Source organism: Mycobacterium sp. DL440, assembly GCF_011745145.1.
GTDB lineage: Bacteria > Actinomycetota > Actinomycetes > Mycobacteriales > Mycobacteriaceae > Mycobacterium.
The window spans coordinates 2,085,271-2,142,941 of the sequence record NZ_CP050191.1; the positions used below are offsets into that span (position 1 = coordinate 2,085,271).

The window sequence follows — 57,671 nt, forward strand, 5'->3', positions numbered from 1 at the left end:
ACCGACTGTCCCACCACACCGCGGGCGGTCAGAGTGCGACGAACCGCACGCAGATCGGCGGGCGTGCGTCGGGTGGCGGCCAGCGCGGCGGCTTCTGCCTCGATGGCGATGCGGGCTTCGATCACCGACACGATGGTCGCGCGGCGCAGCACGGTGTCCCAGTCTTCGGCGGCGTCGAGTGCCGTCACGAACACCCCAGCGCCCTGGCGACTCTCCAGTACGCCCTTGCCGGACAGTTCGCGGATCGCTTCGCGCAGGGTGGAGCGGCCCACGCCGAGCTGTGCGGCCAGGGTTGTCTCGCCGGGAAGTCGATGGCCCAGCGGCCATTCACCCTGGCGGATGCGCGTCAGGAGAAGCTGGGCGGTCTGGGTCGCCAGTGGGTGACGCTGAACTTGGGACGTCATCGCAACCTGTCTACTTGTCTGAGGAGTTGTGTATAGTCTACGCATCATGACGCGCGTCCAGCTCCTTAGCCGCCGCGGCGGGGCCTGAATCGACCGGCCCCCTGCCGTGGGGCTGTGTCGCGCCGGTCGAACCCAACCCGACCGAAGGCACCCTCATGACAACATCAGCATTTCCCACCATCGACACGCCAGCCGGCGACATCCCGGCGAACGCGCCGGCCTGGAACAAGCAGCGCCACTCCCAGATGCCGTCGCATCGGTACGCGTCCGTCTATGACCGCGTCGAAGTTCCCCTGGCTCAACGAGATTGGCCCACGGCCCGCATGCACGCCGCGCCGCTGTGGGTGCCGGTGGATCTGCGTGACGGCAATCAGGCGCTGGCCGAGCCGATGGACCCGGCCCGCAAGCGCCGGTTTTTCGAGCTGCTGGTGGCCATGGGCTACAAAGAGATCGAGGTCGGATACCCGTCCGCGTCGCAGACCGACTTCGACTTCGTCAGGTTGCTCGCAGAATCCGACATCGCCCCGCCGGACGTCACCATCGTGGTGTTCGTCCCGGCGCGGCGCGACCTGATCGAACGGACCGTGGACTCGGTACGTGGCATCCGCAACGACGTCGTCATCCACATGTACACGGCCACCGCGCCCACCTGGCGAGACGTCGTCCTGGGCAAGGCCAGAGGCGAGCTGAGCCAGCTCATCTATGCCGGCGCGCGTGACGTTCTCGAATTCACCGACGGCATGCCGAATGTGCGTTTCGAGTTCTCCCCGGAGGTGTTCAACCTCACCGAGCCCGACTACGTGCTCGAGCTGTGCGAGGCGGTGACCGAGCTGTGGCAGGCCACCCCGGACCGTCCGGTCATCCTGAACCTGCCGGCGACCGTTGAGATCGCCACCCCGAACGTCTACGCCGACCAGATCGAGTACATGCACCGCAACCTGTCTCGTCGGGACAGCGTCATCCTCTCGGTGCACCCGCACAACGACCGGGGGACCGGGATCGCCTGCGCCGAGCTGGCGATCCTCGCTGGTGCGCAGCGGGTCGAAGGCTGCGTGTTCGGCAACGGTGAACGCACCGGAAACGTCGACATCGCCACCCTGGCGCTGAATCTGCATGCCCAGGGAGTGGATCCGATGGTCGACTTCTCCGACATCGACGAGATCGCGCGGACAGTCAGTCATTGCACCCGCATGCCGATCCACGAGCGCCATCCCTACGTCGGGGACATGGTGCACACGGCGTTCTCGGGAACACACCAGGACGCGATCAAGAAAGGTTTCGCCGAACACCGCCGACGCGCCGCGGCCACCGGGCGTCCGGAGAATGAAATCGATTGGCGGGTACCGTATCTGCCGATCGACCCGGCCGATATCGGGCGCACCTATGACGCGGTGATCCGGGTGAACTCGCAGTCCGGCAAGGGCGGGATCGCCTACCTGCTGGCAGGCGAATACGGGCTGGATCTGCCCCGCCGCCTGCAGATCGATTTCGCCCGTCACGTCCAGGCGCACACCGACGAAAGTGGTGCCGAGGTGACCGCCGCCGAACTGTACGAATTGTTCGAGGCGGCCTATCTGGATCCGGCCGGGCCGGTGCAACTCAAGGACTGGCATACCGGCGGCGACGGTGCGGCCGCGGTCACCGACCTCACGCTGGTGTGCGACGGCCGTACCGTGACCAGCAGCCATCGCGGGATCGGACCGGTGGATGCGCTGCGGGCCGCACTCGGGGGGATCGGCCATTCGGTCGAGGTGTTGAGTCTGACCCAACAGTCAATCGGCAGCACCGCCGTCAGCTATCTGGAGTACCGGTCGGCCGGCCGCACCGGATGGGCGTGCGGGCGCAGCGATTCGGTGCTCGCGGCGTCGATGGCAGCGGTGCTGCGGGCGGTCAACGCGCCTTGAGCACTTCCAGTGCCTTGTCGGCGTGGGTGTCCATGCTGATCTCGCTGGAGATCACCGCGAGCACAGTGCGGTCGGTGTCGATGACGAACGTGGTCCGCTTGACGGGCATGAGCTTGCCGAGCAGGCCACGCTTCACCCCGAATTGGGCCGCCACCTTGCCCTCGGCATCCGAGAGCAGGGGGTAGTCGAAACTCTGGATGTCGGCGAACTTGGCCTGCTTGGCGACCGGGTCGGTGCTGATTCCGACCCGGTTCGCCCCGGCGGCGGTGAACTCGCCGGCCAGATCCCGGAAGTGACAGGCCTCCTTGGTGCATCCCGGCGTCATTGCCGCGGGATAGAAGAACAGCACCACCGGGCCGTCGGCGAGCAGGCTCGTCAGGCTGCGAATCGTGCCGGTCTGGTCGGGGAGTTCAAAGTCGGGAACGGTGTCACCGGTCCTGATCTGTGTCATGGTCGCTCACGCTACGCCGTCTGCATGCCAGTCCTGCTCGGTCTATCTGGGAGGATTGGTCTGTGCAAACCACCCCCGACAGCCTCACCCGCACCACATCGCGCGAGGATTTCCGGGCGCTGGCCGCTGAGCACCGCGTGGTCCCCGTGACCCGCAAGGTGCTGGCCGACAGCGAGACGCCGTTGTCGGCGTACCGCAAGCTGGCCGCCAACCGTCCCGGCACGTTCCTGCTGGAATCGGCCGAAAACGGTCGCTCGTGGTCGCGATGGTCGTTCATCGGCGCCGGTGCCCCCTCGGCTCTGACGGTCCGCGACAACCAGGCTGTGTGGCTGGGTACGGCACCCAAGGATGCGCCCAGCGGCGGCGAGCCGCTGACGGCTTTGCGGGCCACGCTGGACCTGCTGCAAACCGAGGCGGTGCCGGATCTGCCGCCGCTGTCCTCGGGGCTGGTGGGCTATTTCGCCTACGACATGGTGCGTCGGCTGGAGCGGCTCCCGGAGCTCGCCGTCGACGATCTGGGCCTGCCGGACATGCTGCTGCTGCTGGCCACCGACATCGCCGCCGTCGATCACCACGAGGGCACCATCACCCTGATCGCCAACGCGGTGAACTGGAACGGCACCGACGAACGGGTTGACGAGGCGTATGACGATGCGGTGCGACGCCTCGATGTGATGACCGCCGCCCTCGGCCAGCCGCTGCCGTCCACGGTGGCGACATTCAGCCGGCCTGCGCCCGACCCCCGCGCGCAGCGCACGGTGGAGGAGTACACCGCGATCGTGGAGAAACTCGTCGGCGACATCGAGGCCGGCGAAGCCTTCCAGGTGGTGCCCTCACAGCGGTTCGAAATGGATACGGCCGCCGACCCGATTGATGTCTACCGGATGCTGCGGGTGACCAACCCGAGCCCGTACATGTATCTGCTCAATGTCCCCGATGCCGATGGCGGACTGGACTTTTCGGTCGTCGGTTCCAGCCCCGAGGCGCTGGTCACGGTGAAAGACGGCCGGGCCACCACCCACCCGATCGCGGGAACGCGCTGGCGCGGAACCACGGAGGAAGAAGATGTCCTGCTGGAAAAGGAGCTCCTGGCCGACGAGAAGGAACGCGCCGAGCACCTGATGCTGGTCGATCTCGGCCGCAACGATCTGGGGCGGGTGTGCCGCCCGGGCACTGTGCGGGTCGAGGATTACAGCCACATCGAGCGGTACAGCCATGTGATGCACCTGGTGTCCACGGTGACCGGGGAGTTGGCCGAGGGGAAGACCGCGCTGGACGCGGTGACGGCGTGCTTCCCGGCAGGCACCTTGTCGGGAGCACCCAAGGTGCGGGCCATGGAGTTGATCGAGGAGGTCGAAATGACCCGGCGCGGCATTTACGGCGGGGTGCTGGGCTACCTGGACTTCGCGGGCAATGCCGACTTCGCGATCGCCATCCGGACCGCCCTGATGCGTGACGGCACGGCCTATGTGCAGGCCGGAGGGGGAGTCGTGGCCGATTCCAACGGCCCCTACGAATACAACGAATCGGCGAACAAGGCGAAAGCCGTGCTCAATGCCATTGCCGCTGCTGACACATTGGCCGAGCCGTGACCCGGGTGGCGCAGGCGCTGTTCGTCGTCGCGGCGGTGGTGCTGTGGATCGCGTCGCGGATGACCTGGGTCTCGCTGACGTCGTTCGACGGGCTGGGCCAGCCCAAGACCACGGCGTTGACCGGCGCATCCTGGTCGACGGCATTGATCCCACTGGCGTTGCTGGTGCTGGCGGCCGCGGTAGCGGTGCTGGCCGTGCACGGCTGGGCGTTGCGGTTGCTGGCCCTGCTGATCGCTGCTGCCAGCGCCGGGATGGGGTACCTGGGCATCAGCCTGTGGGTGGTCAAGGATGTCGCGCAGCGGGCTGCTGACCTGGCAGCCGTTCCGGTCTCCCAGCTGACCGCGGCCGGGGGCGGGACCAGTCGTTCCTTCGGGGGCGCAGTGCTGACCCTGGCGGCAGCGGTGTGTGCGCTGGTCGGTGCGGTGTTGCTGATGCGCTCGGCCAACAGTGCGAAGCGCGGCAGTGCGGGCCGCTACGCGGCACCCGCGGCGCGGCGCGAGGCCGCCAGGAAAGACAGCGGTGATGAGCCGATGTCGGAGCGAATGCTGTGGGATGCGCTGGACGAGGGCCACGATCCGACCGGCGAGGGCACTGATCCGGACAGTAAGGGCCGGTGAATGCTGACAGTGTGGCGACGGCTACCCTTCCAGGGAGGGCAACCGGGACCGGCCCGGAGGCACCAGGAAGGAACCGACGGGCGATGACTTCGGCCACAGTGCTCGACTCCATTATCGAGGGAGTCCGCGCCGACGTTGCCGCCCGCGAGGCCGTTATCAGCCTGGCGGATATCAAAGCGCGGGCCCAGGACGCACCTGCGCCACTCGACGTGATGGCCGCATTGCGGGAACCGGGAATTGCCGTGATCGCCGAGGTGAAGCGGGCGAGCCCGTCTCGGGGCGAGTTGGCCAATATCGCCGACCCGGCGAAGCTGGCGCAGGCGTATGAAGCCGGCGGTGCGCGGGTGATCAGTGTGCTCACCGAGCAGCGCAGGTTCAACGGATCTCTGGACGACCTCGACGCAGTGCGGGCCGCGGTGTCAATTCCGGTGCTGCGCAAGGATTTTGTCGTCAAGCCGTACCAGATCCATGAAGCCCGGGCGCACGGCGCCGATCTGTTGCTGCTGATTGTGGCGGCACTCGAGCAGCCGGTGCTGGAATCGCTGCTGGAGCGCACGGAATCCCTCGGGATGACGGCCCTGGTGGAGGTGCATACCGAAGCAGAGGCCGACCGGGCGCTGCAGGCCGGTGCCAAGGTCATCGGCGTCAACGCCCGCGACCTCAAGACGCTGGACGTCGACCGGGACTGCTTCAGTCGGATCGCTCCGGGGCTGCCCAGCAATGTCATCCGCGTCGCGGAGTCCGGAATACGTGGAACCGCTGATCTGCTGGCGTATGCCGGCGCGGGTGCCGATGCCGTGCTGGTCGGTGAGGGCCTGGTGACCAGCGGGGATCCCCGCAGCGCGGTCGCCGATCTGGTCACCGCCGGTACGCACCCGTCCTGCCCGAAACCGGCTCGCTGAACCAGGCGATGAGCCGCTTGCACGAAAAGGCTGTTTGATGGCGGATCTCGCGGGGCCCGAGTTGCCCCGTTCCAGCGCAGGCGTGGCCGAACCGACCGTTCACGATCCCGACGCACTGGGGCATTTCGGTGCTTACGGTGGTCGGTTGGTTCCCGAGGCACTGATGGCGGTGATCGAGGAGGTCACCGCGGCCTATGAGAAGGCCCGCGGTGATCAAGCCTTCCTCGATGAGCTCGACCGGTTGCAGCGTCACTACAGTGGCCGGCCGTCCCCGCTGTACGAGGCCGCCCGGCTGTCTGAGCATGCCGGCGGCGCGCGCATCTTCCTCAAGCGAGAAGATCTGAACCACACCGGTTCTCACAAGATCAACAATGTTCTGGGACAGGCGCTGCTGGCGCGGCAGATGGGCAAGACCCGCGTCATCGCCGAGACTGGCGCCGGCCAGCACGGCGTGGCCACCGCGACGGCGTGTGCGCTGCTCGGTCTGGAATGCATCATCTACATGGGCGCGGTGGACACCGCCCGGCAGGCCCTCAACGTCGCGCGGATGCGCCTGCTCGGTGCGACCGTCGTGTCTGTGGAGTCCGGGTCCAAGACGCTCAAGGACGCGATCAACGAGGCGTTTCGGGACTGGGTGACCAACGCCGATGACACTTATTACTGTTTCGGGACGGCGGCGGGCCCGCATCCGTTCCCGCTGATGGTGCGTGATTTCCAGCGGATCATCGGCATGGAGGCCAGGGCGCAGATCCTCGATCAGGCCGGCCGGCTTCCGGACGCGGTCACCGCGTGTGTCGGCGGCGGCTCGAACGCCATCGGTATCTTCCACGCGTTCATCGACGATCCCACGGTGCAGTTGGTCGGTTACGAGGCTGCCGGCGACGGGGTCGAAACCGGGCGGCACGCCGCGACGTTCACCGGCGGCTCGCCCGGCGCGTTCCAGGGATCGTTCTCCTACCTGTTGCAGGACGAGGACGGCCAGACGATCGAATCGCATTCCATCTCGGCCGGTTTGGACTACCCGGGCGTCGGGCCTGAGCATGCGTTCCTCAAGGACATCGGTCGTGCCGAGTACCGCCCGGTCACCGATACCGAGGCGATGGACGCGTTCTCGCTGCTGTGCCGTCGTGAGGGCATCATTCCGGCGATCGAATCGGCGCATGCGGTGGCCGGCGCGCTCAAGCTCGGCCCCGAACTCGGCAGCGGCTCGATCATCGTGGTCAACTTGTCCGGGCGTGGTGACAAGGACGTCGAGACGGCCGCGAAGTGGTTCGGACTGCTCGAAGAGGGGAGCGCGGGATGAGCCGGCTGGCGGAGTTGTTCGACGGCTGCCGCGCCGAGGGTCGTGCCGCGCTGATCGGTTATTTACCGACAGGTTTTCCTGATGTGCAGACGTCGATCGCGGCGATGACGGCGATGGTCGAATCCGGTTGCGATCTGGTGGAAGTAGGTCTGCCCTACTCGGATCCGGGGATGGACGGGCCGACGATCGCCACCGCCGCGGCGGCCGCCCTGGCCGGCGGGGTCAGGGTGCGCGACACCTTGGCCGCCGTCGAGGCGATCAGCAAGGCCGGCGGCCGCGCGGTGGTCATGACCTACTGGAATCCGGTGCTGCGCAAGGGTGTTGACACTTTCGCCCGCGACCTGGCCTCGGCCGGTGGATACGGGTTGATCACGCCCGACCTGATCCCCGAGGAGGCCGGCGACTGGATCGCGGCCTCCGAGGCGCACGATCTCGACCGGATCTTCGTGGTCGCGCCGTCCTCGACGCCGGAACGGCTCGCGGCGACGGTGAACGCTTCGCGAGGTTTCGTCTACGCCGCTTCGACGATGGGCGTCACCGGCGCGCGCGATGTGGTCTCGAACGCGGCGCCGGAGTTGGTGCGGCGCGTCAAGGAAGTGTCCGACATCCCCGTCGGGGTCGGATTGGGTGTGCGCTCAGGAGCGCAGGCAGCCGAGATTGGCGCCTACGCCGACGGTGTCATCGTCGGGTCGGCACTGGTGTCGGCCCTGAGCGAGGGGTTGGACGACGTCCGTCGCCTCACCGAAGAACTGGCCAAAGGCGTTAGGCAGAGGATTTCAGCTTGACCACTACCGTGCTCGCGTATTTGCCCAGCCCGTCACAGGGCGTCTGGCATCTGGGGCCGGTGCCGATCCGCGCGTACGCGCTGTGCATCATCGTCGGCATCATCGCAGCGCTGGTGATCGGCGACCGGCGTTGGCAGGCGCGGGGTGGGCAAGCCGGCGTCATCTATGACATCGCCTTGTGGGCAGTACCTTTCGGGCTCGTCGGTGGCCGGCTCTACCACGTCATGACGGACTGGCCCACCTATTTCGGGCCGACCGGCAAGGGATTGGGTGCGGCCTTCCAGGTCTGGCAGGGTGGTCTGGGAATCTGGGGCGCCGTCGCACTCGGCGGCGTCGGAGCCTGGATCGGTTGCCGTTCACACGGGATTCCGCTGCCGGCCTTCGGCGACGCAATCGCTCCGGGAATCATCTTGGCTCAGGCCATCGGCCGGCTGGGCAACTACTTCAACCAGGAGTTGTACGGCGGCGACACCACATTGCCGTGGGGCCTGGAGATCTACAAACGCTTGAACTCCCTCGGCAGGGTCGATGATCTCAACGGAGTGTCGACCGGCGAGGTCCTGCGGGTGGTGCACCCCACCTTCCTCTACGAATTGCTGTGGAACCTACTGGTTTTCGCGCTGCTCATTTGGGCCGACCGCAAGTTCAAACTCGGCCACGGAAGGCTGTTCGCGCTCTATGTGGCCGGCTACTGCGCGGGCCGGTTCCTGGTCGAATTGATGCGCAGCGACCCGGCAACCGAGTTTGCCGGTATCCGCGTCAACACCTTCACCTCGACTTTCGTGTTCATCGGCGCCGTCGTATACATCATGTTGGCCACCAAGGGACGAGAAGACCCGGCGACCTTGGTGGGTAAGCGTGAGGACGACGAGGACGAGTCGGCGCTGGACGACCTCGGCAAGGAACTTGTTGCCGCAGCGGCCACCACCGGTGTTGTCGCGGCTGCAACGGCGGCGGGACAAGACGATGACGAGGACGCCGAAGATGCCGACCACATGCATCCCGATGAAGTCGGCGCCAGCGAGGACGACGGTGCCGAAGCTGCCGCGGCGATCGAACTGAAGGCGATCGATACCGAGCCTGACGAGGACGCCGGCGACGAGGAGTCCGAAGAACTGGAAGACGAGGCGGACGCCGACTCCGAGGATGAAGCCGACCAGGTCGCTGACGAGGACGCCGACGAGGCTCTCGACGAGGCGGATCTTGAGGACGAGGAAGAGGAAGCGAACGAGTTCGCTGTCGCCGATGAGTCCACGGACGCCGAGGAAGAGGCTGAGGAAGCCGAAGCCGAGTCGGACGTTCAGGAAGAAACTGCCGACGAGGTCGCTGTTGACGAGTCCACTGGTGCTGACGCCGAGGGCGACGTCGCTGAGGAGCAGGCCGTTGACGAGGATGCGGTGGCCGAGTCCGACGTCGAGGAAGAAACTGACGACGAGCTCTCGGCCGACGACGAGTCCGCTGACGTCGAGGCGGGATCAGACGAAGAGCCCGTGGACGAGGCCGCTGAAGGCGCCGAGACTGCCGAGGAACAGTCCGCCGATGATGAGGCCGTAGCCGAGTCCGACGCTGAAGAAGTGCCTGCGGACGAGGGTGATGCTGACGACGAGTCCACCGATGTAGACGACGAGCCGGAACTCGAATCTGAGGAAGCCGCCGAGGAACAGGCTGCTGACGAGACCGCCGACGACACCGAAGGCGAGGAAGCGGTAGCCGACGCGCTCGTCGACGACGAGGCCGCCGGCGAGGCCGGTCCCGTTGAGACCGCCGAGTCTGAGGCGTCGGAGGATGCTGACGAGGTCGACGAGGTTGAGGCCCCGGTGGCAGATGACGTCGAGGCTGAGGCCGAAGAAGGTGCCGACGAGGCCGAGGTCGAGGTCGACGAAGAGCCTGAACCCGACGAAGTCGACTCGGAGACGGGCGAGGAACCCGCAGCCGATGACGACGTCGATGAGAACGCCGGTGAGGCCACCACAGACGAGGAGCCTGACTCCGCTGAACCGGTTGTCGTCGAAGAAGACGTCGACGAGTCAGCCGCTGCGGTAGCTGAAAATCCGGCCGAAGCCGAAGCCGAAGCCGAAGAATCGGAGCCTGCCGAGGAAGCCGACGCCGAGTCGGACGCGGACGACGTGACCGATGAGTCCGAGGCGGAGGTCGACGAGGCTGCGGTCGAGTCCGAAACCGACACTCAGCCGGGCAAAGTCGATGAAGTCGATGAAGTCGATGCAGCCGGTGAGTCTGACGATGACGAGGTCGCAGCGGACGACGCCGCCGCGGAGGAAGACCATTCGGACGATGCAGCGGACGCTGCCGAGGTGGTCGCCGAAGAGTCCGATTCGATAAACGTCGACGACGATGACGAGGCAGACAGCGAGGCCGGAACCGCATCCGCGGCTACGGCCGAGCCGACCAAGCAGGGCGGTCGGGTGCGTCGTTGGTTCCGCCGCAATCGGTAAGAATCCGGTCTCTGGCATTCTGTCTATATGACCGATCCGTCGCAGTCCGGAGGCCCCTCGGAGATCCCGCCGCAGGCCGGCTTTCCGCCGCCCGCGGGATATCCGCCACCGCCCGGCTACCAGCCGTATCCGGCGGCGTTTGTGGATCCGAGTGCGCCATTTGGTCGTCATCCGGTCACCGGCGAACCGCTCTCCGACAAGTCGAAGGTGGTTGCCGGTCTGCTGCAGTTGGTCGGCCTGTTCGGCTTTGTGGGCATCGGGCGGATCTACCTGGGCCAGACCGGATTGGGCGTCGCCCAGTTGATCGTGGGCTTGGCCACCTGTGGCATAGGGGCCATCATTTGGGGGCTCATCGATGCGATCCTGATCCTCACCGACAGGGTCCGCGACCCGTTGGGGCGTCCACTTCGCGATGGAACCTAGCGGCCTCACCACGACGACGGCGGGCCGGTTTTCGCTGCTGGCCGCAGGAGTGCTCGGTGCCGGCGCATTGACCTATATCGGTGTGGTCGATCCACACCGTCCCGGTTTTCTGTTCCCCGGGTGTCCGTTCAAGGCGCTGACAGGGTGGAACTGTCCGGCCTGTGGTGGTCTGCGGATGACCCATGACCTGCTGCACGGCGACGTGGGTGCGGCCGTCGTCGACAACGTATTCGCCCTGGTAGGTCTGCCCGCGCTGGCCGTCTGGCTGCTGGTCCGGTGGCAGCTGGGCAAGCCGCTGTTCCCGGTGCCGGCGGTGGTAACCATCGTGGCGACCTTGGTGATCTGGACCGTCGTGCGCAATCTGCCGGGCTTCCCGCTCGTCCCGACCTTCACGTCGTAGCCGAGTGGCCAGGTCCCGACGATAAGCGCTCAGTAGTGGCCCACCTGCGCTGATACACTGAAAATTCGGGCCGGTGCAGTCCCGGGACCAGGATGTTCCGGACTTGCGGAGGTGCGACTAGATGCTGTTCTCGGCATTGCCAGATGCGCAGGGGCTGTATGACCCGGCCAATGAGGCCGATTCCTGCGGCGTGGCCATGATCACCGATATCCAGGGCCGCCGCTCCCACGGCATCGTCTCCGACGGTCTGACCGCGCTCGAACACCTCGAACATCGCGGTGCCGCCGGCGCCGAGCCCAACAGCGGCGATGGTGCCGGCATCTTGCTGCAACTGCCGGTCGAACTGCTGCGCGAGGTGGTCGATTTTGACCTGCCGGAGCCGGCTGCCGATGGCACGCAGACCTTCGCCGCGGGCATCTGTTTCCTGCCGCAGGACCAGGGCGCGCGCAGCGCCGCGCGCGCCCGTATCGAAGCACTGGCCGCTGAGGAAGGCCTTGAGGTTCTGGGCTGGCGTGCGGTGCCGGTTGATCCGGACGGCGCCGACATCGGCTCGACGGCGCTGGGTTGTATGCCCTATATGGCGCAGCTGTTTGTTGCGGCCCCCGAGGTCGACGGCATTCGCCAGAGCGGTATCGAGCTGGACCGCAAGGTCTATCCACTGCGCAAGCGAGCCGAGCAGGGCACCGGGGTCGACGCGGTCTATTTCGCATCGCTGTCCAGCCGGACCATCGTCTACAAGGGCATGTTGACCACAATGCAGCTGCCGCAGTACTTCTCGGACCTGCGGGATACGCGTTGCACGAGTGCGATCGCGATTGTGCACAGCCGGTTCTCCACCAACACGTTCCCGTCCTGGCCGTTGGCGCATCCGTTCCGGTTCGTCGCCCACAATGGCGAGATCAACACCGTGCGCGGTAACCGCAACCGCATGCACGCCCGGGAGGCGCTGCTGGCCAGTGCCCGGATTCCCGGTGACCTGAGCCGGTTGTCACCGATCTGCTCTCCAGATGCCTCCGATTCGGCATCGTTCGACGAGGTGCTCGAGCTTCTGCACCTGGGCGGGCGTAGCCTGCCGCACGCGGTGCTGATGATGATCCCGGAGGCGTGGCAGAACGCCACCACCATGGATGCGGCGGAGCGCGCGTTCTGGAAGTTCCATGCCTCTCTGATGGAACCGTGGGACGGGCCGGCCTGCGTCACGTTCACCGACGGCACCGTGGTGGGGGCGGTGTTGGACCGCAACGGTTTACGGCCAGGACGCTGGTGGCGCACGGTCGATGACCGGATCATCCTGGCCAGTGAGAGCGGTGTACTCGATGTGCCGTCGGGGCAGATCGTCGCCAAGGGCCGCCTGCAACCCGGAAAGATGTTCCTGGTCGACACCGCCGCCGGACGCATCATCGGAGACGACGAGATCAAGGAGCAGTTGGCCGCGGCCGAACCCTACGGTGAGTGGCTGCATGCCGGTTTGCTGGATCTCGGCACATTGCCCGATCGGTCCCGGGTCCAGCCGAATCACGACTCGGTGGTGCGCAGGCAGATCGCCTTCGGCTACACCGAGGAGGAACTGCGGATACTGCTGACGCCGATGGCCGCGTCGGGAGGTGAGCCGCTCGGTTCGATGGGAACCGATACGCCCGTCGCGGTGCTCTCCAAGCGCTCACGGCTGCTGTACGACTACTTCATCGAACTGTTCGCCCAGGTGACCAACCCGCCGCTGGATGCCATCCGGGAGGAAGTGGTCACCTCGATGGCCCGGGTGATGGGACCCGAAGAGAATCTGTTGGAACCCTCGGCTGCATCCTGCCGCCAAATCGTGTTGCGCTGGCCGGTTCTCGACAACGACGAGCTGAGCAAGATCGTCCACATCAACAAGGACGGCGAGCATCCGGGTCTGCGCACCACCGTGCTGCGTGCCCTCTACGACGTCGAACGCGGTGGGGAAGGGTTGGCCGAAGCCCTCGACGATCTGCAGTTGCGAGCCACCGAGGCCATCGCCAAAGGTGCTCGCATACTGGTGATCTCCGATCGCGATTCCGATCACACCAGGGCTCCGGTCCCGTCGTTGCTGGCTGTTTCGGCGGTGCACCATCACCTGGTCCGCACCAAGGATCGCACCAAGGTGGCGCTCGTGGTGGAGAGCGGCGACGCTCGCGAGGTCCATCACATCGCGATGCTCATCGGGTACGGTGCCGCCGCGGTCAACCCATATCTCGCCTTCGAGTCGATCGAGGACCTGATCCGCGAGGGTGAGCTCACCGGCATCGAAACTGCCACTGCCGTACGCAATTACGTCAAGGCGCTGGGCAAGGGCGTGGTCAAGGTGATGAGCAAGATGGGCATCTCCACGGTCGCGTCCTACACCGCTGCGCAGGTTTTCGAGGCGATCGGGCTGAGCCACGCCGTCGTCGACGACTACTTCACCGGGACCACCAGCCAGCTCGGTGGCGTCGGGCTGGACGTACTGGCCGAGGAGGTCAAGCTACGCCACCGGCGCGCGTATCCGGAGAACCCCACCGAGCGGGTGCACCGCCGGCTGGAGGTCGGCGGTGAATACGCGTTCCGTCGGGAAGGCGAGCTGCATCTGTTCACCCCGGAGGTCGTGTTCCTGCTGCAGCATTCGACCCGTACCGGGCGCCGCGACATTTTCGCCAGGTACGCCGAGGAGGTCGACCGGCTGTCCCGGGAAGGCGGGACGCTGCGCGGTCTGTTCGAGTTCAAGCCGGGGCTGCGCCCCCCGGTCCCGCTCGATGAGGTCGAACCGGTCGAGTCGATCGTGACCCGGTTCAACACCGGCGCAATGAGTTACGGGTCCATCTCGGCGGAAGCCCACGAGACCATGGCCATCGCGATGAACAACATCGGTGGCCGGTCGAACAGCGGCGAAGGCGGCGAGGACGTCGACCGACTCTACGATCCGCGGCGGCGCAGCGCCGTCAAGCAGGTCGCCTCGGGCCGCTTCGGCGTCACCAGCGACTATCTGGTGAACGCCACCGACATCCAGATCAAGATGGCCCAGGGCGCCAAACCCGGCGAAGGCGGCCAGCTTCCGGGCTACAAGGTGTACCCCAACATCGCCAAGACCCGGCACTCGACCCCTGGTGTGGGGTTGATCTCGCCGCCCCCGCACCACGACATCTATTCGATCGAGGATCTGGCTCAGCTCATCCACGATCTGAAGAACGCCAACGCCGACGCCCGGATTCACGTGAAGCTGGTCAGCAGTGTCGGAGTCGGCACGGTTGCGGCCGGGGTGTCGAAGGCGCACGCCGATGTGGTGCTGATCTCCGGGTACGACGGCGGCACCGGCGCCGCACCGTTGACCTCGCTCAAGCACGCCGGCGCGCCGTGGGAGATCGGCCTGGCCGACACCCAGCAGACGTTGGTGCTCAACGGTTTGCGTGACCGGATCACCGTGCAGTGCGACGGCGGGATGCGCAGCGCACGCGATGTGATCGTGGCGGCGCTGTTGGGTGCCGAGGAGTTCGGTTTCGCCACAGCACCGCTGGTCGTGTCGGGCTGCATCATGATGCGGGTCTGTCACCTGGACACCTGCCCGGTCGGCGTGGCCACGCAGAATCCTGAACTGCGGGCGCGGTTCAACGGCAAGCCCGAGTTCGTGGAGAACTTCTTCACCTTCATTGCCGAGGACATCCGCCGCTACCTCGCCGAGCTGGGATTCCGCAGCCTCGACGAGGCGGTCGGCCATGCCGAAGTGCTCGACACCGATCCCGGTGTGGCGCATTGGAAGAGCCGTGGGCTGGACCTCAGCCCGATCTTCGCATCACCGACCGATGCCGACGGCAGCACGCCGATCCAGCGGCGGCGGGTGCGCGATCAGGATCACGGACTCGAGCAGGCCCTCGACCGGACCCTGATCCAACTTGCCGAGGGCGCTCTCGAAGACGCCTTACCGGTTCGGCTGGAGCTTCCCGTCCGCAACGTCAACCGCACGGTGGGCACCTTGCTCGGATCGGAGGTCACCCGCCGCTACGGCGCCGCCGGATTGCCCGACAACACCATTCACGTCACCCTGACCGGGTCCGCCGGCCAGTCGATCGGAGCGTTCCTGCCGCCAGGAGTCACGCTGGACCTGATCGGTGATGCCAACGACTATGTGGGCAAGGGACTTTCCGGCGGTCGGGTTATCGTGCGGCCGCCCGACGATGTGCTGTTCCTGCCCGAGGACAACGTCATCGCCGGCAACACCCTGCTCTATGGCGCCACCTCAGGCGAGGTGTTCCTGCGGGGCCGGGTCGGTGAGCGCTTCTGCGCCCGCAATTCCGGGGCCTTGGCCGTCGTCGAGGGGGTCGGAGACCACGCGTGTGAGTACATGACCGGCGGCCGGGTGGTGATCCTGGGGAAGACCGGGCGCAACCTGGCTGCCGGCATGTCCGGTGGCATCGCCTTCGTCCTGGGCTTGGACCCGGCCCGGGTCAACACCGAAATGGTGCAGCTGCAGCAGTTGGAAGCAGAGGACCTGGCCTGGCTGCACGATGTGGTGGCCGGCCATGCACGCCATACCGGCAGCACGCTGGCGTCCTCCATTCTGGCTGACTGGCCCAGGCGCAGTGCGCAATTCACCAAAGTAATGCCCACCGATTACCAGCGTGTCCTGCAGGCGACCCGGATGGCCAAGGCCGAGGGCCGCGATGTGGACACCGCGATCATGGAGGCCAGCCGTGGCTGATCCGACCGGATTTCTTCGTGTCCCCAAGATCGAGGCGGCCAAGCGGCCGGTCGAGGAGCGGGTGGGGGACTGGCGTGAGGTGTACGAGCGCGAGGATCCCAATGCGCGCGCCGGCGAGGTGTCGCAGCAGGCGCGGCGTTGTATGGATTGTGGGATCCCGTTCTGTCATTCCGGCAAGGCGGGCTGCCCGCTGGGCAACCTGATCCCGGAATGGAACGACTTGGTCCGGCGGGGGCGTTGGGATGCGGCAAGTGATCGCCTGCACGCCACCAACAACTTTCCGGAGTTCACCGGACGGCTGTGCCCGGCGCCATGTGAGTCGGCCTGCGTGCTCTCGATTTCCGAGGAGCAGACCGGCGGCAGTGTGACGATCAAGCGGATCGAGCAGACGATCGCCGACCACGCCTGGATGAACGGCACCGTCGAACCCCAACCTGCTGCGATCTCCACGGGCAGGAGCGTCGCCGTTGTCGGCTCGGGCCCGGCGGGTTTGGCGGCCGCACAACAACTCACCCGCGCCGGTCACGAGGTGACGGTGTACGAGCGCGACAACCGGGTGGGCGGGCTGCTGCGCTACGGGATTCCCGAGTACAAACTCGAGAAGTCGGTACTGAATCAGCGTCTGGCCCAGATGCGGGCCGAGGGAACCAGATTCGTCACCGAGTGCGAGGTGGGCGTCGATCTGACCGTCGAGCAACTGCGTCAGCGCCATCAGGCGGTCGTGCTGGCGATCGGCGCGCTGCGCGGCCGCGACAACGCGGTGCCCGGACGTGAACTCGACGGCGTGCACCTGGCGATGGAACACCTGGTGCCCGCCAACCGCGAATGCGAGGGCGACGCGTCCTCACCGATCTCGGCGGCGGGCAAGCACGTGGTGATCATCGGTGGCGGCGACACCGGCGCCGACTGCCTGGGCACCGCGCACCGTCAGGGCGCGGCTTCGGTGACCCAGCTCGACTACAACACCGAGCCGCCCGAGACCCGCGACGACGAGCTCTCGCCGTGGCCCACGTGGCCGTTGGTGCTGCGAACCTCCCCGGCACACGCCGAAGGGGGTGCCCGCCGGTTCGAGGTCGCGGTGCAGCGGTTCATCGGCGACGACAACGGTCAGGTGCGGGCCATCGAGATCGCCGAGGTTCAGGTGACCCGCGACGCGGAGGGGCGCCGCGAGATCACCCCGGTGGGCGAGTCGTTGCAGATTCCCTGTGACCTGGCGCTGCTGGCGATCGGGTTCGAGGGGGTCGAGCACATGGCGCTGCTCGACGGGCTGAGCCTGAAACTGACCCGGCGGGGCACCGTGTCCTGCGGTTCGGACTGGCAGACCGACGCGCCTGGCGTGTTCGTCTGCGGAGATGCGCACCGCGGCGCCTCGCTGGTGGTGTGGGCCATTGCCGAGGGCCGTAGCGCGGCGCACGCGGTGGACGCCTACCTGATGGGCGAGTCGGATCTGCCGTCGCCGGTACGGCCCGGCACGCTACCGCTGGCCGTCATCTGAATCGATCAACGACTATGCTGACGTGACGTGAGCAGACGCGGAAAAATCGTTTGTACGCTTGGCCCGGCTACCAGCACCGATGAGACGGTGCGGGCCCTGGTCGAGGCAGGGATGGATGTCGCTCGGCTGAACTTCAGCCACGGTGACTACACCGACCACGAGGCCGCCTACAAGCGCGTCCGGGCGGCGTCGGATGCCACCGGCCACGCCGTCGGTGTGCTGGCTGACCTGCAGGGACCCAAGATCAGGTTGGGCCGTTTCGCGGACGGCCCGACGTACTGGGCGGCCGGTGAATCGGTGCGGATCACCATCGACGACTGTGAGGGCACCCACGACCGGGTGGGGACCACCTACAAGCGGCTGGCCGAGGATGCCAGGCCGGGGGATCGGGTTCTCGTCGACGACGGCAACGTCGGTCTGGTCGTCGACAAGATCGACGGCCACGACGTGATCTGCACGGTCACCGAAGGCGGCGCGGTCAGCAACAACAAGGGCATGTCGCTGCCCGGCATGAACGTGACGGCGCCGGCGCTGTCCGAGAAGGACATCGAGGATTTGGAGTTCGCGCTCCGGCTCGGTGTCGACTTGGTCGCGTTGTCGTTCGTGCGTTCACCCGCTGACGTCGAATTGGTGCACGAGGTGATGGACCGGGTCGGCCGGCGGGTTCCGGTGATCGCCAAGCTGGAGAAGCCCGAGGCCGTCGAGAACCTCGAGGCCATCGTGCTGGCATTCGACGCGATCATGGTGGCCCGAGGTGACCTCGGCGTCGAGCTGCCGCTGGAAGAAGTTCCGCTGGTGCAGAAGCGCGCCATCCAGATGGCAAGGGAGAACGCCAAACCCGTCATCGTCGCGACTCAGATGTTGGAGTCGATGATCGACAGTTCCCGGCCCACCCGGGCCGAGGCCTCTGACGTCGCCAACGCCGTCCTCGATGGCGCGGACGCGGTGATGCTCTCGGGTGAGACCTCGGTCGGCAAATACCCGCTGGAGGCCGTCAAGACGATGGCTCGCATCATCAAGGCCGTCGAGGACAACTCGGTGACGGTGCCGCCGCTGACGCACACGCCGCGCACCAAACGCGGGGTGATCTCGTACGCGGCCCGCGATATCGGCGAGCGGCTCGACGCCAAGGCGCTGGTCGCCTTCACCCAGTCCGGGGACACCGTGCGCCGGCTGGCCCGGCTGCACACCCCGCTGCCGGTGCTGGCATTCACGGCGCTGCCCGAAGTCCGCAGCCAGCTGGCCCTGACCTGGGGCACTGAGACGTTCATCGTGGCGCAGATGAAGGGTACCGACGACATGATCCGCCAGGTCGACAAGTCGCTGCTGGATCTGGGCCGCTACAAGCGCGGTGAGCTGGTGGTCATCGTCGCCGGCGCTCCTCCGGGCACAGTAGGCTCCACGAATCTGATCCATGTGCATCGCATCGGGGAGGACGACGTCTAGCGGTCGTCTGCCAGAAAGCGCTTGCCAAAGATCTCGAAAGGCATTCCTTGACACACCCGGATTTCGAGGAGCTGCTGGCTGTTCTCGATCTGAATCGCGTCGACGACAACCTGTTCACCGGCTCGCATCCGAGTAAGAACCCGGTGCGCACGTTCGGTGGACAGATGATCGCGCAGGCGTTCGTCGCCGGTGGGCGCACGCTCGAACACAAGCTGGCACCGAGTGCGTTGAACGCGCACTTCATCGCCGGTGGTGATCCCGAGAAGGATCTGGAGTTCCACGTGGTGCGGCTGCGCGACGAGCGCCGGTTCGCCAACCGCCGGGTCGATGTCATGCAGGACGGCAACCTGCTGACCACCGTGATGCTGTCCTACATGAACGCCGGGCGCGGGCTGGAGCACAGCGTCCCGGCGCCGGAGGTTCCGCATCCGGACACGCTGCCCAAGATCGATGAACTGCTGCGCGGCTACGAGAAAACGGTGCCGCTGTTCGTCGAGGCGCTGCGTCCGATCGAATGGCGGTACACCAACGATCCGTCCTGGATCATGCGGAAAAAGGGCGGCAAGCTCGATCACAACCGGGTGTGGCTCAAGACCGAAGGCACGATGCCCAGCGATCCCGTGCTGCACGGTGCCGCCCTGGTGTACTCCTCGGATACCACGGTGCTCGACTCGATCATCACCACCCACGGGCTGTCCTGGGGGTTCGACCGGATCTTCGCGGTGACGATGAATCACTCCGTGTGGTTTCACCGGCCGATCAAGTTCGACGAGTGGGTGCTGTACTCGACCACGTCGCCGGTGGCCGCGGAATCCCGCGGGTTGGGTACCGGCCACTTTTTCGACGCGTCGGGCCACTTGGTGGCGACGGTGGTGCAAGAGGGGATCGTCAAGCATTTCCCAGGTGCCGCCACGTCGTGAGGCGGCCTAGCGGGTAGGGGTCGGTGTCACGCCGAACGAGTCCTCCACCCGCCGCTCGAACTCCGTCTCGCACCGCTGCTGGGCCGCGGTATCGTCGCCGGCCTGCTGCAGGCAGTGCACGTAGTCGCGGCCGCCGACATCGTCGAACCATCGCTGGCCGAAGTGCACCCAGATGCCGACGAACACCAGGGACAACACGCAGGCGATCGCGCCGAGTGCGATTCCGCTGACGGCGACCCCGCCATTGGTGGCTTCGCCTCGTCGGTAGCGCCCGTGGGCGAGGAATCCGAGGACCAGCGCGACTATGCCGAATATCAGCCCACCGATCACCGACCACGTCAGTAGCAGCGCGACGATGGCCAGAATGAGGGCAGCGATACCGAGTCCGTTGGCAGGGCCGCGCGGAGCCGGCTGCATCGGGTACCCGCCGTACGGTTGCGGGGCCGGCGGGTAGGCGCCGGGATATGCGCCGGGGGGCGGCCCGTAGGGATACGCCTGCGGTGGGGGAGGTCCGGTCGGCTGTGGCTCCTCAGACCCGGGCGGGTTGGATCGCTCGTCGGTCATGTCTGCGAGGCTACCCGCCGATGACGGTGCTGGGTTGCGGACACTGGACGACGGGACAGCCGAGCGTATCCGGAAGATGGTGGGTGGCCACGACGACGGTCCGGTCCGCGGCGAACCAGTCACCCGGAGTGAGGATTTCGGTCAGGATGCGTTGGCTGTCGGCCGCGTCGAGGTTCTCGGTCGGCTCATCGAGCAGGACGACGGAGAAATCTGACAGCAGCGCCCTCGCCAGCAGTAAGCGGCGTCGCTGGCCGGCCGACACCGCGGTGTGGCCGCCTTCGAGCACGGTCGACAGGCCGTCGGGCAGTGCCGCCAGCCATTCGTCGAGGCCGACACGCTCGATCGCGGACAGTAGTTCGGCGTCGGTGGCATCCCCGCGGACCACCAGCAGATTGTCCCGCACCGTGGTTTCGAAGATGTGCGCGTCTTCGGCGAAAAATGCTGCGCGTCCGGGGGATTCATCGAGCCGATCGGCCAGGGTCATCAGCAGCGTGGTCTTTCCCGAGCCGCTGGGTCCGACGACGGCGAGCCGGCCCCCGTCGGGCAGGTCGACCGAGGGGGCTGGGGGCCGTTGGCGGGCCGATGGATCACCCTCGGTGAGTTCGAGCAGGCGCCGCGCGGCGATGCGGGATCTGGTGAGTCCGACGGCGGCGTCGGGTAGGGCGGTGGTGGCTTCGAAGGCCGACAACGGCAACAACATCAGGATGGCGAGGGTGGTCGGCACGGTTGTGGGGGCCAGCGCGATGCCTGCGATGACGGCGCCCAGAACACTGGCGCCGATGGCGATGCTGGGCATCGCGGCGGCCAGCGCTGCCGGGGCCGCTGCGCGGTCAGCCGCGTGCCCCCAGTCGCGGTGATGGCGCTCCGCGGTGGCGATGACGTCGTCGAGCCGTCCACTCACCCGCAACTCCGGGGCGTACTCCAAGGCCAGCATCGTGGCGGAGTCGCGGTCACCACGATGTTGGACAGCAACGGATTCCGAGGCCGCCACGGCGCGGGCCGTGAGTGCCGGGGCCGCCACGCCGGCGATCAGCAGACACAGCGTCAACACCACCGCGGCGCTGGTTGAGATGATCGCGATGACACCGACGGCCGCCGCGCTGAGCACTGTGGCCACCACGATGGGCAGCACAGAGCGCACCACCACATCGGCCAGTTCATCGACGGAACTACCGACCCGGGACACCAATTCGCCACTGCTCAGCCGCATCGCTTCGTCGTCGGGTCCGGTCGCGAGCCTGCGGTACAGCCCGGTGCGGGCGTTGGCCGCCGCCCGTAGCGCCGTGTCGTGCGCGGCCAGCCGCTGGCAGTAACCGAGTACGCCGCGTGAAATGCCCAGCCCGCGGACCGCGACCACAGCCACCGACAGGTCCAGGATCGGAGGCATCTGCCAGGCCCGGGTGATCAACCACGCCGAGACGCCCGCCAGGGCCAGTGCGCTGCCCAGCGAGAGCACCCCGAGGACGCTGGCCAGGATCAGCCGGCTCAACCGGGGCCGCAGCAGGTCCAGGGTCAGCCGCAGCAGCGGATCACGACGAAACACGTGCCGCACCGATCGTGATCACCTCGTCGCCGATGGCCAGCACCGGATCCCGGTGCCCGACCACCACGACGGTGGCGCCCGCGCGGGCCCGGGCGACGATGGCCTGCAACACCCGTTGTTCCAGAGCGGAATCAAGGTGGGCGGTGGGCTCGTCGAGCAGCAGCACCCGTGCCGATGACCCGAGTGCTCGGGTGAGCCCCAACCGTTGTCGCTGCCCCAGTGACAGTCCGACCCCGGTGCGGCCGATTCTGGTGTCCAGTCCGTCAGGAAGGTCATCGAGCACATCGTCGAATCCGGAATCGCGGCAGGCGCGGTCAAGGTCGGCCAGTGGTCCGAGTAGTTCGAGGTTTTCACGGACGGTACCGGGGATCAGCACAGGCCGGTGCGGCAGCCAGGCGATGCTGTGCCACCAGGCCGCCAGATCCAGGTCGACGACATCCACTCCGTCGACCCGCACGGGACCCGATGGCAGCGTGGCCAATCCGAGAATCGCTTGCAGCGCAGTTGATTTCCCTGCCCCGTTGGGCCCCGTCAGCACGGTGACCCGACCGGGTTCGACCACCGGCCCCGCGCCGCTCAACTCGATCTTCGGTGCGGTATTCGCCGGGCGCACGGCACCTTCGGTCGGCGTGTGCGTCCCGCACAGCCGAAAAGCCTGTTCTGCTGCTGTTTTGCCATCCTGCGCCGCGTGAAATGCCGCGCCCACGCGGCGCAGCGGCCAGAACACCTCCGGGGCCAGCAGCAGCGCTGTCAGGCCCGCCGTCAGGGTCATCTCGCCGTAGACCAGTCGCAGGCCGACGCTGACTGCCACCAGCGCCACACCCAAAGTGGCGAGCAGTTCGAGCACCAACGAGGACAGGAATGCGATCCGCAGCGTTGCCATCGCGGAACGTCGGTGCGCGGCAGTCAATTCAGTGATCCGTTGGACGGAACCGGCGGCCCGGCCGAGGGCGCGCAGCGTCGGAATGCCGGCCACCAGATCGAGTAGCCGGGCCTGAAGTGTTGTCATCGCGGCCAGTGAGGCCGCCGACCGTTCGGCGGTGACCAGGCCTATCAACACCATGAACACCGGGATCAGCGGGAGTGCGATCACCACGATTGCCGCGGCCTGAAGGTCAAAGCAGGCCATCGCCACCACGGCCAGCGGGGTGAGGACCACCGCTTGCACCACCGCGGGCAGATAGCCGGTGAAGTAGGGTCGCAGCCCATCGAGGCCACGGGTGACCGCTGCTGCGGCGGCGTCACGGTCGGCCGCCAATTGTCTTGGCGGCGCCGCGGTTACCGAGCGCAGTACCTGGCTGGACAACTCTCCGATCACAGCGGTGGCGCCGCGTTGGGAGAGACGACCCTGGAGCCAGTGGGCGGCGGCACGCAATATCCAGAGCGCCGACAACGCGATTAGGGCACCGCCGTGGCGGGCCGCCGAGACTGGTTCGACGATGATCGCGGCAACGATGTGCGCCAGTACAACGGACGCCGAAATGGTGCAGGCGCTGACGGTGACGCCGCAGGCGACTGTCGCCAGGAGGTGACGCCGCAGCGCCGCCGTGGACCCGCTGGCTCCCCGGATGCCGAGTGCGCGCCAGAGATTCAGGCTGACCGCCGAGGCAGCCCGACCGGCGCCGGTATCCGATCGGCGGAGATCCGCTTGCTGAACACCCAGTATGTCCAGGCCTGGTAGATCACCACCAGCGGTGCGAACACGAGCGCCGCCCACGTCATGATCTTGAGGGTGTAGGGCGAGGACGAGGCATTGTGGATGGTCAGGCTCCAGTCCGGATTCAGAGTCGAAGGCACCAGATTCGGGAACAACGATCCGAACAGCAGAAGCACCACTGCGGCAACCACAATGGTGGTGTAGATGAAGGCCCAGCCCTCGCCACTGCGGTGGTAAATCCGGGTGACCGCCGCGAGTTGTGCCAGCACGGCAGCGGCGAGCAGGAACCACGTCCAACTCTTGCCATGGGCCAATTGGGTCCAGACGCCGAAACCGGCCACCAGAACCGTGGTCGGAATCGCCAACCGCGTGGCGAATTGGAAAGCGTCCGTGCGAATCTGGCCGCTGGTCTTCAGTGCGACGAACACCGCGCCGTGCAGCGCGAACAGTGCACCGGTTGCCAGGCCGCCGAGCAGTGTGTAGGCGTTGAGAATGTCACCGAACGACAGGTGCATCTGTCGTTCGGCATCTACCGGCAGGCCGCGTACCAGTCCGGCGAACGCGACGCCCCACAGGATCGCCGGCGCCCAGGAACCGATCGCGATGGAGATGTCGGCCCATCGCCTCCACCCCGGATCGTCGATCTTTCCCCGCCATTCGATCGCCACGACGCGGACGATCATCGACAACAGGATGGCCAGCAGGGGCAGGTACAGCCCGGAGAACACCGTGGCGTACATCTCCGGGAAGGCGGCGAACATCGCTCCGCCCGCCGTGATCAGCCAAACTTCGTTGCCATCCCATACTGGGCCGATGGTGTTGAGTGCGGCCCGGCGGTACGGTTCGGGGTCCTCGTCGCGGCCCGCGGCAGTCCGGCCGAAGAATGCCATCAGCATCCCGACACCGAAGTCGAATCCCTCGAGGATGAAGAATCCCAGGAACAGGACTGTCAGCAGGATGAACCAGAGTTCTTGTAATCCCATCGATCCGCTCCTCAGTAGGCGAACGACAACGGCGCGACTTCGTCATCGTCCGGTGGCGTCGGCGGGGCAGGTTCGGAGTCGTGTTCCAGCGGTCCCTCGACGATGTAGCGGCGCAGCAGGAAGAACCACACGACCGCCAGCACGGCGTACAGGAGGGTGAACGTGATCAGTGAAAGCCATACCAGCCCTGCCGAGTGCCCGGAGACACCCTGGGCGACGGTCAACCGGATGTCTTGATCGCCGGTCGGATTCGGCACTACGACCCAGGGCTGGCGACCCATCTCGGTGAACACCCAACCGGCGCTGTTGGCCAGGAACGGGGTGGGGATCGTCAGCAGGGCGAACCAGCTGAACCAGCGGTGGCGGGGGATTCTCCCGCCACGGGTCAGCCAGAGCGCGGCCAGCGCGAACAACCCTGGCACAGCCAGGAATCCGATCATCGCCCGAAATGACCAGTAGGTGACAAAGAGATTCGGACGGTAGTCACCCGGCCCGAACTTCTCCTCGAAGCGCGCCTGCAGGTCTTTGACGCCGTCGAGGTGAACGCCGCTGAACTTGCCCTCGGCCAGGAACGGCAGCACATACGGCACCTCGATGAGGTGTACGACACTGTCGCAGTTGTTGTGGGTGCCGACGGTCAGCACTGAGAAGTTGGGATCGGTCTTGCTGTTGCACAACGATTCTGCCGAGGCCATCTTCATGGGCTGTTGTTGAAACATCAGCTTGCCCTGTGCGTCTCCGGTGAAGAACAGCGCGACCGCGGCGATCAGCGTGACCCAGCAGCCCAGGATCGTGGCAGGGCGGTACATCGTGACCGCATCGTCGACCTTTGCGCTCTCCGCGTCGTCACCACGGCCGTGCGAGCGCACCATCCACCATGCGCATACGCACGCGACGAATGTGCCTGCGGTCAGGAAAGCGCCCGCGACAGCGTGACTGAATGCGGCGATCGCGGTGTTGTTGGTGAAGAGCGCGACGATGCTGGTCAGTTCGGCGCGGCCGGTTTCCGGATTGAACTGCGCCCCGACGGGATGCTGCATGAACGAGTTCGCGGCGATGATGAAGAACGCCGACATGTTCACTGCCAGGGCCACGATCCAGATACAGGCCAGGTGAACCAGCCGTGGCAGTCGCGACCAGCCGAAGATCCACAATCCGATGAACGTGGATTCGAAGAAGAATGCGACGAGGCCTTCCATGGCCAGCGGTGCACCGAAGATGTCTCCGACGAATCGCGAGTACTCGCTCCAGTTCATGCCGAACTGGAATTCCTGCACGAGGCCGGTAGCGACGCCGATCGCGAAGTTGATCAGGAAGAGCTTGCCGAAGAACCGGGTCAACCGGTACCAACTGTCGTTTCCGGTAACCACCCACACCGTCTGCATGATGGCGATCAGTGGCGCCAACCCGATGGTCAGCGGAACGAAAATGAAGTGGTACACGGTGGTGATTCCGAATTGCCACCGTGAAACGTCCAAAGCGTCCATCTGGCCCAACTTTCGAGGTCTCAGATCAATCTACGACGGAGTGTAGTAGATATCCCGGAGTCGACGGCCGCCCATGACCGGTGTCTTACGTCACGGTGGGGGGCTCCGGCGAGATCAAGGTGTGGAGTTTCTTGGCCTCGTTGCGGATCGCGAAGGCCGAGATCACCTCGAAAACCCCGACGACAATCAGGATGATGCCGGTGACCTGAGCCAACGCGACCAAACCGTCCAGCGGGGCGACGAACATGATGATGCCGGCGATGACGCTGACGATGCCGATGATGATCTCCCAGATCCGCCCGGGCAGTGAGGGGTCTCCGATGGCCGACATCGCCGTCGCGACACCGCGGAAGATGAACCCGACACCGATCCAGATCGCGAGCAGTTGGAATGTATTCTCCGGGCTGACGAAGCACAGCACAGCCAGCACGAGTGCCGCAGCGCCGCCGATCAACAACAACACGCGTCCACCCACGGATGACCGGATGCTGAACGCCAGAACTACTTGCGAGATGCCGGTGATCAGCAAATAGGCGGCGAAGAAGATGGCGGCAACCAGAATGGTGATGCCGGGCCACATCAGGACGAGGATGCCGAGGATGACGGCAAGGATTCCCGAAACCAGCGTCGATTTCCACAGATGTGGCAACAAGTTTGGAGCAGCAGTGGTTTCCATGCAGGCAGTTTGACACAAACGCAGATGTAGATCGCGGTTTTTGCGTTACGGCTGTGGTGTCGCAGCCTGGTAGTTAAGGTTCCGTTACCGGAGCTGCGTCCCGGCCCGGCGGCCGTTAACGTCTTCGATCTGAAACAGTCCGACAGCAGCCGCAGACAGAGAAAGAGGCAACCGTGACAGTTGGATGTCGTCCCCGACGAAGCAAGATATGGCGTTTCGCGGTGGTCGTCGCCGCAAGCGGTGCGCTCGCGATGTCGGGCTGCGCGAACAATACCGAGTCCGGTGGGTCAGAAACCAAGACGACGACGGCGGCAAAGGTTGAGAAGGTCGACGCGATAGCCAATTCGGTGCCGGAGCCGATCAAGTCGAGCGGCAAGCTGGTCATCGGGACCGACCCGTCCTATCCGCCCAACGAATTCAAGGATCCCGGCGGCCAGATCATCGGCTTCGATGTCGATCTGATGAATGCGATCGCCGCCACGCTGGGTCTCACTCCGGAGTATCGGGCGTCGTTGTTCGACAAGATCATCCCGTCGGTTCAGGGCGGGAACTACAACGTCGGCATGTCGTCGTTCACCGACTCGAAGAAGCGTGAAGAGCAGGTTGACTTCGTGACCTATTTCAGTGCCGGTTCGGCGTGGGCGCAGAAGGTCGGTGCGGGGATCAACCCCGAAGACGCATGCGGCATGAAGATCGCGGTGCAGACGGCAACGGTGCAGGACACGGAGGAAATGCCGGCGCGCAGCAAGAAGTGCGTCGACGCGGGTAAGCCCGCCATCAACGTCATCAAGTTCGACGACCAGACCGCCGCCACCAGTGCGGTGATGCTGGGACAGGCCGACGCCATGTCGGCGGATTCGCCGGTGACGGCATACGCGATCAAGCAGAGCAACGGAAAGCTCGAAGCGGCTGGGGAAACCTTCGACTCCGCTCCCTACGGTTGGGCGGTGCAGAAGGGATCGCCCCTCGCAGCGTCGCTGCGGGAGGCACTGCAGCACCTGATCGACAACGGTGTGTACAAGCAGGTGGCCGCGAACTGGGGCGCGGAGAACGGGATGATCGACAAGCCGGTCGTCAACGGTGCGACCAGCTGAGTCGTCCATGAGTGATGAATCGTCGCCGGCCGCTATCGACGCCGTCCCGCTGAGACATCCGTGGCGTTGGGTGGCGGCGATCCTCATCCTCGGCGTGATCGGGCTGTTCCTGTGGGGCGCTGCGACCAACGAGGCGTACGGGTGGGAGACGTACGGCAAGTACCTCTTCGATCAGCGCATCTCGGAAGCTGCCTGGAACACGCTGCAACTGACCATCTATTCGATGATCCTGGCGCTCGTTCTGGGCGTGCTCCTGGCGGTGATGCGGTTGTCGCCGAACCCGGTGCTCAAAGCCGTGTCCTGGACGTACCTGTGGATCTTCCGCGGCACACCGATCTATGTCCAGTTGGTGCTGTGGGGCCTGGTCCCCGTGATCTACCGAAACATTCAGATCGGCGTACCGTTTGGCCCGAGGCTCTTCGAATTCACTCTGTCTGATCCGAATGTGTTCTGGCTGGCGGTTCTCGGCCTTGGCCTCAACGAGGCCGCCTATATGGCGGAGATCATCCGAGCCGGCATCAACTCAGTGCCTGAAGGCCAAACGGAAGCCTCGGTCGCGCTTGGCATGTCGTGGGTCATGACCATGCGACGAACTGTGCTTCCTCAGGCCATGCGGGTCATCATCCCGCCGACCGGCAACGAGTTCATCAGCATGCTGAAGACGACGTCGCTGGTCACCGCCATTCCCTACAGCTTCGAGTTGTACGGCCGCTCAAAGGATATTGGTGTCGGTCTGTTTCAGCCGGTCCCGCTACTGCTGGTGGCGTCCACCTGGTACCTGGCTATCACCAGCATTCTGATGGTCGGCCAGTACTACCTCGAGCGGCATTACGCGCGTGGTGCGTCGCGCAAGTTGACCTCCAAGCAGCTGCAGGCCCTGGCCAAAGCGCAGATGGGAGAGCCACATCCATGACCGCCGCCGCCGAACCGATGGTGCGGGCCGAGAGTGTCTGTAAGAACTTCGGTGCCCTGCCCGTCTTGAAAGGCGTCACCTTGGACGTCGGCAGGGGCGAGGTGTTGTGCATGGTCGGTCCATCGGGTTCGGGCAAGTCAACGTTCCTGCGGTGTATCAACCACCTCGAACAGGTCAACGCCGGCCGTCTGTACGTCGACGGGGAGCTGATCGGCTATCGCGAACGTGGTGGCAAACTGCACGAGATGGCCCCGCGCGATGCCGCCCGGCAGCGCCGTGACATCGGCATGGTGTTCCAGCATTTCAACCTGTTCCCGCACCGTACCGCATTGGACAACATCGTCGAGGCGCCCATGCGCGTCAAACGGGTGAAGAAGGACGCCGCGCTGGCCCGGGCCAAGGATCTGCTCGATCAGGTGGGTTTGGCGGCCAAGGCCGATGCTTACCCCGCGCAGTTGTCGGGCGGCCAACAGCAGCGGGTGGCCATCGCCCGGGCGCTGGCGATGAACCCGAAGCTGATGCTGTTCGACGAGCCGACGTCGGCCCTGGATCCCGAGCTCGTCGGAGAGGTGCTGGCGGTCATCAAGAAACTCGCCGGCGAGGGTATGACGATGATGGTGGTCACCCACGAGATGGGTTTTGCCCGTGAGGTCGCCGACAAGTTGGTGTTCATGGACGGCGGAGTCATCGTGGAGAGCGGTAATCCCCGTGAGATGATGGCCAACCCCAAACATGAACGCACAAAGGAGTTTCTGTCGAAGGTGATGTAGCTTCGACGGTGTGGCTTCCGCACGCAAAGACGTATTCGTCACGGCCGGTGAGCTTCGTGAGCTCATCGCTTCCGGGGACCCGGTCACTGTGCTGGACGTGCGTTGGTCGTTGGCCGAGCCCGACGGTGAGCAGGCCTACCTGAGTGGCCATCTGCCCGGCGCCGTCTATGTCTCGCTGGACGCGGATCTGACCGACCATCGCATCACCGGCCGGGGTCGTCATCCGCTGCCGTCGGGATCCGACTTGCAGGCGGCGGCGCGCCGTTGGGGGGTGCGCACGGGTGTGCCCACCGTGGTCTACGACGACTGGAACCGTGCCGGATCGGCCCGGGCCTGGTGGGTGTTGACCGCGGCCGGGATCGAGGAGGTCCGCATTCTCGACGGAGGCCTGGCGGCGTGGTCCGCGGTGGGCGAGGCGCTGCAATCCGGCCCGGTCACACCGCAGCCCGGGGACGTCGCTGTCGTCCACGACGACCTCTACAAGGGGGCGCTGCGCACCCTGACCGCCGAACAGGCGACGACCGGGGTCGAGGTGCTGCTGGACGCCAGGGCGCCGGAGCGATTCCGTGGCGACGTCGAACCCGTGGACCCGGTGGCCGGTCACATCCCCGGGGCCGTCAATCTGCCCAGCACCCAGTTGCTTTCCGTCGACGGCACTCTGGTTGCGGACGCCCGGCTACGCGCGCTGCTCGCCGATCGTGGCGTGGCCGACGGCGCCGATATCGGCGCCTACTGCGGTTCGGGGGTCACCGCGGCGCTCGCAGTGGCCGGCCTGGCAGCGGCCGGAGTGGAGGCCGCGCTGTATCCCGGCTCATGGTCGGAGTGGGCGTCGGATCCGGTTCGGCCAGTGGCCCGAGGGGAGCAGTAGCCCGCACGTTCACGATCGGTGCACCTACGTGGCGACGAGCGACTTTATGCTGAGCCAATGCAGCGCCGCCCGGACCCGGTCACTCCGTTGTGGCGTGCTGCGCAGATCTTCCGTTTGCTGAGTTGCCTGTACGCGCTGGGCTTTCAGATCGCGATCAATGACGATCTGACGAGTCCGGTACTGGCCGGCGGGCTGTGCGCGGTGCTGATCGGGTGGAGCATCGCGTGCGCGATTGCCTACCTGCAAGGTTTCGGCCGTCGTCCATCGTGGGTCATCGCGGAGATCGTGGTGGTCCTGGCGCTCATGCTCTCAACCGAATTGGTGGCATCCGAGCACTGGATCGCCGACAACCAGTCGTGGCCCACCACGTTGTGGGCGACGAACGCCACCATTTCGGCGGCACTGCAATTCGGTCCGGTCGGCGGGATGGGAGCCGGGCTGGCCGTGATGGCTGCCGCGGCCGCGTTGAAGGGCTATGTCAGCATCAATCTCGGCCGCAACGCGACCATCGTCATCGAACTGGCGGTGGGCCTCGCGGTGGGGATGGCCGCTCAGACCGCGCGTCGCGCCCATGCCGAATTGGAGCGTGCGGTGCGGTTGGCGGCCTCGTTGGAAGAGCGCGAGCGATTCTCACGACGGGTCCACGACGGCGCCATTCAGGTGCTGGCCCTGGTTTCGCGGCGAGGTCGGGAAATCGGTGGTGAGACAGCGCAATTGGCTGAACTCGCCGGGGAGCAGGAGCGCGCGTTGCGCAGGTTGGTCAGCGCGCCCGATCCGGAGGTGCACACCGGTGGCGTCACCGATATCGGTGCCTTGCTGCGGTCGCGGGCCTCCGATCGGGTTTCGGTCAGCCTGCCGGCCGAACCCGTGCTGCTCGAGCACGACGCCGCCCATGAGTTGTTCGCCGCGACCGGCAACGCCCTGGACAATGCCGCCGCACACGCCGGACCTGACGCCCGGGTTTTCGTGCTGCTGGAGGATCTCGGCGATTCGGTGACGGTGAGCATTCGCGACGACGGAATCGGTATCGGCGACGGAAGGTTGACCGAGGCGGTCCGCGAAGGTCATGTGGGAATCTCGAAATCGATTGTGGGCCGCATGGATTGGCTGGGTGGGCAGGCGCATTTGAACACGGCGCCCGGATGTGGCACGGAATGGGAACTCACGCTGCCCCGCTCATCGGGTGGCCGTGACGCACTCGAGAGGGGACAGTGATGACGGAGCCCACACTGAAGGTGATGGTCGTCGACGATCATCCGATCTGGCGCGACGCGGTGGCACGCGACCTCGCCGACGAGGGGTTCGAGGTCGTGGCCACCGCCGACGGAGTGGCTTCGGCGCGTACGCGGGCCGGGGTGGTGCTGCCTGACGTGGTGGTGATGGACATGAGCCTGTCCGACGGCAGTGGCGCCACGGCCACCGCGGAGGTGCTCACAGTGTCGCCGTCGTCGCGGGTACTGGTGCTCTCAGCCTCCGACGAGCGCGACGATGTTCTGGAAGCGGTGAAAGCCGGGGCCACCGGGTATCTGGTGAAGAGCGCGTCGAAAGCCGAATTGACCGCTGCGGTGCGGGCCACGGCGGAGGGGCGTGCCGTGTTCACCCCGGGGTTGGCCGGCCTGGTCCTCGGCGAGTATCGGCGTATCGCCCAACGTCCGGTCGACGGTCCGGCCACCCCCAGCTTGACCGAGCGGGAGACCGAGGTGCTGCGTTTTGTGGCAAAGGGGTTGACGGCCAAGCAGATCGCCACCCGCCTGTCCCTGAGCCACCGCACGGTGGAGAACCACGTCCAGGCGACGTTCCGCAAGTTGCAGGTCGCCAATCGCGTCGAATTGGCCCGCTACGCCATCGAACATGGCCTCGACGAGTAGTCCTACTCATCTGGGCGAGCGCATTTGTTGCCACGATGACCGCATGAGCGAATCTCATCGCGCCGTGATCGCCCGGATGTCGTCCGATCTGGCCGCGATCTCGGCGTACATGAACCGGGTGTCGGCGGATCTGGGGGAGTTGGGGCGAATGCTCGATCAGGCTCCGGCGGCTGTACCGCCCCCGGTGCCTTACGCGGCGCCGGTCGCCTGGCCCGTCGCTCCCGCGCCGGTGCCGCGGACGCCTGTGCCCGCGTTGCGTCCGGAGCGCTCAGAGGGCTGGATCGGCAAGGCGCTCGCGGTGGCCGGGGTGGCCGTGACGCTCACCGGTGTGGTGCTGCTGCTGGTACTGGCCGCCCAGGCCGGCATCCTGCGACCGGAGTTCAGGGTCGCCGCGGGTGCAGTGCTGGCCGCCGGGCTGGTCGGCGCCGGGTGGTGGCTGCATCGCCGGCCCGGTGGCGGCGTGGGAGCGATCGCGTTGGCGGCCACCGGTGTTGCGGCCGCGTACATGGATGTGATCGCCATGACCACGATCTATGACTGGGTATCGGCGCCGGTCGGTCTGATGGTGGCAGCCGGAATCGGTGGTGGCGGTCTCATGCTGGCTCGGCGGTGGAACTCAGAACAGCTGGGCTTGTTGGTTCTGGTGCCGCTGATCGCCCTGGCGCCCGTCGTCACTGACGGGGTCACCCTGTTGCTGACCGGATTCATGCTTGCGTTGTCGGCCGCCGCACTTCCCGTCCAACTCGGTCGGGACTGGACCGGGTTGTACGCCGCGCGTATCGCCGCGGCCACGTTGCCGTTGTTGACAGCACTCGCCGCGGCCGCAATCGATGGTCGGACCGATCTCCTGCTCGCGCTGGCCTGCGGGCTTGCTGCAGTACTGGCGTTGGCGGGTGGGGTGCTGGTGCTGCGCTGGACCACAAAGCCATCGGCGACGGCGGTTCTGACGGCGTGCGGCGTTCTGCCGGTGTTGTGTGTCGCGGCCGGCGTTGATCGGGTGATCGCGGCCCTCATGGCGGCGGCGTTGGCGGCGGCCTTGGCGGCGATCGTGGCGCTCGGCGCGCGCTTCCCCGGGGTGGGCGTCGTGGTCCGCCAGATCTGGTCGGTGCTCGCGGCCGTTGCCGCGCTCATCGCGGTGCTGGTGGCCTTCGACGGACCGGTGGCGGGGCCGGTGTTGTTGGCGATGGCCACGGTGGTCGCCGTTGCGGGGCGTCGCCGGGGTGTGATGCGGTGGATTGCCATCGGGCTGGCTGTGGTCGGGGGTCTGATCTACCTCGACTACGGCGGCCCCGACACCTTGATTGAGGCCACGAAACTATCTCCAGGGCTTACGGTTTCGGTGCTGATCGGCAGCGTACTGGCGATCTCCGCGGCCGCCGCGATCTCGTGGGCATGGTCTGTCGAGGGCGCGGGGGATCAGGAGGTGCTCCGACTGGTGTGGGCAGCGGCGGCCCTCGTAGCCGGATATGCGCTCACCGTGTTCGCCGTGACGGCCGGCGTCGCCATCGCCGGCACCGGGGCCGGCTTCTTCGGTGGTCACATGGTGGCGACCATCTGCTGGATCGCGGTGGCGGCCGGCCTCCTCGGATATGCGGCGCGACGGGCGAAGGCGCAGCGGTCGCTGCCGATCGGCGGAGGCATGGCGCTCGTCGCGGCGGCCATGGCCAAACTGTTCCTGTTCGATCTGGGGACTCTTGACGGAATCTTCCGGGTTGCGGTGTTCATCGTGGTCGGGTTGGCGCTGTTGGGCATGGGTGCGGGATATGCGCGGCTGCTCAATCAGCAGGACCAGGCGGCTGACCACCGGCCGGTGTGAACGTGCTCACATCTTCCATAATTTGGAGTCATTCCAGATTGGCGGCCGTTGTATCTGGCATGAGTACACGTCGAATCGAATCCGATATCCAGGGGTACCAGGCCGTGCCCGAGCTCAGCGGCCACCTGCAGCAGGTGCTGGTCGACCTGATCGAGCTGGGCATACAGGGCAAGCAGGCGCATTGGAACGTGGTCGGCACCAACTTCCGGGATCTGCATCTCCAGCTCGACGAGGTCGTCGATTTCGCCAGGGAGGGCAGCGACACCATCGCCGAACGGATGCGTGCACTGGACGCCGTACCCGACGGACGGTCGGACACCGTCGTGGGTAGCACGACGTTGCCGGAGTTCCCCGCCTACGAGCGCAGCACCGACGAGGTGGTCGACCTCATCACCACGCGGATCTACGCCACGGTGGGCACGTTGCGTGGCGTGCACGATCCCGTCGATGCGCACGACCCGACCACCGCCGACATCCTGCACCAGTTGATCGATGGTCTGGAAAAGCTGGCGTGGCTGATCAAGTCGGAGAACCGCAAGGTTTAACCACTGCTCGGCGGCACGACCGAGGCGGTACGCGCCGGACTGGTGCTTTCCAGACGGGTGCGTACCGCCTCGTCGTCGCGGCGCCCCACCAGGTACCAGGTGTGCATCAAACCCTTGCCCTTGATCTCGACATCGCCGCGTTCCTCAAGCACGAACGCATGGCTGATCCGCTCATAGACGTTGTGCGGCACCTGAATTCGCCCAGCAACGTCAGTGGTCTCCATGCGTGAGGCGACGTTGACCGCGTCGCCCCAGACGTCATAGAAGAACTTGCGGGCACCGACCACCCCGGCCACCACGGGTCCGGCGGCCAGGCCGATCCGCAATGGCACCGCGCGCCCCCGCGGGTCCTTCAGGTCGGCGACAGCGTCCGCCAGATCGAGCGCCAGGCAGGCCAGAGCCTCGATGTGATCCGTGCGTGGCTTGGGCACCCCGGCCACCACCATGTAGGAGTCACCGCTGGTTTTCACCTTCTCCAACCCGTGGCGATCCACCAGCGCATCGAGATCGGTGTAGAGCCGGTCCAGAAAGCGCACCAGTTCCGTAGGCGTGATGTCGCCGGCCCGTTCGGTGTAACCGGCGATATCGGCGAACAGGATCGAGGCGTCGTCGTACTTGTCGGCGATGATCGTGCGTGACGGTTCCTTGAGCCGCTGGGCGATCGTGGCCGGCAGAATGTTGGCCAGCAGTTGCTCGGACCGCTGATATTCGGCTTCCATCGCCTGTTCGGCCCGAGCGATCTCACGTAGCGACATCCAGACTGTGGCAAACACCATTACTCCGGCCGAGACCGCCGAAAGGACGAAGCCCGCGGTCAGTGCCCACGGTGGCCCCAGGCCCCGATCGTTGGGAACCAGGACTTCCAGCACGATCGCGGCGGCCACCGCCAGCGCCGTCAACGTCCCGGCCAGCACGATGCGCTCGATCCCCAGCACCAGCACCGCCAGCGACGCTGCCACCACGAAGTAGAACTGCAGTCCCGAACCGGTCCCGACCGCGAAGCACATCGTCGACACCGATACGTAGGCGAACAGGAAGAACGCCAGTGGAGCGATCAGTTCACCGAACCGGTACAGCAGCGGCACCAGCAGGAACAACGCGGCGGATCCGAGGTTGACGAATCCGAACCGCCACATCGGCCCGCCGAGGACCAGTTGGAAGACCCCGAATCCCCCGGATACCGCGGCCGCAAGGCACGTCGCAATGGTCAACACCCGCAGGCGGCTCGACGCGCTCTCGGCGTAGTGCCGAGTGCGGGCTGGGACGCGGTTGTTCAATGCCATCTCAGGTATGCACACGGACCGGCGGAACTCGCTGACCACCACGGATAGAGGGTATCGCCGCAAGCCGCCGGATTGGCCGACATTGACGCGGTCGCTATTTCGAATCATGGTCCAGCAAATCCGACGGAATGCCGGTATGTCACAATAAGAACTTGTTCCAGTGAGCGCGGCAGTAGTGCCGCCGATCTGCTCGGGGGGGACCTCTTCGTGGACCAGTCATGGTTGCGTAACACTGCAGCTGGCTGCGCGATCGCTTGTGGCGCCATGGTCGTAGGACCTGGCATGGCCGGCAGCGCAGTGGCTTCGGCTCATTTGTTCGGCGTCGACATCCACGACCTCTTCGATCACAAGAAGAAGAACAAGAAGTCCAGTCCAGCGGCCAAGGTGGGCCCGCAGCGCGGCGGCGGAGTCAAGAATTCCGGAGGCAGTCTCGGCGGGCCGAGGGCTTCCAAAAGTTCCAAGCCCGAGTCAAAGGTCGGCACCAACACCGGGACCGCTAAGGCCGGGGCCACGAAGGTGGGCGTCGGCGAGGCTCCGGGGACTGCGGCGCGCTCCGGGACCTTCGCCCAATCACCGCAGTCGGCCCGCGTCGGCTCGACCGGGCAGGCGCCGTCGGCAGTCCTGTCGGGCGGGATCGCCCAGGCTCCCACCGCGGCCGTCACCGGTGGCACTACCCAGGCCCCGTCCGCTGTTGTGTCGGGCGGTGGCGGAGGAGGTGGAGCAGCCGGGGCGCCGACCAACGGAAACCTAGGCCGGGCCCCCGGCCTCGCGCCGGTGCCAACGGCCCCGAGCAGTCGGACGATCGTCATCCGGTCGGCCCCGCCCAAGCTTCCCGCCGCACCCGCTCCGGCAATCGCTACGCCTCCGGTCGCTCCGGCGCCGGTGGTGGCGCCGCCCGCCCCGGTCATCTCGGTCCCGGTGCCCGCGGCACCGCCGGTAGGGATGCCGCCGGCGGTCCCGAGCGCACCGACCAATCCAGCGCTGCGGTCAGAACCGCCAGCGGCACAAATGGTTTCGGTGCCTGCCGTGCCGGAGTCCTTCCGGCTCGGATACGCCGACTATCTGCGCATGGCCAGCACAAGCGACCTGCTGTTCGCCGTGCTGCCAGGGCTGGGCGGCATGCTGTTGATGACGGCGGCAGGTGGAGCCGTGGGTTTCCGGCAGGCGCGCGCCGCGCAGACGCTGCCGTCACCGCAGATCGCCCGGTTCCTGCCGTAGCGGCACAGCAATGACGCGCGGTGAGCATGACCGGGGACAGTCCGCTGCCGGGGTGTGCCGGAAGGGTCCGCTGGTGTGGGTGTTCGTCGCTGCGGCCATCGGCTCGGTCGCCGGGGGACTACTCGTGGTAGGGGGTTGGGTCCGCGGAGAGTTGTCGGGCTCGCCATGGGCCGCGCTGACGGGAGCCCTGCTCATGGTTTGCGGCTTCGGGGTCGTCGCCTCTCGTTGCGCGTCCACGGCTGAACCGAAGGGTGAGCCACCGGAAGCACCGGCGGCGTGGTGTACACCCACGTGTGGGCGATCCGCACCACCAACCCACGGACAAACATGACCATCGTGTATCCCGCCGGTGCGGTGCCGCGGCCCCGCACGATTCGGCAGTCCATACGGGACCTGGCGCCGGACGTTGAGGTGACCTGAGTGCCGCGCGGCTGTCACCATCAGTGTGTGCGTTTGGATGGATTCATCGTCGCGAGATAACATCCTTCGGCCTACCTGCAGCAATGGCACACTTCGTGGTCCTTTCATGGCAAATTCATAGCTGGCACCTAGCCTCGTGGCCTTTTGGCACCGGCTCGGCGGCGCCCGATCTGCGGTGGTCATCGGCGGTGTCGATTGGTGTGCCAGCAGGGGAGGCTTCAGGGTGATTGTCAAGGCGTTGAACCGATTCCGGCGATCTGACCCGTTTGCGCCATATTGACGCGAAGGCATGGTTTACTCTTCGGGATCGGGTGCGCTCATCGTGGCGCGCTGCACGTTTGCGGAAGCTCCGTGCAGGGTCAGGCGTCGGATGCAACTGCATTCGGGGTCGATCGTTCGCATCCGATCCGCAAATGCATGATTGAGCACCCTGCCGGGTGCCGGCACGGAGACAGTCGGAGGAACTCGCGATTTTCAGGATCCTGAAGCGGCTGTGGATTCCGTTGGTACTGGTGGTGGTGGGGGTTGCAGGCGGATTTACCGTGTCGCGACTACACGGTGTCTTCGGCAGCCAGAGCCGCCCCGCCTACACCAGCGCCGAGCGTGAGGAGAAGCGGCCCCACGACCCCAAGCACCTGGTTTACGAGGTCTTCGGCCCCCCGGGAACGCTGGCGACCATCAGCTATTTCGATGCCGATGCCGAGCCGAAGCTCATCAGGGATGCGCCACTGCCGTGGTCGATGGACTTCCCGATCTCCGATGCGACGGCGATGGGAAACATCTCCGCTCAAGGCAATACTGACTCGATCGGGTGCCGCATCCTCGTCGGCGACGAGGTGAAGGACGAGAAGGTCCGGACTGGCGTGAGTGCCTTCACCTTCTGTCAGCTGAAGGCCGCATGAGCACAGACAGTGAGCCGATAACGGAGCCGTTGCCGATAGCCAGGCGCCGCCCGTTCATCGCACGCATGGTCCGCGTTCTGTCGGTGCCGATCATCCTGGGATGGTTGGCGGTCACCGTCATCCTGAGTGTTGCCGTGCCTTCGCTCGAGCAGGTGGAGAAAGAGCATCCGGTAGCGATGGATCCCACCGCCGCACCGTCGTTCGAGGCGATGCAGCGCATGGGGCAACTGTTCGGCGAAGCCGGGTCCGGCGCTGTCGCGATGATCGTTCTGGAGGGGGAGCAGCCCCTCGGCGATGCCGCACACGGCTACTACGACGAAATGGTTCGTCAGCTGAAGGCCGACACCACCCACGTCGTGCACGTCCAGGATTTCTGGGGCGACCCGATGACCCAGGGCGCCGCGCAGAGCGTCGACGGCAAGGCCACCTACGTACAGGTGACTCTCACCAGCAACCAGGAAATATCAGCGGTCAAGTCCGTTGAGGCGATGCGCGCGATCGTGGACCGGATTCCGGCGCCGCCGGGAATCAAGACCTATGTCACGGGACCGGCGGCATTCGCCGCGGATCTGGGCCCGGCCGGCAACAGGACGGTGGGGCTGGTCACGTCGTTGAGCCTCACGGTCATCTTCGTGATGCTGCTGCTCGTCTATCGATCGATCATCTCCGTGATTCTCATGCTGGTGGTTGTCGGCGTCGAATTGACGGTGGCCCGAGGCGTGGTGGCGTTACTCGGCAGTCTCGGGGTCATCGGTATCACGACGTTCGTCGTCAACCTGTTGGTGGCCCTCGCAATCGCGGCGGGCACCGACTACGGCATCTTCTTCACGGGGCGCTACCAGGAGGCGCGCCAGTCCGGCGAGGACAAAGAGGCGGCGTTCTACACGACGTTCAGTAGCGTCGCGAAGGTGGTCGTGGGTTCCGGCATGACGATCGCCGGAGCGATTCTCTGTCTGCACTTCACCCGCCTGCCGGTCTATCAAACTCTCGGCATTCCCACGGCCGTGGGCATGGCTGCCGCCGTATTGGTGGCTGTCACACTCGTGCCTGCGGTCATCGCCGTGGGCAGCCGCTTCGGGCTGTTCGAACCGAAGCGGAAGCTCACCACCCGTCGGTGGCGGAAGGTGGGCACGGCCGTCGTTCGGTGGCCGGGGCCCATTCTCGTCGCGACGTGCGCGGTCTCGCTCATCGGCCTGCTGGCGCTTCCCGCGTACAAACCGAGCTACAACGACCAGAACTACATCCCGCAGGACATCCCCGCCAACGTGGGTTATGCGGCTGCGACGCGACATTTTCCCCAGTCATTGATGATGGCGCCCGATATTCTGTTGATCGAGGCCGACCACGACATGCGGAATCCGATCGACTTTCTGACCCTGAACAAATTGGCCAAGGGCGTGCAGTCCGTGCCGGGAGTTTCCATGGTTCAGGCGCCGACTCGCCCCGCCGGCGAGCCGCTCAAACACTCAACGATTCCATTCATGCTCAGCATGAGCAATGCGTCTCAGACACATTTGATGCCGTTCCAGAAGGATCGAATGGACGATCTGCTGGTGCAGGCCGACGACATGACGAAAACGATAGCCATCGTCAAGCGCATGCAGGCATTGACGCAAGAGATGGTCGCCACGACACATCAAATGGTCGCCGATACCCACGAGCTGCAAACGGTGACCAATCAACTGCGCGATCACGTTGCGAACTTCGACGATTTCTTCCGACCGATCCGGAACTACTTCTACTGGGAACCGCACTGCTACACGATTCCGATATGTTCGTCGATCAGAGGGGTTTTCGACACGCTCGACGGTATTGACCAAATTACCGTCAAGATGGTTTCCCTGGTCAACAACCTGGATCAACTCGACGCAATTCTGCCGCAATTGGCCGCTCAGTTTCCGGTGATGATCTCGACCATGGAATCCACCCGAACCATGATGCTGACGATGCACAGCACCATGTCCGGGATCATGGATCAAATGGAGGCGACGTCCGACAACGCCACCGCAATGGGCAAGGCATTCGACGCCGCCCAGAACGACGATTCCTTCTACCTGCCTCCGGAAGTCTTCGAGAACAAGGACTTCCAGCGCGTCATGGACATCTTCCTGTCTCCGGACGGGAAGGCCGCCCGCATGCTCATCACCCAACGGGGTGACCCGGCAACGACTGAGGGCATGTCGCTGGTCGACCCGATCGAAACCGCGGCCGAAGAAGCACTCAAGGGCACGCCACTGCAAAATGCCACGATCTATCTCACAGGCACCGCAGCGTCCGTGAAAGACCTGGTGGAAGCGTCCAAATACGATCTTCTGATCGCGGCTGTCGCAGCGCTCTGCCTCATTTTCGGCATCATGCTGGTGGTGACGCGGAGCTTTGTCGCCGCGCTGGTGATCGTGGGCACGGTGGCGCTTTCGCTCGGCGCGGCCTTCGGGCTCTCTGTGCTCATCTGGCAGCACATCCTCGGTATGCCGTTGAACTGGGTTGTGCTGGCGATGTCCGTGATCGTGCTGTTGGCGGTGGGTTCTGACTACAACCTGCTACTGGTGTCTCGGATGAAAGAGGAGATCGGCGCCGGGATCAATACCGGCATCATCCGGGCCATGGGCGGCAGCGGCAAAGTGGTGACGGCCGCCGGCCTGGTGTTCGCGTTCACCATGTTGGCGATGGTGGTCAGTGATCTGGTCACCATCGGGCAGTTGGGTGCCACCATCGGCGTCGGTCTGTTGTTCGACACCTTGGTGGTACGGGCGTTCATGACACCGGCGATCGCCGCGCTGCTGGGGCGGTGGTTCTGGTGGCCGCAGCGGGTGCATCCACGCCCCCTCAGTGCAGCAGGGCGCCCCTCCGGCCGCGGCCAGCTTGTGCGTTCCATCCTGCAGAGGGAAGAGCGCTGACTGTCATGAACGCGTCCTCCTTCTGTGCGGTGAAGGCCGCATGAGCAATCGGCACACAAGCGACCGGCCACCATTGATCGCTCGGATGATCTATCGGCTGTCGGTGCCGATCATCCTCGGTTGGCTGGCGATCATCGCCGTCGTCACCTTCGCCGTTCCGTCCCTGGAACAAGTCGGGCGGGAAAGCTCGGTATCGCTGGTTCCCAAGGATGCGCCGTCGTTTCAGGCGATGCAGCGTATGGGCGAGGTGTTCAAGGAATCCGACTCCGACAGTGTGGCGATGATCGTCCTGGAGGGTGACAAACCCCTCGGGGAAGAGGCGCACCGCTATTACGACGATTTGGTTCGTCAGCTGCGTGCCGATACGACGCACGTGCAGCACGTCCAGGATTACTGGGGGGACTCACTCACCGCGTCCGGTGTTGAGAGCGCCGATGATCTCAGTGTCTATGTCCAGCTGAATCTCGCGGGTAACCAAGGTCAAGCGCTGGCCAACGAATCAGTGGAAGCAGTACGGGGCATCGTCGCGGGGACGCCACCGCCGCCCGGGGTGAAGGCCTATGTCACGGGCCCTTCGCCGCTGATCACCGACATGAACCATGCCGGCGATACGTCGATCATGAAGATCACGCTGGTGACGCTGGTGGTGATCTTCACGGTGCTGCTTTTTGTGTATCGCTCGATCATCACCGTCGTCCTGTTGCTGGCCATGGTCGGAATACAGGTGCAGGCGGCTCGGGGAGTCGTCGCATTCCTCGGCGATCACCAGGTTCTCGGTCTGTCGACATTTGCGGTGAATCTCCTGGTATCGCTCGGCATCGCGGTGGGAACTGATTACGGAATCTTCTTCATCGGGCGATATCACGAGGCGCGTCAAGCCGGCGAAGATCCCGAAACGGCGTTCTACACCACCTATCGCAGTGTTGCGAAGGTGGTCGTGGCTTCAGGTTTGACGATCGCCGGAGCCATTTACTGTCTGAGCTTCGCCCGGCTGCCGTATTTCGAGACGATGGGCATTCCTTCCGCCGTGGGGATGGCGGTTGCCGTCGCGGTGGCGGTCACGCTGGTTCCGGCCGTCATTGCCGTCGGCGGCCGTTTTGGGTTGTTCGAACCGAAGCGGAAGCTCATGGTCCGCCGGTGGCGGGGGGTCGGCACGGCGGTGGTCCGATGGCCGGTGCCGATCCTTGCCGGGGCGTGTGCGGTCGCCTTCGTCGGACTATTGGCACTGCCCGGATATCAGACCAGCTATGACGACCGGCTGTATGTGCCCCAAGACATCCCGGCCAATGTCGGGTATGCGGCCGCCGAGCGGCATTTCCCCGAGTCGCGGATGACGCCCGACATCCTGATGCTCGAAGCCGACCATGATATGCGCAATCCGACAGATTTTTTGGTCCTGCATAAGCTGGCCAAGAAGATCTTCGCGGTTCCGGGGATTGCCACCGTGCAGAGTATTACCCGGCCTGAGGGCAGCCCGATCGAGCGCACGTCGATACCGTTTCAAATCAGCCTGCAAAGCGCCGGCCTTCGTCAGATCGTGCCATTCGCGAAAGATCGCATGGAGGGCATGCTGAAGCAGGCGGACGACATGCAGAGAATGATCACCCAGATGGAGGGCACTCACAATCTGATGAAGTTGATCGGCTCGATCACTCACAACACCGTCGAGGTGACCGGGGAGACTGCCGAACTTACTGATGATTTGATGGCCACCGTTTCGAATTTCGATGACTTCTTCCGGCCGATTCGCAATTACTTGTATTGGGAAGGCCACTGCTACGACATTCCCATTTGCTTCGCCATTCGATCAGTGTTCGACGCGCTTGACAGCACCGACAAGCTCAGCCTTCAGATGCACAAACTTCTCGACAACTTGGTGAAGATGGATGGGTTGCAGGCCCAGCTTGTCACTCAGTTGCCGCCGATGATCGAGATCATGAAGTCGATGCGAACCATGATGCTCACAATGCACAGCACCATGTCCGGAATGATCGCGATCATGGACGAGACGACGTCCAACGCCAGCGCGATGGGAAAGATCTACGACGCCTCGCAGAACGACGACTCCTTTTATCTGCCGCCGGAAGTGTTCGAGAACAAGGACTTCCAACGCGCGATGAGCCTGTTCTTTTCGCCCGACGGGAAGGCTGTCCGGCTGATCCTCACGCACCGGGGTGATCCTGGAACTCCCGAGGGCATTTCCCGGGTCGATGCCGTGCGGACGGCGGCCGAGGAGGCGATCAAGGTGACGCCGCTGCAGAACGCTTCCATCCACCTAGCCGGAACCGCTGCGACATATAAGGATTTGCGAGACGGGTCAAAATACGACCTCTTGATCGCGGGTGTCGCGGCGCTCTGCCTGATCTTCGGCATCATGCTGGTGGTCACGCGTAGTTTCGTGGCCGCCCTGGTGATCGTGGGTACGGTCGCGCTTTCGCTCGGTGCGGCGTTCGGGCTTTCGGTGCTGGTGTGGCAGCACATTCTCGGCATCGAACTGCACTGGCTCGTCTTGGCGATGTCGGTGATCGTGCTGTTGGCGGTGGGTTCGGATTACAACCTGTTGCTGGTATCGCGCATGAAGGAAGAGGTCGGCGCCGGGATCAACACGGGCATCATCCGGGCCATGGGCGGCACGGGCAAGGTGGTGACGACCGCGGGCCTGGTGTTCGCGTTCACCATGTTGTCGATGGTGGTCAGCGATCTGCGCATCATCGGTCAGGTGGGTTCCACCATCGGTTTGGGTTTGTTGTTCGACACCTTGGTGGTGCGTGCATTCATGACGCCGGCGATCGCCGCGCTGCTGGGGCGTTGGTTCTGGTGGCCGCTGAGGGTGCGCCAGCGGCCCTCCAGTCCGGTTCTCGGCCCGGTGACAGTGCCTGCTGATCCACTGGTCAAGCAGGAGGCCTGATTTCGAGCCATCGTCGACCTGCACAAAGCACGGGTGATATCTGGCCACGCCGATTACAGTCGGGATGGTCGGGAGCAATGGTAGGAAGGGAGTTTTGAATATGTTCCGTCTTTCGTTGACCAGACTGGCCGTCGGGCTCGGGGGCCTGGCTTTGTCGTTGACCGCTGGAGCCGGGATCGCATCCGCGGGGCCAAATTTGGATTCGGCCATCAACACAACGTGCACTTATCCGCAGTTGGTGTCAGCGCTCGACGCGCAGGACCCACAAGTGCGGATGGCATTCGATCAATCGCCGATACTGCAGAAGGGCTTGCGCCAATTCGTAGCTGACCCACCGGAAAAGCGGGCGAGAACAGCCCAGGATGTGGCGGCCGCTCCGATGTTTCAGCCGTACCTCGGCACCATCGAACAAGCCTTCAACACCTGCAACAACTTCTGATCGGGAAGTGGTGAGGCTGCGGCACAGGGTATTTCACGACAATGGCGCCGCACCACCCGATTATTCTGCCGTCAAGAGTCAGAGCCGATGCACCGGCGCGCTATTCGAGGAGTTTTGCCTGTGAACCCCGCCGGTAACAGTGGTTCTGCGGCCCGTCCGGTCGCATTGTTCGTGTTGGGTGTGCCTCGATCGGGAACATCCGCGGTTACGCGGGTCCTCTCCCTGTGCGGCGCCACGCTCCCGGCCGGGCTGTCGGGCGCCGACCCGCGCAACCCGCGTGGTTACTGGGAGCCGCGTGCGTCTCTCCATCTCAACAACACGATCTTGCGCAGCCACGGCAGCGCGGTGTTCGATTCGTCGCTGCGCCTGCAGGAGGACGGGGGGTTCGATGCCGGCCAGAAGGCCGCCTGTATCAACAAGATTGGCCAGTTTCTCGCCACGTTGCCGGCTGCGCCCCTCGTGCTCATCAAGGACCTGCAGATAACGCTGCTGTCCAGTTTGTGGTTCGAAGCCACACGGCAGGCCGGCTTTGACATCGCTGTGGTGAACATGGTGCGTCCCCCGCAGGAAGTCATCGCATCGGGTTCCGCGGATTTTCTGACATCACCGGAGCTCGGGAGCGCCTTGTGGCTCAAATTCAATCTGTTGGCCGAGCGTGACACCCGCGAGCTGCCGCGCGTGTTCGTCGAGTACGCCAACCTTCTCGAGGATTGGCGTCGGGAAGTCAAACGGATTTCACTGGCCTTGGGGATCGATCTGGAGACTCGCGACGAGGGCGCAATCGAGGAGTTCCTCACGCCGGATCTCCACCGCCAACGGCACACCGGCCCGGTGACGGAAACTTTCGGGACAGACTGGATTTCTGCCGTCTATGGGGCGCTGAGCGCGGCAGCCCGCGATGAGCCCTTGGACCAAGCCGAACTGGATCGCGTGTACGCGGGATATCGTGCGAGCGAACAGGGTTTCCGGACGGTGTTCGAGAATTCCGTCCGCTTGAACAAGCTCAACAGATTCATCCGGCCATCAATCCTGAAGTTTCGCTACGAGGCCGTTGCACTGGCTCACCGGCGCCGTGGAACTTGGGCCTGACGGTGGCAGGGCGAGCAAGTCGTGCACGCGAATCGTTGAGAACGCGCCGCGCATTCAAAGATCCGCTGCGGCCGGACAATCGGCTCGCGTTGGCGGACGAAGCGTTGTTGGCAGAACATCGCGCGGCAGGCATGAACGTGGTCATACAGGTCACGTGGCTGTACGACCGCGCCATCGATCTCGATGGGCTGCGACGTTTTCACCACAATCTCGGCGAGGGTTTGTTGGGTCGTCGGATCGAGCGTCCGGCGCTGCCCGTCGCCCGGCATCGATGGGTCCTGGATCGGGGGCCGTCAGATGTCGACATCGCCGGGTCGACTCGCCCGCGCGCTGATCTCAGTAACTGGGTCGATGAACGCTCACAGCTTCCCGTCGATGCCGAATCGGGTCGGGGCTGGCACATCGGTGTCCTTCCTCTCGATGACGGCTCGACCGCGATCAGCCTGGTGCTCTCGCATAACTTGATCGACGGGCTTGGGCTCGCGCTCGTGATTGTCGAAGGGACACTGGGTAAAACGCGCGATCTCGGGTATCCGCCGCCACTGTCACGCACTCGACTGCAAGCGTTGGTCCAGGATGCCCGACAGACAGCACGCGACGTGCCTCAGGCTGCCCGAGCGCTTGTCACGGCAGTGAAATCGGCCCGGAAGCAAACTCGCACCAAGGCTCAGGATCATCCTTCGTCGGCACCGCGGCCCGTCCCGAGCAAGGCAGTTGTCTCCGATGACGTTGTCCTTGTGCCGGCCCTGACCATCTACGTCGACCTGGGGGAGTGGGACGCGCGAGCGGAAGCTCTCGGCGGAGCGAGTCACACCCTGGCCGCGGCCTTTGCCGCGAAGTTCGGCGAACGGATCGGCCGCGCACGCGACATGGACGGCGCTGTCACCCTCCAGATCCCGATCAGCGACCGCACCGAGGACGACACACGCGCGATGGCATTGTCGTACGCGCGCGTCACCATCGACCCGACGCCGGTCACAACGGATCTGCGCGACGTCCGTGCCGCCATCAAGCAGACGCTGGCGACCTTGAAAGAGGAATCAGAGGAGTCCAAGCAGCTCCTGTGGCTGCCATCGTTTGTGCCCAAGCGGATGCTGAAACAGATGGTCGCCAGAGCGCCAGCTGACCCCGACCAAGCGGTGTTCTGTTCTTATCTGGGCGATCTCAGCTCGTTCATCGGCCAGGCCGACGGCACCTTGGCCGAGTTCGCCAATGCGCGGACGACCGGGCAAAGAGAATCGCGACAGCTCCTTGAGCGGACGGGCGGCCGATTGGTAATTCTCTCTGGACGCTTGAGTGGCAAGATCTTCATCAGCGTCGGCGCCTACCAACCCGGTGCAGAGAATACGACACCCGCATTGCGCGAACTGGCTGCGCGCACACTGGCTGATTTTGATCTTGTCGGCGAGATCCACTGACGTACCTGCTGGGCCGTGGGTAGCCTTGACCGTTCAACCCCGAAGATCAGGTGCCGCAGCGTTGTTCGCAACAGGTCGGACTGGAGAGTTCATGTCGAGAGACGCGCGATGAAGTTGGTACTGGCAAGCTATGGCACTCGCGGTGACGTGGAGCCCTGCGTCGCAGTCGGTTGTGAGCTACAGCGCCGTGGACATGACGTGCGCTTGGCTGTCCCGCCCGACCTGGTGGCGTTCTCTGAGGCCGCTGGACTTGCCACCGTCCCTTACGGCCCGGACACTGCCGTATGGGCGGATGCGCACCGGGACTTCTGGGTCCGTTTCTTCGGTAACTTCTGGAAGTTCCAAGAACTGATCAAACTGATACGCGAAATGCGCGAAATCGGTGAGTCCGTCGTCCAGTTCTGGGAGGACATCAGTTCGACACTGACGTCACTGACTGACGGCGCGGACCTGCTCATCACTTTTCTGAACTTCGAGCCGCCGGCGGTGAATGTCGCCGAGTACTACGGCATTCCGATGGCCACCGTGCACGTCTCACCGGTGCGGCCCAACGGTCGGATGCTGGGATTCCTGCCGCCCTCGTTGGGACGTTCCGCGCTGAAGGTGTACGAGTGGGCGAATTGGCGCGGGGTGAAGAAGTTCGACGACGCGCAACGTCGCCAACTGGGTCTGCCGAAGGCCACCGGTTCCTCACCACGACGGATCACCGAACGAGGATCACTGGAAATACAGGCCTACGATCAGGTTTGTTTCCCCGGACTGGCTGCCGAGTGGGCGCAATGGAATGGCCAAAGGCCCTTTGTCGGTGCACTGACGATGGAGCTGACAACGGACGGCGATGACGAGGTCGCGGCGTGGGTCGCCGCCGGAACACCCCCGATTTTCTTCAGCTTTGGCAGTACGCCAGTCAAATCTCCCGCTGACACGCTGGCGATGATCAAGGCGGCTTGTGCGGAGTTGGGGGAGCGGGCGTTGGTGTGCGCCGGCTCTAGTGACTTCAACCAGGACCCTGACTCCGACCAGGTCAAGGTCGTCGGCACGATGAATTTCGCGGCCGTGTTTCCGGCTTGCCGCGTCCTTGTGCACCACGGTGGGATGGGCACGATGTCCGCGGGACTGCGGGCAGGTGTACCGATGCTCGTCTACTGGACGGCGCTCGATCAGGCGATCTGGGCAGGTCGCGTCGAACGGCTGAAAGTTGGTTTCGGAAGGCGTATCTCGGCCGCGACCAGTGAACGGCTCGTCGCAGACCTGCGCATGGTTCTCGACCCGAAGTACGTCGCCCGGGCTCGCGAGATCGCTACTGAGATGACCACACCGGACGACAGCGTTGGCAGTACCGCTGACCACCTCGAGCGGTTCGCCCGATCAGGGCGTTCTGCCTGACGTGGTAATCCGAGCTCCCGCTCAGATGATGCCCAAACCCTTTACCACCTGCAGCAATCCAATCATCACGAAGATGCCGATCATCACCTGGCGCCGGTTGGCAAGGGCCCAGTTGTGTACGGGTTGCAATACAGCTTGGGTTCGCACCGGGGCGATCAGATGGCTGACGACGGCGACCTCGAAAACAGCAAACATCGCGACGACGAACAGGATGACGGCGACGATCTGCGTGCCCGTCGTGGCCCCGGACGACGCCACAGTGGTCGCCACAAACAGGACCAGGGGAAATCCCGGCAAGAATCCCATGCCGCACACCAACGCGACCCACAAGGCACCACTGTCCCAGGCTCTTTGAAGACGGCCGAACAGGCGCCGAATTGCAGATCCGCCGTCCGTCACATCTCCCACGCCCGCGAACGGCGACGAGATCTGGCCCGGCCCCTCGGATTCCAGCCCCTGGCTCGAGGTGTTGCCGGCAGGTACCGGCACCTGCGCTCGCCGCCGCACCCAGAAACGTACCGCGATGAGCAGAGCGACCGATAGCACGAGCGCACCCATGCCGAGTTGGATGTGCCGGGCTGCGGCGTTGGCAGCCGGAGTCTGAGGACTGAACACCGGCGCGCGGTGCAGCAACACCACTGGGACCACGAGCGCGGGAATATTCGTTGTGAGGCAACCGATCCAGCACACGAGCAGGTTCTGGATCGGCCGTGGACGGGAGATCACGAGCAGGATGAGAGCCAGAAGGGCGGGGTTGAACGCCATGACAATCGCCATCCCGAGTAGTGAGCCCCACACGGCGGGGTACATTACCCGCTAGTTAATTATTTTTTGGGCCTTTCGGATCCTGCTTGATCCTGACCCGGCTGATCTCGGCCTATTCGTCAGGCGCTCTGATAGAAGTTATGCGCCGGCACCGGGCCGACAGTGCCGACGTACCGCCGGTTACATCGCGTGCCGGTCGAAACTTGCCTGGTCTCTTCCGGATTCAGCTACTCCGTTTTGGAACGCAACCGACAGGGGATGGGGATAATGACCGATGTCTTCGGGCAGTTCACGGGCCCGACAACTGAAAGGGCTTGAGGCTCCGCGATGAAATTTGTGCTTGCTTTCTATGGGACTCGTGGTGATGTAGAGCCTGGAGTTGCGGTTGGTCGTGAGCTGGTGCGGCGCGGTCACGAAGTACGCATGGCCGTCTCGCCCGATCTGGTCGACTTCGTTGCGGCGGCTGGACCTGAGGCCATTGCTTGCGGGCCAGATGTGCGGGTGTGGCAGGACCTGAATCGGGACTTCTGGGCGCGCTTCCTGCGCAAATTCTGGAGGAACTTCTGGCGGGTGCGGGATCTGGCCGGGTTGCTGCGCGAGGAGTGGCATCTCTTCGACCAGTATTGGCAGGACGTCAGTAAAACGCTGACGTCCTTGGCTGATGGGGCGGATCTGATGTTCACCGGCGTGATCGGCGAGGAAGCCGCCGGCAACGTCGCGGAGGGTTGCGGGGTTCCATTGGCCATGTTGCATGTGTTCCCGCTGCGGCCCAACGGCCAGCTGGTTCCGACCCTACCGGCGTGGTTTGCTCGCGCCATGATGCGGGCGTCGGAGTGGTTGAGCTGGCCCATGATGAAAAGGCTGGAGGATCCGCAGCGCCGCGAACTGGGCCTGCCGCGGTCCACTGGCCCCTCCGCGTGGAGGGTGGCTGAGCGCGGCTCGCTGGAGATCCAGGCCTACGACGAGGTCTACTTTCCCGGGCTGGCGGAGGAATGGGCGAAATGGGAAGGGCAGAGGCCCTTTGTCGGTGCGCTGACGATGGAGTTGCCGACCGATACCGATGACGAGGTCGCTACCTGGATTGCCGCGGGAACTCCGCCGATCTGCTTCGGCTTCGGCAGCATGCCGGTCGACTCCGGCGCTGAGACGCTGGCCATGATCAGTGCCGCTTGCGTCGAGTTGGGCGAACGGGCGTTGGTGTGCGCCGGGGCTAGTGACTTCAGCGACGTCCCCCAGTTCGATCACGTCAAGGTGGTGAGCACAATGAACTACGCGGCTGCCTTTCCGGTGTGCCGCGCGGTCGTGCACCACGGCGGCGCGGGCACCACTGCCGCAGGTTTGCGTGCCGGGGTTCCCACCCTGATCCTCTCGACAGACCTTGACCAGACGCTGTGGGGAGCTCGGATCAAACGGCTGAAAGTGGGTACCGCTCGGCGTCTTTCGGCGACGACACAGAAGTCGTTGGTCGCCGACCTGCGTACCGTTCTCGAGCCGGAGTATCTGGCTCGCGCCCGCGAGGTCGCCACTGGCATGACCAAACCCGCCGAAAGCGCGGCGACCACCGCCGACCTGCTGGAACAGTTCGCCCGGCTCAAGCGAGCCGGCTGAGGCCTCAAAACTCTTGGATCTCTGAGTGATAGCACCTGCCATGACCCATGATGGTGTCCGTGGATAGCAGAACCTCCGACATTGCGAACATGCCCCGCGGCGGGCCGGATGCTTCCTGGCTGGACCGGCGATTGCAGACCAACCGGCTGGAGTATCTGGACCGCGACGACGTCGATGATCTGAAACGCAAGGTCATGGATTCGCTCGACCGCGCCGGAGGACGGCGGCGGATCGGTATCCACGAGAAGTGCGCTCGGATGGTGATCCGCGAGGTCGCCGAGGTGCCCGCTCCGAAGATCCTCGAACTCGGTGCGGGCCTCGGCGGGCTCTCGCGCAAGCTGTTGGAGATGCATCCCACTGCTCAAATGACGGTCACCGACCTCGAGCCCACGTTTGTCGCGGGCATGGCGGCCGGAGATCTCGGCCGTCACCCGCGCGCCGTGGTGCGGGAGATGGACGCCACCGAAATCGACGCGCCGGAAGGCTATTACGACCTGGCGGTGTTTGCGTTGTCGTTGCACCACCTGCCCCCTGAACTCGCCGCCCGGGTGTTCGCGGCGGGCACTCGGGCAGCGAAGAAGCTGCTGATCGTCGACCTGCCCCGGCCGCCGGCTCCTTTGCACATCGCCCTGTTGGCGGTCGTGCTTCCACTCATCAAGTTTTCGCCGCTGCAACACGACGGGTTCATCAGCTCGCTGCGCGCCTACAGTCCCGCGGCGCTGAGTGCGCTGGGCCGGCATGCCGACCCGTCGATCACTGTCGAGTTTCGGAGCCGGCGCGGGTTGGGTCCGACGGTGGCGGTGGCCAGTCGCGCGCGGCCCGGCGACAGCGGAGCTGACTGAACGTGAGGTGAGCCGGGTCGTGGCTCACGTCAGATGCTGTTCAGACCCTTGGCAATCAACATGACACCGGCCAATATGCACATGGCCACCAAGATCTTTCGATGATGAGTCCAGGCCCAGTCGTGCAACCGTTGCAGGACGGCTTCGGTTTTCGTAGGTGCGGCCAGATAGCTGACGAGAACGATCTCGACCACCGCAAGCATTCCGATGACGAACGCGATGGTGGCGGTGATCTGCGTGCCGACCGCAGCTCCTGAGACGACGACGATCGCGAGGAGGAACAGTGCCACGTCGGGTGGCGCCCCGGCAAAGGAGAAGCCGACCACGAACGAGACCCACAGGGACCCGCTCTCCCACGCATCGTGGCCGCGCCGCAGCAGTCGACGGAAGAAGGACCCGCCGTCTGTCGGCGCATCCTGCGCGCGGGCCAGGAGTCGCGAGACCGGCGTCGCCGTATCAGCGTCCATGACCAGGGTCGACGCGCCGCCGTCCGAAGCCGGCAGCTTTGCGCGCTGACGCACCCAGAAGTGCACTGTCAGCAGCGTGGCAGTTGTCAGCGCGACCACACCCATGCCGATTTGGATGTAACCGCCCGTGGAACTCTTTGCCCAGGCTTCGGCCGTCGATTTGAACATCGGAGTCGCATGCAGCAGCGTCAGCGGAATCACCAAGGTGGGAATGCATGCAGTCACACAGCCGGCGCCGAACATCAGCAGGTTCTGTACGGGTCGTGGCCGCGAGATCACGAGCAGGGTGATGCCGAGGCGCATGGGGTCGAGCCCAACAAGAATTCCTAGAGCAAGCACCGATCCCCACACCGCCGAAACACTACCTGGTTGCTCCGGCCAGTCGGCTCTTTTTGAGCGCCGGGGTGGTCTGAACGGTCCTCGTACGCCAAAGTCGGTTTGCCAGCGTCAACTTCGCTAGCGCGCCGACCGTGGTGGCGTTCCGGTTTCGGCCCGGCGGCAGACCTCGAACGGTATGCTGCCGCGGTGGAATCGAGTTCTCTGAGGATGGCCGAGTGTCCGCGATAACCAGAGATTGCCGGTTATGCGGATCGACCGGCCCCCATCCGGCAATTGAAGTTCGCGAGATGATGTTCGGCACTCGGGAATCATTTGAATATTTCTGCTGCGCTGCGTGCGATACGTTGCAGATTCACAATGCGCTTGAGGGTGCAGAACTCATGCGTCACTATCCCTCAAACTACTACTCGCACAACGCGTCAGCGCAACCGGGCGCTTTTCGCTGGCTGGTCACACAGCACGACGAATATAAGCTGCGTGGCGGCAATCGGATGCTCGGCGCATTCATCAACGCGCGGGTGTCGGAGGGCATGTTCCGCGTGCTCCTCGGGGGCGACGTCGTCACGATGCTCGCTCAATTGGCAGTTGAGCGTGACGCGCGAATTCTGGACGTCGGCTGTGGCTCGGGTGGACTGCTTGACCGTCTGACCAGAATTGGATTCAATAATTTGCGCGGCGCGGACCCGTTCATCGAGGCCGATGCCGTGTCGGCTGAAGGTGCGCCACTGATGAAGGCAGATTTGAGCGACGTCGCCGGCAAGTACGACCTCATAATGTTCAATCATTCCCTCGAACACGTTCCCGATCCGGTCGCGACTCTCAAGGTGGCGTCCGAGAAGCTCGCCCCGGGAGGCATGTGCCTGGCTCGTGTGCCGACGACCTCATCGGAAGCCTGGACCACCTACCGGGCGGACTGGGTGCAAGCCGATGCGCCTCGACACATGGTCATACCTTCACGTCAGGGGATGGCAATGGCGGCCGAGAGGGCTGGGATGCGGGTGGTTCGAACGTTTGATGATTCGAATTTGGGCCAGTTCCTCGGCAGTGAAGCCTATCGACGTGACGTTGCAGTGACCGACCCCAAGGTTCTGCGAATGTTTGGACCCAGGCAGTTGTGGGAGTGGGAGAAACGCGCACAATTGCTCAACGGGCGGGGGCGGGGCGACCAGACGGGGTTTGTCTTACAGGCGATGTAAGGCGTTGGATCGCGAGCGGTAGCGCTGCCGGAAAACCTCTCTGGCACAATCGATCCAGCTGTTCTGCACGAGGTGTGCGCACGGCTTGTCTTGTTCTGCGCAACAGGTGGATCAATTTCTGCAGAGGCAATCAGCAAATCGATCCGGGTAGTGCCGGCTCGAGGCTAGAGTCACTCGAACCTACTGGAAAAACAAGCTGGGGGCCCTTTTCACGTGACCGATCTCGACGTCCGATCGCTGTACCTCGACCTGATGCGAGGCAACCTCACCAGGTACGGGATGCACGAACGTATGCCCGCGCAGTGGACGCTGCGGCGACGGCTTTACTTCAAGACCCTCAATCGCATGATGGTTCGCGGCGGGGCGCACCGACTCGCACGCGCCACTCCGAACGAGAACCGCAGCACGCTCGTTCAGCACAAGCGAGACCTGGGCATAGATTGGCCGGCCGAGGCCGAGACCATGATCGGAATGCAGAGGCTCTCCAGCCTTCAGCAGTGCGTTGAGACCGTACTGGCTGAGGACATCCCAGGTGACCTGATCGAATGTGGAGTGTGGCGGGGCGGGGCCTGCATCCTGATGCGTGCGGTACTGGCTGCCTATGGCGACGAGACGCGAAGTGTCTGGGTGGCGGATTCGTTTGAGGGCCTGCCACCTGCAGACCCCGAGAACTACAAAGCGGACAAGGGCCTCAGGACGCAGAGCCTTTCCGGGATCCTTGGTGTCTCCGAAACTGAGGTCAGGGCCAACTTCCAGCGCTACGGACTGCTGGACGATCAGGTCCGCTTTCTTCCTGGGTGGTTCAAGGACACCCTGCACGATGCGCCGATCGATCGCATCGCTGTGCTGCGGGTCGATGGTGATCTCTATGAATCCACGATTCAAGCGCTTGAGGGGCTCTACCCGCGGCTGTCTCCAGGGGGATTCTGCATCATCGACGACTACCACGATCTCAAGCCGTGCAGACAAGCCGTCACCGACTACCGGGCGGAGCATGGGATCACTGCCGAGATCGTCGACATCGACGGGACTGCTGTGCTTTGGCGCAAGTAGCGAAAGGCGTTGGATCCGTGAGAGGCCAGATTCTGCAATGAAGATTGTCCTGGCAAGCTACGGAACACGCGGTGATATCGAGCCCTGTGTCGCCGTGGGCCGCGAGTTGCTGCGCCGCGGACACGACGTGCACATGGCTGTCCCTCCCGACCTCGTCGGCTTCGCCGAGGCGGCCGGGCCGACAGCGGTGCCGTACGGGCCGGATCTGCAGGCGGTGCTGGATGCGCACCGCGACTTCTGGACCCATTTCTTCCGTAATTTCTGGAAGGTCCGCGAAATGATCAGGTTGCGGCGCGAAGTTGTGGCGCCCTTCCATCAGTGCTGGAAGGACATCATCGCCACGCTGACGTCGCTCGCCGACGGCGCAGACCTGCTGTTCACCGGCGTGAATTTCGAGGACGCCGCGGGCAACGTCGCTGAGTACTACGACATTCCGCTCGCCACGCTGCACCTGTTCCCGCTTCGGGCCAATGGCCATTTCATACCGTTTTTGCCCGGGCCGCTGGGCCGTGCCGCGATGAAAGCGTCCGAATGGGTTGCATGGCGCAACGCCAAGAAGGTCGAGGGCATACAGCGGGGTGAACTGGCTTTGCCAAAGGCCACATCGCCCTCGCCGTGGCGGCTCAGCGAACGCGGTTGCCTGGAAATCCAGGGGTATGACGAAGCTTGTTTTCCCGGGTTGGCCGGCGAATGGACCCAATGGTCTGGTCAACGGCCCTTTGTCGGTGCCTTGACGATGAATCTGCCCGGGGATTCAGATGACGAGGTCGCCTCGTGGCTCGCCGCGGGAACACCACCCATATTCTTCGGCTTTGGCAGTTTGCCGATGGAATCGGGTGTTGAAACACTTGCCATGATCACCGCGGCCTGCGCACAGCTGGGCGAGCGGGCATTGGTGTGTTCTGCTGGAACCGACTTCAGCCACGTCCCGCAGCCGGACCATGTCAAGGTGGTCGGCGCGATGAATTACTCGTCGGCCTTCCCCGCCTGCCGCGCGGTCGTGCATCACGGCGGGCTGGGCACGACTGCCGCGGGGTTACGCGCGGGGGTTCCCACGTTGATCTTGTCGACGGATCTCGATCAGACGCTGTGGGGAACTCGAGTCAAACGACTGAAGGTGGGCACCGCCCGGCGCTTTTCGGCCACCACCGAAAAATCCCTGGTCGAAGATCTGCGCACGATCCTTGAGCCACAATATGCAGCCCGGGCCCGCGAGATGGCCACCCGGATGACCGACCCCGCCGACAGTATTGGGACCACGGCCGATCTCGTGGAGAAACTCGCTGGTCTCGGTCGGCCGTGACACCAGTCGTCTGCGTTACTGCGGCGAGTCGCGCGACCCGTGAACGTTGGCCGGGCAATGCTGTGTCGTTGCTGGTTGTGATGCCGGCTCGGTGTCCCGGATCGCGCGGACATGGATCACTCCGCCGCGGTGTGGAACGAACGTGACGTGTTTCGCCCGCGGCTTCTCATCTGCCGCGGCGGTGGTGCTCAACTCGACCCGACGCAGGATCTCACGAAGCACGAGTCGTATCTCGACCATCGCGAATGTGGCACCGAGGCAGCGGCGGTTTCCGCCGCCGAACGGCAGCCAGGTGGTCGGGCTCAGGGAGGCGCCGAGCATTCGGTCCGGGTCGAAGCGGTCCGGATCCGCGTACACCTCGGCGCTCGAGTGCACCAGTCCGATCGCCGGGTCGACCATCACGCCGGACGGCAACCTGTAGCCGCCGATCTCGGTCGGCTCCTTGAGAACCCGGCCAGAGCTGAACAGCACCGGGCGGATCCGCAGCGTCTCCTTGATCACCGCGTCGAGGTACTCGTCTCCGGCAGCGTCGCCTGCCGCGCTGGCATCTGCGGCGCGCACTGCCTTGGCCAGCGCCGCCGGATGACGGGTAAGCCGCTCCAACGCCCAGGACAGTGCCGTCGCGGTGGTCTCGTGTCCAGCCGCGATCGCCGTCAGGAGCTGGTCGCGCAGTTCGCTGTCGGAGAGCGTGCGGCCGTCGTCGCCGGTGGCGCGGATCAGCATGGCAAGCACGTCAGTGCGTTCGGCCAGGTCTGGGTCGGCACGACGGTCGGCGATCTCGGCATAGAGCAGGGCGTCGGCTTCTGCGAATCTCCGACCGACTCCTCGCCACGGGCGATGCCGCCGCAGGCTCGGCTTCGTAATTGCCGGTGTTTCCCACGGTTTCATGTAGAGCAACCGAGGCACCACCCTGCGCAGGGCGGCCAGGCGCGCCGGGTCGCTGGCACCGATGACTGTCCGCAAGATCACCTCGAGGGTGATCTCGGTCGTCTTGGGCGCCACAGGGAAGCTCTTGTCTATCTGCCAATCGGCGACGTTCGCGGCAGCGATCTCGACCATTTGAGCAGCCTGGTTTGCGACCGCGTCGCGATGAAAAGCCGGCATTGTCAGGCGGCGCAGGGTGTGGTGCGCGTCCCCGTCGAGCACAAACAGCGAACTCTCACCTAAAAGTCCACGGAAAAACCAATGTGCTTCGCCGGAATGAAAGACCCGAGGGTCGCCGGCGTACACCGTCTTGATGTCGGCAGGATCTGCGAGGTATACGACCGTGCCGGACAGCGGAATTCGCAGCGTGAACATGTTCCCGTAGCGGCGCTGACATCCGCGCAGAAAGCGCAAACCGAAGCCGGCCATCAACGCGGACTGCACCACCATGGGAAGCGGCGGTCCGGGCGGCAGGTCGGTTTTCGCGGCGTAGCTCACTTTTAGCGTGATCCCTAGCTAGTAGACGGTACAGGTGCTGACGGGCCGACGGCCTCGGATTGCAACTGACGCGGATTGCCGGTCGAGGGGGAGCACCCGCCCCGGGGTCGATCCACGGTCGCAGATCCGGGTTCTACGGTAGCTCCC

General features: G+C 64.9%; 46 protein-coding genes (1 of these 46 running past the window's edge). 34 read left to right on the plus strand and 12 right to left on the minus strand.

From position 1 onward, the window contains the following. On the minus strand, nt 1-404 hold the 5' portion of the coding sequence (locus tag HBE63_RS10240; protein ID WP_166904651.1) for a FadR/GntR family transcriptional regulator. The gene continues 268 nt to the left of window position 1, outside the view; only the first 404 of its 672 coding nucleotides appear in the window; the start codon lies at nt 402-404; its stop codon lies beyond the left edge, outside the window. A gap of 155 nt (nt 405-559) precedes the next feature. On the opposite strand from HBE63_RS10240, the gene HBE63_RS10245 reads away from it, so the two are divergent. Next, entirely contained in the window at nt 560-2,308 is a 1,749-nt protein-coding gene (locus HBE63_RS10245; RefSeq protein WP_166904652.1) for a 2-isopropylmalate synthase, read from the plus strand. On the opposite strand, the gene HBE63_RS10250 is transcribed toward HBE63_RS10245, so the two are convergent. Beyond that, complete coding sequence (locus HBE63_RS10250) at nt 2,295-2,750, minus strand: peroxiredoxin (protein WP_166909621.1); 456 nt, start codon at nt 2,748-2,750, stop codon at nt 2,295-2,297. The genes HBE63_RS10245 and HBE63_RS10250 overlap by 14 nt on opposite strands. 71 nt (nt 2,751-2,821) lie before the next feature. On the opposite strand from HBE63_RS10250, the gene HBE63_RS10255 reads away from it, so the two are divergent. From HBE63_RS10255 to HBE63_RS10310, 12 genes are all read left to right on the plus strand, one after another. After that, nucleotides 2,822-4,351 (plus strand): anthranilate synthase component I, encoded by a 1,530-nt coding sequence (locus tag HBE63_RS10255; RefSeq protein WP_166904653.1) that lies wholly within the window; start codon nt 2,822-2,824, stop codon nt 4,349-4,351. Next, the gene (locus HBE63_RS10260; RefSeq protein WP_166904654.1) at nt 4,348-4,968 is read left to right on the plus strand and encodes a TIGR02234 family membrane protein; all 621 of its coding nucleotides are present in this window, start codon (nt 4,348-4,350) and stop codon (nt 4,966-4,968) included. The genes HBE63_RS10255 and HBE63_RS10260 overlap by 4 nt, the downstream gene beginning before the upstream one ends. 83 nt (nt 4,969-5,051) lie before the next feature. Beyond that, on the plus strand, nt 5,052-5,870 hold the full coding sequence (gene trpC, locus HBE63_RS10265; RefSeq protein WP_166904655.1) for an indole-3-glycerol phosphate synthase TrpC: 819 nt from the start codon (nt 5,052-5,054) through the stop codon (nt 5,868-5,870). 37 nt (nt 5,871-5,907) lie between these two features. Next, nucleotides 5,908-7,173 (plus strand): tryptophan synthase subunit beta, encoded by a 1,266-nt coding sequence (gene trpB, locus HBE63_RS10270; protein ID WP_166904656.1) that lies wholly within the window; start codon nt 5,908-5,910, stop codon nt 7,171-7,173. Then, nucleotides 7,170-7,958, plus strand: a complete 789-nt coding sequence (gene trpA, locus HBE63_RS10275; RefSeq protein WP_166904657.1) for a tryptophan synthase subunit alpha — start codon at nt 7,170-7,172, stop codon at nt 7,956-7,958. Before trpB ends, trpA begins: the two co-directional genes overlap by 4 nt. After that, entirely contained in the window at nt 7,955-10,411 is a 2,457-nt protein-coding gene (gene lgt, locus HBE63_RS10280) for a prolipoprotein diacylglyceryl transferase (protein ID WP_166904658.1), read from the plus strand. The genes trpA and lgt overlap by 4 nt, the downstream gene beginning before the upstream one ends. A 27-nt stretch (nt 10,412-10,438) precedes the next feature. Further along, the gene (locus HBE63_RS10285; RefSeq protein WP_166904659.1) at nt 10,439-10,834 is read left to right on the plus strand and encodes a TM2 domain-containing protein; all 396 of its coding nucleotides are present in this window, start codon (nt 10,439-10,441) and stop codon (nt 10,832-10,834) included. Further along, a complete protein-coding gene (locus tag HBE63_RS10290) occupies nt 10,824-11,234 on the plus strand; it encodes a DUF2752 domain-containing protein (RefSeq protein ID WP_166904660.1) in 411 nt (136 codons plus the stop codon). Before HBE63_RS10285 ends, HBE63_RS10290 begins: the two co-directional genes overlap by 11 nt. A 121-nt stretch (nt 11,235-11,355) precedes the next feature. After that, nucleotides 11,356-15,924 carry a glutamate synthase large subunit gene (gene gltB, locus HBE63_RS10295; protein WP_166904661.1) on the plus strand — a complete coding sequence of 1,523 codons (4,569 nt, stop codon included), beginning with the start codon at nt 11,356-11,358 and terminating at the stop codon, nt 15,922-15,924. Further along, nucleotides 15,917-17,419, plus strand: a complete 1,503-nt coding sequence (locus HBE63_RS10300) for a glutamate synthase subunit beta (RefSeq protein ID WP_166904662.1) — start codon at nt 15,917-15,919, stop codon at nt 17,417-17,419. The genes gltB and HBE63_RS10300 overlap by 8 nt, the downstream gene beginning before the upstream one ends. Before the next feature lie 27 nt (nt 17,420-17,446). Beyond that, nucleotides 17,447-18,865: a pyruvate kinase gene (gene pyk / locus HBE63_RS10305; RefSeq protein ID WP_166904663.1), complete on the plus strand. Its 1,419-nt coding sequence runs from the start codon at nt 17,447-17,449 to the stop codon at nt 18,863-18,865. 47 nt (nt 18,866-18,912) lie between these two features. Then, nucleotides 18,913-19,785: an acyl-CoA thioesterase II gene (locus HBE63_RS10310; protein WP_166904664.1), complete on the plus strand. Its 873-nt coding sequence runs from the start codon at nt 18,913-18,915 to the stop codon at nt 19,783-19,785. 6 nt (nt 19,786-19,791) lie between these two features. On the opposite strand, the gene HBE63_RS10315 is transcribed toward HBE63_RS10310, so the two are convergent. The 6 genes from HBE63_RS10315 to HBE63_RS10340 form a co-directional block, all read right to left on the minus strand. Next, nucleotides 19,792-20,349, minus strand: coding sequence for a DUF4190 domain-containing protein (locus HBE63_RS10315; protein ID WP_166904665.1), 558 nt, complete (start codon nt 20,347-20,349; stop codon nt 19,792-19,794). A gap of 10 nt (nt 20,350-20,359) precedes the next feature. Next, nucleotides 20,360-21,892 (minus strand): ATP-binding cassette domain-containing protein, encoded by a 1,533-nt coding sequence (locus HBE63_RS10320; RefSeq protein WP_166909625.1) that lies wholly within the window; start codon nt 21,890-21,892, stop codon nt 20,360-20,362. After that, nucleotides 21,879-23,432, minus strand: a complete 1,554-nt coding sequence (cydD, locus tag HBE63_RS10325; protein WP_208301430.1) for a thiol reductant ABC exporter subunit CydD — start codon at nt 23,430-23,432, stop codon at nt 21,879-21,881. Before cydD ends, HBE63_RS10320 begins: the two co-directional genes overlap by 14 nt. Before the next feature lie 50 nt (nt 23,433-23,482). After that, nucleotides 23,483-24,532, minus strand: a complete 1,050-nt coding sequence (gene cydB, locus HBE63_RS10330; RefSeq protein ID WP_166904666.1) for a cytochrome d ubiquinol oxidase subunit II — start codon at nt 24,530-24,532, stop codon at nt 23,483-23,485. Nucleotides 24,533-24,543: 11 nt separating this feature from the next. Further along, nucleotides 24,544-26,019, minus strand: coding sequence for a cytochrome ubiquinol oxidase subunit I (locus HBE63_RS10335; protein ID WP_166904667.1), 1,476 nt, complete (start codon nt 26,017-26,019; stop codon nt 24,544-24,546). A gap of 85 nt (nt 26,020-26,104) precedes the next feature. Further along, nucleotides 26,105-26,695: an HdeD family acid-resistance protein gene (locus HBE63_RS10340; RefSeq protein ID WP_166904668.1), complete on the minus strand. Its 591-nt coding sequence runs from the start codon at nt 26,693-26,695 to the stop codon at nt 26,105-26,107. A 206-nt stretch (nt 26,696-26,901) separates the two neighbouring features. Here HBE63_RS10340 and HBE63_RS10345 point away from each other — a divergent pair, with 206 nt between their 5' ends. Genes HBE63_RS10345 through HBE63_RS10380 form a run of 8 tightly spaced genes read left to right on the plus strand, consistent with a single transcriptional unit; the run spans nt 26,902 to nt 34,569 of the window. After that, nucleotides 26,902-27,789, plus strand: coding sequence for an ABC transporter substrate-binding protein (locus HBE63_RS10345; protein ID WP_166909629.1), 888 nt, complete (start codon nt 26,902-26,904; stop codon nt 27,787-27,789). A 7-nt stretch (nt 27,790-27,796) separates the two neighbouring features. Further along, the gene (locus HBE63_RS10350; protein ID WP_166904669.1) at nt 27,797-28,702 is read left to right on the plus strand and encodes an amino acid ABC transporter permease; all 906 of its coding nucleotides are present in this window, start codon (nt 27,797-27,799) and stop codon (nt 28,700-28,702) included. A 17-nt stretch (nt 28,703-28,719) separates the two neighbouring features. Next, nucleotides 28,720-29,472, plus strand: a complete 753-nt coding sequence (locus tag HBE63_RS10355) for an amino acid ABC transporter ATP-binding protein (protein WP_166909627.1) — start codon at nt 28,720-28,722, stop codon at nt 29,470-29,472. Between the two features lie 10 nt (nt 29,473-29,482). Next, nucleotides 29,483-30,340: a sulfurtransferase gene (locus tag HBE63_RS10360; protein ID WP_166904670.1), complete on the plus strand. Its 858-nt coding sequence runs from the start codon at nt 29,483-29,485 to the stop codon at nt 30,338-30,340. Between the two features lie 57 nt (nt 30,341-30,397). Continuing rightward, nucleotides 30,398-31,555, plus strand: a complete 1,158-nt coding sequence (gene macS, locus HBE63_RS10365; RefSeq protein WP_166904671.1) for a MacS family sensor histidine kinase — start codon at nt 30,398-30,400, stop codon at nt 31,553-31,555. Beyond that, nucleotides 31,555-32,208 carry a response regulator transcription factor gene (locus tag HBE63_RS10370; RefSeq protein ID WP_166904672.1) on the plus strand — a complete coding sequence of 218 codons (654 nt, stop codon included), beginning with the start codon at nt 31,555-31,557 and terminating at the stop codon, nt 32,206-32,208. Before macS ends, HBE63_RS10370 begins: the two co-directional genes overlap by 1 nt. A gap of 43 nt (nt 32,209-32,251) precedes the next feature. After that, nucleotides 32,252-34,024, plus strand: a complete 1,773-nt coding sequence (locus HBE63_RS10375; protein WP_166904673.1) for a DUF2339 domain-containing protein — start codon at nt 32,252-32,254, stop codon at nt 34,022-34,024. A 59-nt stretch (nt 34,025-34,083) separates the two neighbouring features. Beyond that, entirely contained in the window at nt 34,084-34,569 is a 486-nt protein-coding gene (locus tag HBE63_RS10380) for a Dps family protein (protein WP_166904674.1), read from the plus strand. Here HBE63_RS10380 and HBE63_RS10385 read toward each other — a convergent pair. Continuing rightward, nucleotides 34,566-35,894: an adenylate/guanylate cyclase domain-containing protein gene (locus tag HBE63_RS10385; protein ID WP_371814951.1), complete on the minus strand. Its 1,329-nt coding sequence runs from the start codon at nt 35,892-35,894 to the stop codon at nt 34,566-34,568. The two genes, HBE63_RS10380 and HBE63_RS10385, sit on opposite strands and share 4 nt — an antisense overlap. Before the next feature lie 240 nt (nt 35,895-36,134). Between HBE63_RS10385 and HBE63_RS10390 the strand changes: the two genes are divergently transcribed. The 8 genes from HBE63_RS10390 to HBE63_RS10425 all read left to right on the plus strand — a co-directional run bounded on the left by HBE63_RS10390 (nt 36,135) and on the right by HBE63_RS10425 (nt 48,529). Beyond that, a complete protein-coding gene (locus HBE63_RS10390) occupies nt 36,135-37,070 on the plus strand; it encodes a hypothetical protein (RefSeq protein WP_243858593.1) in 936 nt (311 codons plus the stop codon). Nucleotides 37,071-37,981: 911 nt separating this feature from the next. Then, complete coding sequence (locus HBE63_RS10395; RefSeq protein ID WP_082448958.1) at nt 37,982-38,392, plus strand: MmpS family transport accessory protein; 411 nt, start codon at nt 37,982-37,984, stop codon at nt 38,390-38,392. Continuing rightward, entirely contained in the window at nt 38,389-41,289 is a 2,901-nt protein-coding gene (locus HBE63_RS10400; RefSeq protein ID WP_166904675.1) for an RND family transporter, read from the plus strand. Before HBE63_RS10395 ends, HBE63_RS10400 begins: the two co-directional genes overlap by 4 nt. Nucleotides 41,290-41,329: 40 nt before the next feature. Next, a complete protein-coding gene (locus HBE63_RS10405) occupies nt 41,330-44,197 on the plus strand; it encodes an RND family transporter (protein ID WP_166904676.1) in 2,868 nt (955 codons plus the stop codon). Between the two features lie 100 nt (nt 44,198-44,297). Further along, the gene (locus HBE63_RS10410; RefSeq protein ID WP_166909635.1) at nt 44,298-44,636 is read left to right on the plus strand and encodes a hemophore-related protein; all 339 of its coding nucleotides are present in this window, start codon (nt 44,298-44,300) and stop codon (nt 44,634-44,636) included. 120 nt (nt 44,637-44,756) lie between these two features. After that, the gene (locus tag HBE63_RS10415; protein ID WP_166904677.1) at nt 44,757-45,725 is read left to right on the plus strand and encodes a sulfotransferase family protein; all 969 of its coding nucleotides are present in this window, start codon (nt 44,757-44,759) and stop codon (nt 45,723-45,725) included. Between the two features lie 131 nt (nt 45,726-45,856). After that, nucleotides 45,857-47,143, plus strand: coding sequence for a hypothetical protein (locus HBE63_RS10420; RefSeq protein WP_166909637.1), 1,287 nt, complete (start codon nt 45,857-45,859; stop codon nt 47,141-47,143). Nucleotides 47,144-47,251: 108 nt separating this feature from the next. Then, the gene (locus HBE63_RS10425) at nt 47,252-48,529 is read left to right on the plus strand and encodes a glycosyltransferase (protein WP_166904678.1); all 1,278 of its coding nucleotides are present in this window, start codon (nt 47,252-47,254) and stop codon (nt 48,527-48,529) included. A gap of 21 nt (nt 48,530-48,550) precedes the next feature. On the opposite strand, the gene HBE63_RS10430 is transcribed toward HBE63_RS10425, so the two are convergent. Further along, entirely contained in the window at nt 48,551-49,306 is a 756-nt protein-coding gene (locus tag HBE63_RS10430) for a GAP family protein (RefSeq protein ID WP_243858594.1), read from the minus strand. 315 nt (nt 49,307-49,621) lie between these two features. On the opposite strand from HBE63_RS10430, the gene HBE63_RS10435 reads away from it, so the two are divergent. Together HBE63_RS10435 and HBE63_RS10440 are read left to right on the plus strand one after the other, a co-directional pair. Continuing rightward, entirely contained in the window at nt 49,622-50,902 is a 1,281-nt protein-coding gene (locus HBE63_RS10435) for a glycosyltransferase (protein WP_166904680.1), read from the plus strand. Between the two features lie 50 nt (nt 50,903-50,952). Continuing rightward, on the plus strand, nt 50,953-51,744 hold the full coding sequence (locus HBE63_RS10440; RefSeq protein ID WP_371814952.1) for a methyltransferase domain-containing protein: 792 nt from the start codon (nt 50,953-50,955) through the stop codon (nt 51,742-51,744). A gap of 29 nt (nt 51,745-51,773) precedes the next feature. Here the strand turns inward: HBE63_RS10440 and HBE63_RS10445 are convergent, their stop codons facing one another. Continuing rightward, complete coding sequence (locus HBE63_RS10445) at nt 51,774-52,514, minus strand: GAP family protein (RefSeq protein WP_243858595.1); 741 nt, start codon at nt 52,512-52,514, stop codon at nt 51,774-51,776. 251 nt (nt 52,515-52,765) lie between these two features. Here HBE63_RS10445 and HBE63_RS10450 point away from each other — a divergent pair, with 251 nt between their 5' ends. The 3 genes from HBE63_RS10450 to HBE63_RS10460 all read left to right on the plus strand — a co-directional run bounded on the left by HBE63_RS10450 (nt 52,766) and on the right by HBE63_RS10460 (nt 56,102). After that, nucleotides 52,766-53,746 carry a class I SAM-dependent methyltransferase gene (locus HBE63_RS10450; protein ID WP_166904683.1) on the plus strand — a complete coding sequence of 327 codons (981 nt, stop codon included), beginning with the start codon at nt 52,766-52,768 and terminating at the stop codon, nt 53,744-53,746. 213 nt (nt 53,747-53,959) lie between these two features. After that, nucleotides 53,960-54,799 carry a TylF/MycF/NovP-related O-methyltransferase gene (locus HBE63_RS10455; protein ID WP_166904684.1) on the plus strand — a complete coding sequence of 280 codons (840 nt, stop codon included), beginning with the start codon at nt 53,960-53,962 and terminating at the stop codon, nt 54,797-54,799. A 37-nt stretch (nt 54,800-54,836) separates the two neighbouring features. Next, nucleotides 54,837-56,102 carry a glycosyltransferase gene (locus tag HBE63_RS10460; protein WP_166904685.1) on the plus strand — a complete coding sequence of 422 codons (1,266 nt, stop codon included), beginning with the start codon at nt 54,837-54,839 and terminating at the stop codon, nt 56,100-56,102. A 15-nt stretch (nt 56,103-56,117) separates the two neighbouring features. Here the strand turns inward: HBE63_RS10460 and HBE63_RS10465 are convergent, their stop codons facing one another. Then, nucleotides 56,118-57,524, minus strand: a complete 1,407-nt coding sequence (locus tag HBE63_RS10465; RefSeq protein WP_166904686.1) for a cytochrome P450 — start codon at nt 57,522-57,524, stop codon at nt 56,118-56,120. Between the last annotated feature and the right edge of the window lie 147 nt (nt 57,525-57,671).

Bases quoted from the DNA above. Each gene is read 5' to 3' on its own strand.
- HBE63_RS10245 (WP_166904652.1), top strand. From the start codon at position 560: ATGACAACATCAGCATTTCCCACCATCGACACGCCAGCCGGCGACATC.
- trpC (WP_166904655.1), top strand. From the start codon at position 5,052: ATGACTTCGGCCACAGTGCTCGACTCCATTATCGAGGGAGTCCGCGCC.
- trpB (WP_166904656.1), top strand. From the start codon at position 5,908: ATGGCGGATCTCGCGGGGCCCGAGTTGCCCCGTTCCAGCGCAGGCGTG.
- trpA (WP_166904657.1), top strand. From the start codon at position 7,170: ATGAGCCGGCTGGCGGAGTTGTTCGACGGCTGCCGCGCCGAGGGTCGT.
- HBE63_RS10285 (WP_166904659.1), top strand. From the start codon at position 10,439: ATGACCGATCCGTCGCAGTCCGGAGGCCCCTCGGAGATCCCGCCGCAG.
- HBE63_RS10290 (WP_166904660.1), top strand. From the start codon at position 10,824: ATGGAACCTAGCGGCCTCACCACGACGACGGCGGGCCGGTTTTCGCTG.
- gltB (WP_166904661.1), top strand. From the start codon at position 11,356: ATGCTGTTCTCGGCATTGCCAGATGCGCAGGGGCTGTATGACCCGGCC.
- HBE63_RS10315 (WP_166904665.1), bottom strand. From the start codon at position 20,349: ATGACCGACGAGCGATCCAACCCGCCCGGGTCTGAGGAGCCACAGCCG.
- cydB (WP_166904666.1), bottom strand. From the start codon at position 24,532: ATGGGATTACAAGAACTCTGGTTCATCCTGCTGACAGTCCTGTTCCTG.
- HBE63_RS10335 (WP_166904667.1), bottom strand. From the start codon at position 26,019: ATGGACGCTTTGGACGTTTCACGGTGGCAATTCGGAATCACCACCGTG.
- HBE63_RS10340 (WP_166904668.1), bottom strand. From the start codon at position 26,695: ATGGAAACCACTGCTGCTCCAAACTTGTTGCCACATCTGTGGAAATCG.
- HBE63_RS10350 (WP_166904669.1), top strand. From the start codon at position 27,797: ATGAGTGATGAATCGTCGCCGGCCGCTATCGACGCCGTCCCGCTGAGA.
- HBE63_RS10355 (WP_166909627.1), top strand. From the start codon at position 28,720: ATGGTGCGGGCCGAGAGTGTCTGTAAGAACTTCGGTGCCCTGCCCGTC.
- macS (WP_166904671.1), top strand. From the start codon at position 30,398: ATGCAGCGCCGCCCGGACCCGGTCACTCCGTTGTGGCGTGCTGCGCAG.
- HBE63_RS10370 (WP_166904672.1), top strand. From the start codon at position 31,555: ATGACGGAGCCCACACTGAAGGTGATGGTCGTCGACGATCATCCGATC.
- HBE63_RS10375 (WP_166904673.1), top strand. From the start codon at position 32,252: ATGAGCGAATCTCATCGCGCCGTGATCGCCCGGATGTCGTCCGATCTG.
- HBE63_RS10380 (WP_166904674.1), top strand. From the start codon at position 34,084: ATGAGTACACGTCGAATCGAATCCGATATCCAGGGGTACCAGGCCGTG.
- HBE63_RS10390 (WP_243858593.1), top strand. From the start codon at position 36,135: ATGGCCGGCAGCGCAGTGGCTTCGGCTCATTTGTTCGGCGTCGACATC.
- HBE63_RS10400 (WP_166904675.1), top strand. From the start codon at position 38,389: ATGAGCACAGACAGTGAGCCGATAACGGAGCCGTTGCCGATAGCCAGG.
- HBE63_RS10405 (WP_166904676.1), top strand. From the start codon at position 41,330: ATGAGCAATCGGCACACAAGCGACCGGCCACCATTGATCGCTCGGATG.
- HBE63_RS10410 (WP_166909635.1), top strand. From the start codon at position 44,298: ATGTTCCGTCTTTCGTTGACCAGACTGGCCGTCGGGCTCGGGGGCCTG.
- HBE63_RS10420 (WP_166909637.1), top strand. From the start codon at position 45,857: ATGAACGTGGTCATACAGGTCACGTGGCTGTACGACCGCGCCATCGAT.
- HBE63_RS10425 (WP_166904678.1), top strand. From the start codon at position 47,252: ATGAAGTTGGTACTGGCAAGCTATGGCACTCGCGGTGACGTGGAGCCC.
- HBE63_RS10430 (WP_243858594.1), bottom strand. From the start codon at position 49,306: ATGGCGATTGTCATGGCGTTCAACCCCGCCCTTCTGGCTCTCATCCTG.
- HBE63_RS10435 (WP_166904680.1), top strand. From the start codon at position 49,622: ATGAAATTTGTGCTTGCTTTCTATGGGACTCGTGGTGATGTAGAGCCT.
- HBE63_RS10440 (WP_371814952.1), top strand. From the start codon at position 50,953: ATGGTGTCCGTGGATAGCAGAACCTCCGACATTGCGAACATGCCCCGC.
- HBE63_RS10445 (WP_243858595.1), bottom strand. From the start codon at position 52,514: ATGCGCCTCGGCATCACCCTGCTCGTGATCTCGCGGCCACGACCCGTA.
- HBE63_RS10460 (WP_166904685.1), top strand. From the start codon at position 54,837: ATGAAGATTGTCCTGGCAAGCTACGGAACACGCGGTGATATCGAGCCC.